The organism is Arthrobacter sp. NPDC058097, from assembly GCF_042884885.1.
In the GTDB taxonomy this organism is placed as follows: Bacteria; Actinomycetota; Actinomycetes; order Actinomycetales; family Micrococcaceae; genus Arthrobacter.
The window spans coordinates 1-56,822 of the sequence record NZ_JBHVSZ010000018.1 but is presented as its reverse complement, the minus strand read 5'-3'; the positions used below and the strand labels follow the sequence as shown (position 1 = coordinate 56,822).

General features: G+C 67.6%; 51 protein-coding genes (1 of these 51 running past the window's edge). 29 read left to right on the top strand and 22 right to left on the bottom strand.

The window, feature by feature from the left end; translation table 11 throughout:
- On the top strand, positions 1-182 hold the 3' end of the coding sequence (locus tag ACFVTE_RS22765) for a LacI family DNA-binding transcriptional regulator (RefSeq protein ID WP_387104643.1). It extends 847 nt beyond the left edge of the window; 182 of the gene's 1,029 nt are visible here — the last part of the coding sequence; the start codon falls outside the window, past its left edge; its stop codon occupies positions 180-182.
- A gap of 12 nt (positions 183-194) precedes the next feature.
- Here ACFVTE_RS22765 and ACFVTE_RS22760 read toward each other — a convergent pair whose 3' ends face one another.
- From ACFVTE_RS22760 to acs, 5 genes are all read right to left on the bottom strand, one after another.
- Positions 195-977: a DeoR/GlpR family DNA-binding transcription regulator gene (locus ACFVTE_RS22760; protein ID WP_387104640.1), complete on the bottom strand. Its 783-nt coding sequence runs from the start codon at positions 975-977 to the stop codon at positions 195-197.
- Between the two features lie 44 nt (positions 978-1,021).
- Positions 1,022-1,942 (bottom strand): carbohydrate ABC transporter permease, encoded by a 921-nt coding sequence (locus tag ACFVTE_RS22755; protein ID WP_387104638.1) that lies wholly within the window; start codon positions 1,940-1,942, stop codon positions 1,022-1,024.
- On the bottom strand, positions 1,939-2,910 hold the full coding sequence (locus tag ACFVTE_RS22750) for a carbohydrate ABC transporter permease (protein ID WP_387104635.1): 972 nt from the start codon (positions 2,908-2,910) through the stop codon (positions 1,939-1,941). Before ACFVTE_RS22750 ends, ACFVTE_RS22755 begins: the two co-directional genes overlap by 4 nt.
- A 17-nt stretch (positions 2,911-2,927) precedes the next feature.
- A complete protein-coding gene (locus ACFVTE_RS22745) occupies positions 2,928-4,238 on the bottom strand; it encodes an ABC transporter substrate-binding protein (protein WP_387104632.1) in 1,311 nt (436 codons plus the stop codon).
- Positions 4,239-4,418: 180 nt separating this feature from the next.
- Entirely contained in the window at positions 4,419-6,416 is a 1,998-nt protein-coding gene (acs, locus tag ACFVTE_RS22740) for an acetate--CoA ligase (RefSeq protein ID WP_387104709.1), read from the bottom strand.
- A 403-nt stretch (positions 6,417-6,819) separates the two neighbouring features.
- On the opposite strand from acs, the gene ACFVTE_RS22735 reads away from it, so the two are divergent.
- The 3 genes from ACFVTE_RS22735 (at position 6,820) to ACFVTE_RS22725 (ending at position 9,995) form a co-directional block, all read left to right on the top strand.
- Positions 6,820-8,394 (top strand): hypothetical protein, encoded by a 1,575-nt coding sequence (locus tag ACFVTE_RS22735; protein WP_387104630.1) that lies wholly within the window; start codon positions 6,820-6,822, stop codon positions 8,392-8,394.
- Positions 8,395-8,496: 102 nt separating this feature from the next.
- Complete coding sequence (gene nth / locus ACFVTE_RS22730) at positions 8,497-9,321, top strand: endonuclease III (protein WP_387104707.1); 825 nt, start codon at positions 8,497-8,499, stop codon at positions 9,319-9,321.
- Positions 9,318-9,995: an NUDIX hydrolase gene (locus ACFVTE_RS22725; RefSeq protein ID WP_387104628.1), complete on the top strand. Its 678-nt coding sequence runs from the start codon at positions 9,318-9,320 to the stop codon at positions 9,993-9,995. Before nth ends, ACFVTE_RS22725 begins: the two co-directional genes overlap by 4 nt.
- 15 nt (positions 9,996-10,010) lie before the next feature.
- Here ACFVTE_RS22725 and ACFVTE_RS22720 read toward each other — a convergent pair whose 3' ends face one another.
- Positions 10,011-10,202: a DUF1508 domain-containing protein gene (locus tag ACFVTE_RS22720; RefSeq protein WP_043417572.1), complete on the bottom strand. Its 192-nt coding sequence runs from the start codon at positions 10,200-10,202 to the stop codon at positions 10,011-10,013.
- A gap of 219 nt (positions 10,203-10,421) precedes the next feature.
- Positions 10,422-12,245: a bifunctional 3'-5' exonuclease/DNA polymerase gene (locus ACFVTE_RS22715; RefSeq protein WP_387104626.1), complete on the bottom strand. Its 1,824-nt coding sequence runs from the start codon at positions 12,243-12,245 to the stop codon at positions 10,422-10,424.
- 125 nt (positions 12,246-12,370) lie between these two features.
- On the opposite strand from ACFVTE_RS22715, the gene ssd reads away from it, so the two are divergent.
- The 7 genes from ssd to ACFVTE_RS22680 all read left to right on the top strand — a co-directional run bounded on the left by ssd (position 12,371) and on the right by ACFVTE_RS22680 (position 17,884).
- The gene (gene ssd, locus ACFVTE_RS22710; protein ID WP_387104625.1) at positions 12,371-13,570 is read left to right on the top strand and encodes a septum site-determining protein Ssd; all 1,200 of its coding nucleotides are present in this window, start codon (positions 12,371-12,373) and stop codon (positions 13,568-13,570) included.
- Positions 13,567-14,901 (top strand): TadA family conjugal transfer-associated ATPase, encoded by a 1,335-nt coding sequence (locus tag ACFVTE_RS22705; RefSeq protein WP_387104622.1) that lies wholly within the window; start codon positions 13,567-13,569, stop codon positions 14,899-14,901. The genes ssd and ACFVTE_RS22705 overlap by 4 nt, the downstream gene beginning before the upstream one ends.
- Positions 14,898-15,701: a hypothetical protein gene (locus tag ACFVTE_RS22700; protein ID WP_387104619.1), complete on the top strand. Its 804-nt coding sequence runs from the start codon at positions 14,898-14,900 to the stop codon at positions 15,699-15,701. The genes ACFVTE_RS22705 and ACFVTE_RS22700 overlap by 4 nt, the downstream gene beginning before the upstream one ends.
- Before the next feature lie 43 nt (positions 15,702-15,744).
- Positions 15,745-16,356 (top strand): type II secretion system F family protein, encoded by a 612-nt coding sequence (locus ACFVTE_RS22695; protein WP_387104617.1) that lies wholly within the window; start codon positions 15,745-15,747, stop codon positions 16,354-16,356.
- 285 nt (positions 16,357-16,641) lie between these two features.
- Positions 16,642-16,929 (top strand): DUF4244 domain-containing protein, encoded by a 288-nt coding sequence (locus ACFVTE_RS22690; RefSeq protein ID WP_387104616.1) that lies wholly within the window; start codon positions 16,642-16,644, stop codon positions 16,927-16,929.
- Positions 16,930-17,066: 137 nt separating this feature from the next.
- Complete coding sequence (locus ACFVTE_RS22685) at positions 17,067-17,492, top strand: TadE family type IV pilus minor pilin (RefSeq protein WP_387104613.1); 426 nt, start codon at positions 17,067-17,069, stop codon at positions 17,490-17,492.
- On the top strand, positions 17,489-17,884 hold the full coding sequence (locus ACFVTE_RS22680) for an Rv3654c family TadE-like protein (RefSeq protein WP_387104611.1): 396 nt from the start codon (positions 17,489-17,491) through the stop codon (positions 17,882-17,884). The genes ACFVTE_RS22685 and ACFVTE_RS22680 overlap by 4 nt, the downstream gene beginning before the upstream one ends.
- Before the next feature lie 13 nt (positions 17,885-17,897).
- On the opposite strand, the gene ACFVTE_RS22675 is transcribed toward ACFVTE_RS22680, so the two are convergent.
- Both ACFVTE_RS22675 and ACFVTE_RS22670 read right to left on the bottom strand, forming a co-directional pair.
- A complete protein-coding gene (locus ACFVTE_RS22675; RefSeq protein WP_387104609.1) occupies positions 17,898-20,294 on the bottom strand; it encodes a DEAD/DEAH box helicase in 2,397 nt (798 codons plus the stop codon).
- A gap of 67 nt (positions 20,295-20,361) precedes the next feature.
- Positions 20,362-21,054: a GNAT family N-acetyltransferase gene (locus tag ACFVTE_RS22670; RefSeq protein ID WP_387104607.1), complete on the bottom strand. Its 693-nt coding sequence runs from the start codon at positions 21,052-21,054 to the stop codon at positions 20,362-20,364.
- A gap of 124 nt (positions 21,055-21,178) precedes the next feature.
- Between ACFVTE_RS22670 and ACFVTE_RS22665 the strand changes: the two genes are divergently transcribed.
- On the top strand, positions 21,179-22,072 hold the full coding sequence (locus ACFVTE_RS22665; protein WP_387104604.1) for a rhodanese-related sulfurtransferase: 894 nt from the start codon (positions 21,179-21,181) through the stop codon (positions 22,070-22,072).
- Positions 22,073-22,132: 60 nt separating this feature from the next.
- Here ACFVTE_RS22665 and ACFVTE_RS22660 read toward each other — a convergent pair whose 3' ends face one another.
- The 3 genes from ACFVTE_RS22660 to ACFVTE_RS22650 all read right to left on the bottom strand — a co-directional run bounded on the left by ACFVTE_RS22660 (position 22,133) and on the right by ACFVTE_RS22650 (position 23,847).
- Complete coding sequence (locus tag ACFVTE_RS22660) at positions 22,133-22,642, bottom strand: hypothetical protein (RefSeq protein ID WP_387104601.1); 510 nt, start codon at positions 22,640-22,642, stop codon at positions 22,133-22,135.
- Positions 22,643-22,829: 187 nt separating this feature from the next.
- A complete protein-coding gene (locus tag ACFVTE_RS22655; protein WP_387104599.1) occupies positions 22,830-23,273 on the bottom strand; it encodes a hypothetical protein in 444 nt (147 codons plus the stop codon).
- 10 nt (positions 23,274-23,283) lie between these two features.
- Positions 23,284-23,847 carry a hypothetical protein gene (locus ACFVTE_RS22650; RefSeq protein ID WP_387104596.1) on the bottom strand — a complete coding sequence of 188 codons (564 nt, stop codon included), beginning with the start codon at positions 23,845-23,847 and terminating at the stop codon, positions 23,284-23,286.
- A gap of 116 nt (positions 23,848-23,963) precedes the next feature.
- Here ACFVTE_RS22650 and ACFVTE_RS22645 point away from each other — a divergent pair, with 116 nt between their 5' ends.
- Positions 23,964-25,580, top strand: coding sequence for a methyltransferase (locus tag ACFVTE_RS22645; RefSeq protein ID WP_387104594.1), 1,617 nt, complete (start codon positions 23,964-23,966; stop codon positions 25,578-25,580).
- Between the two features lie 100 nt (positions 25,581-25,680).
- Here the strand turns inward: ACFVTE_RS22645 and ACFVTE_RS22640 are convergent, their stop codons facing one another.
- On the bottom strand, positions 25,681-25,995 hold the full coding sequence (locus ACFVTE_RS22640) for a hypothetical protein (RefSeq protein ID WP_387104592.1): 315 nt from the start codon (positions 25,993-25,995) through the stop codon (positions 25,681-25,683).
- 184 nt (positions 25,996-26,179) lie between these two features.
- Here ACFVTE_RS22640 and ACFVTE_RS22635 point away from each other — a divergent pair, with 184 nt between their 5' ends.
- The 5 genes from ACFVTE_RS22635 (at position 26,180) to proC (ending at position 32,662) form a co-directional block, all read left to right on the top strand.
- Complete coding sequence (locus tag ACFVTE_RS22635; protein ID WP_387104589.1) at positions 26,180-26,860, top strand: ArsR/SmtB family transcription factor; 681 nt, start codon at positions 26,180-26,182, stop codon at positions 26,858-26,860.
- A gap of 173 nt (positions 26,861-27,033) precedes the next feature.
- The gene (gene topA / locus ACFVTE_RS22630) at positions 27,034-29,757 is read left to right on the top strand and encodes a type I DNA topoisomerase (protein WP_387104586.1); all 2,724 of its coding nucleotides are present in this window, start codon (positions 27,034-27,036) and stop codon (positions 29,755-29,757) included.
- A gap of 73 nt (positions 29,758-29,830) precedes the next feature.
- The gene (locus ACFVTE_RS22625) at positions 29,831-30,280 is read left to right on the top strand and encodes an SseB family protein (protein ID WP_387104584.1); all 450 of its coding nucleotides are present in this window, start codon (positions 29,831-29,833) and stop codon (positions 30,278-30,280) included.
- An 85-nt stretch (positions 30,281-30,365) separates the two neighbouring features.
- The gene (locus ACFVTE_RS22620) at positions 30,366-31,358 is read left to right on the top strand and encodes a Ppx/GppA phosphatase family protein (RefSeq protein ID WP_387104581.1); all 993 of its coding nucleotides are present in this window, start codon (positions 30,366-30,368) and stop codon (positions 31,356-31,358) included.
- Positions 31,359-31,828: 470 nt separating this feature from the next.
- Positions 31,829-32,662: a pyrroline-5-carboxylate reductase gene (gene proC / locus ACFVTE_RS22615; protein ID WP_387104579.1), complete on the top strand. Its 834-nt coding sequence runs from the start codon at positions 31,829-31,831 to the stop codon at positions 32,660-32,662.
- Between the two features lie 196 nt (positions 32,663-32,858).
- Here proC and ACFVTE_RS22610 read toward each other — a convergent pair whose 3' ends face one another.
- Positions 32,859-33,545 carry a potassium channel family protein gene (locus tag ACFVTE_RS22610; RefSeq protein WP_387104576.1) on the bottom strand — a complete coding sequence of 229 codons (687 nt, stop codon included), beginning with the start codon at positions 33,543-33,545 and terminating at the stop codon, positions 32,859-32,861.
- A complete protein-coding gene (locus ACFVTE_RS22605; RefSeq protein WP_387104573.1) occupies positions 33,538-34,971 on the bottom strand; it encodes a TrkH family potassium uptake protein in 1,434 nt (477 codons plus the stop codon). Before ACFVTE_RS22605 ends, ACFVTE_RS22610 begins: the two co-directional genes overlap by 8 nt.
- A gap of 105 nt (positions 34,972-35,076) precedes the next feature.
- Between ACFVTE_RS22605 and ACFVTE_RS22600 the strand changes: the two genes are divergently transcribed.
- Positions 35,077-36,288 carry an acetoin utilization protein AcuC gene (locus ACFVTE_RS22600; RefSeq protein WP_387104570.1) on the top strand — a complete coding sequence of 404 codons (1,212 nt, stop codon included), beginning with the start codon at positions 35,077-35,079 and terminating at the stop codon, positions 36,286-36,288.
- A gap of 79 nt (positions 36,289-36,367) precedes the next feature.
- The gene (locus ACFVTE_RS22595) at positions 36,368-37,018 is read left to right on the top strand and encodes an ArsR/SmtB family transcription factor (protein ID WP_387104567.1); all 651 of its coding nucleotides are present in this window, start codon (positions 36,368-36,370) and stop codon (positions 37,016-37,018) included.
- A gap of 3 nt (positions 37,019-37,021) precedes the next feature.
- On the opposite strand, the gene ACFVTE_RS22590 is transcribed toward ACFVTE_RS22595, so the two are convergent.
- Positions 37,022-38,359: an alpha-hydroxy-acid oxidizing protein gene (locus tag ACFVTE_RS22590; RefSeq protein WP_387104565.1), complete on the bottom strand. Its 1,338-nt coding sequence runs from the start codon at positions 38,357-38,359 to the stop codon at positions 37,022-37,024.
- Positions 38,360-38,466: 107 nt separating this feature from the next.
- On the opposite strand from ACFVTE_RS22590, the gene ACFVTE_RS22585 reads away from it, so the two are divergent.
- Positions 38,467-39,174 (top strand): FadR/GntR family transcriptional regulator, encoded by a 708-nt coding sequence (locus ACFVTE_RS22585; RefSeq protein ID WP_387104562.1) that lies wholly within the window; start codon positions 38,467-38,469, stop codon positions 39,172-39,174.
- A gap of 85 nt (positions 39,175-39,259) precedes the next feature.
- Here the strand turns inward: ACFVTE_RS22585 and ACFVTE_RS22580 are convergent, their stop codons facing one another.
- Genes ACFVTE_RS22580 through ACFVTE_RS22570 form a run of 3 tightly spaced genes read right to left on the bottom strand, consistent with a single transcriptional unit; the run spans position 39,260 to position 43,053 of the window.
- A complete protein-coding gene (locus tag ACFVTE_RS22580) occupies positions 39,260-41,764 on the bottom strand; it encodes a beta-glucosidase (RefSeq protein ID WP_387104561.1) in 2,505 nt (834 codons plus the stop codon).
- Complete coding sequence (locus ACFVTE_RS22575) at positions 41,765-42,826, bottom strand: MFS transporter (protein ID WP_387104559.1); 1,062 nt, start codon at positions 42,824-42,826, stop codon at positions 41,765-41,767.
- A 5-nt stretch (positions 42,827-42,831) separates the two neighbouring features.
- Complete coding sequence (locus ACFVTE_RS22570) at positions 42,832-43,053, bottom strand: hypothetical protein (protein WP_387104557.1); 222 nt, start codon at positions 43,051-43,053, stop codon at positions 42,832-42,834.
- A 133-nt stretch (positions 43,054-43,186) separates the two neighbouring features.
- On the opposite strand from ACFVTE_RS22570, the gene ACFVTE_RS22565 reads away from it, so the two are divergent.
- Complete coding sequence (locus ACFVTE_RS22565) at positions 43,187-43,777, top strand: TetR/AcrR family transcriptional regulator (RefSeq protein WP_387104554.1); 591 nt, start codon at positions 43,187-43,189, stop codon at positions 43,775-43,777.
- 126 nt (positions 43,778-43,903) lie between these two features.
- On the opposite strand, the gene ACFVTE_RS22560 is transcribed toward ACFVTE_RS22565, so the two are convergent.
- Positions 43,904-44,917: a LacI family DNA-binding transcriptional regulator gene (locus ACFVTE_RS22560; protein WP_387104552.1), complete on the bottom strand. Its 1,014-nt coding sequence runs from the start codon at positions 44,915-44,917 to the stop codon at positions 43,904-43,906.
- A 185-nt stretch (positions 44,918-45,102) separates the two neighbouring features.
- Between ACFVTE_RS22560 and ACFVTE_RS22555 the strand changes: the two genes are divergently transcribed.
- From ACFVTE_RS22555 to ACFVTE_RS22540, 4 genes are read left to right on the top strand one after another with little or no spacing between them, the layout of a single operon-like run.
- Positions 45,103-46,521 carry a Gfo/Idh/MocA family protein gene (locus tag ACFVTE_RS22555; protein WP_387104549.1) on the top strand — a complete coding sequence of 473 codons (1,419 nt, stop codon included), beginning with the start codon at positions 45,103-45,105 and terminating at the stop codon, positions 46,519-46,521.
- 26 nt (positions 46,522-46,547) lie between these two features.
- Positions 46,548-47,534 (top strand): NAD-dependent epimerase/dehydratase family protein, encoded by a 987-nt coding sequence (locus ACFVTE_RS22550; RefSeq protein WP_387104546.1) that lies wholly within the window; start codon positions 46,548-46,550, stop codon positions 47,532-47,534.
- Positions 47,531-48,436: a 5-dehydro-4-deoxyglucarate dehydratase gene (locus ACFVTE_RS22545; protein WP_387104543.1), complete on the top strand. Its 906-nt coding sequence runs from the start codon at positions 47,531-47,533 to the stop codon at positions 48,434-48,436. Before ACFVTE_RS22550 ends, ACFVTE_RS22545 begins: the two co-directional genes overlap by 4 nt.
- Positions 48,433-49,566 carry a mandelate racemase/muconate lactonizing enzyme family protein gene (locus ACFVTE_RS22540; RefSeq protein ID WP_387104704.1) on the top strand — a complete coding sequence of 378 codons (1,134 nt, stop codon included), beginning with the start codon at positions 48,433-48,435 and terminating at the stop codon, positions 49,564-49,566. The genes ACFVTE_RS22545 and ACFVTE_RS22540 overlap by 4 nt, the downstream gene beginning before the upstream one ends.
- A gap of 82 nt (positions 49,567-49,648) precedes the next feature.
- Here ACFVTE_RS22540 and ACFVTE_RS22535 read toward each other — a convergent pair whose 3' ends face one another.
- Both ACFVTE_RS22535 and ACFVTE_RS22530 read right to left on the bottom strand, forming a co-directional pair.
- Complete coding sequence (locus tag ACFVTE_RS22535; protein WP_387104540.1) at positions 49,649-50,800, bottom strand: M24 family metallopeptidase; 1,152 nt, start codon at positions 50,798-50,800, stop codon at positions 49,649-49,651.
- Entirely contained in the window at positions 50,797-52,860 is a 2,064-nt protein-coding gene (locus ACFVTE_RS22530; RefSeq protein ID WP_387104538.1) for a DUF6807 family protein, read from the bottom strand. The genes ACFVTE_RS22535 and ACFVTE_RS22530 overlap by 4 nt, the downstream gene beginning before the upstream one ends.
- A 377-nt stretch (positions 52,861-53,237) precedes the next feature.
- On the opposite strand from ACFVTE_RS22530, the gene ACFVTE_RS22525 reads away from it, so the two are divergent.
- The 3 genes from ACFVTE_RS22525 (at position 53,238) to ACFVTE_RS22515 (ending at position 56,623) form a co-directional block, all read left to right on the top strand.
- Positions 53,238-54,182, top strand: coding sequence for a carbohydrate ABC transporter permease (locus tag ACFVTE_RS22525; protein ID WP_387104537.1), 945 nt, complete (start codon positions 53,238-53,240; stop codon positions 54,180-54,182).
- Entirely contained in the window at positions 54,172-55,119 is a 948-nt protein-coding gene (locus ACFVTE_RS22520; RefSeq protein WP_387104535.1) for a carbohydrate ABC transporter permease, read from the top strand. Before ACFVTE_RS22525 ends, ACFVTE_RS22520 begins: the two co-directional genes overlap by 11 nt.
- A gap of 148 nt (positions 55,120-55,267) precedes the next feature.
- On the top strand, positions 55,268-56,623 hold the full coding sequence (locus ACFVTE_RS22515; protein WP_387104533.1) for an ABC transporter substrate-binding protein: 1,356 nt from the start codon (positions 55,268-55,270) through the stop codon (positions 56,621-56,623).
- Positions 56,624-56,822: the final 199 nt, after the last annotated feature.

Here is a 56,822-nt window from a genome sequence, read left to right as displayed (position 1 = left end):
CCTTCGACGGGTCGGAGGACGCCGAGTACTCCTGGCCAATGCTGACCACCGTGGAGCAGCCCGTGCGGGACATGGCGGAGGCCGCCGTCCGGGCGCTCGTCGGAGCGGACCGCGGCGAGCCTGCCCGGCACCGCGTCTTCCCGACGAAGCTCCTGGTCAGGCAGTCCTGCGGCTGCTTGTAACTTCGCCGGAGACTAAACGAGCCGAAGCCGGCCCACCCGGTCGCGGAGGATCCGCTGGGCGTCGGGGGACAGCCCGGAATCGCAGATCACCTCGTCGGCTTCCTCCAGTTTGGCGATGGTGCTGATGCCCTGGGTGCCCCACTTGGTGTGGTCTGCCAGGACCACCACCTTCCGCGAGGCGGCGATGAACGCGCGGTTGGTTTCGGCCTCCAGGAGGTTCGGCGTCGTGTAGCCGGCATCCGCATCCATGCCGTGCACGCCGAGGAACAGCAGGTCCAGGTGCAGCTGGCTGAGTGCCGCCGTCGCGATCGGACCCACCAGGGCGTCCGACGGCGTGCGCTCGCCGCCGATGAGAATCACCGTTGAGGCGTGGCGCCCGGAGCCCGGGGCCGGGGCATGGTGGAAGAGGTCGGCGATCTTTACCGAGTTGGTCACCGCCGTGATCCGGGGGCCGTTGGCGAGCTCTTTGGCCAGCGCCCACGTGGTGGTGCCCGCGCTGAGGGCAACCGCCATGCCCTCATGGACCAGTGCGGCGGCCTCCAGCGCGATGGCGCGTTTCTGCGCCGTCAGCTGGGTGGACTTCAGCTCGAACCCGGGCTCATGCGTGCTGGCATCCCCGGGCAGCTTGGCGCCGCCGTGGATCCGTTCCACCTGGCCGCTTTCCTCAAGCATCTCGATGTCGCGGCGGACCGTCATCAGGGACACGCCCAGCTGCTGCGCGAGGTCCGACACGCGGACCACCCGCTCGCGCCGGACGGCGTCCACTATGGACTGGTGGCGGGCCGCGGGAAGCATCGGGATCCTTTCGCTGGATGAAACCTCGTACTGCCCATCATCGCCTAGCCCTTGCTGGAACCAAGAGTCAGGCCTGCAACAAACTGCCGCTGCAGGAGCAGATAGACAATGAGGGTGGGGATGACCGTGATGACCGCGCCGGCCGCCAGCAGGTTGTAGTTGTTCAGGAACTCGCCCTGGAGGTTGTTGATGGCCGTGGTGACGGGCAGCCGGTCGCCGCTCTGGATGAACAGCAGGGGCCAGAAGAAGTCGTTGTAGATGAAGATGACTTCCAGCGTTGCCAGAGCCGCGAAGGCGGGCCGGCACAGCGGCATGATGATTTCCCGGTACTGGCGCCAGATGCCGGCCCCGTCCACGAGCGCGGCCTCGGTGAGGTCCGCGGAGAGCGCCTTCATGTAGTTGGACAGCACGAAGGTGCAGAACCCCATCTGGAACGCCATGTTCACCGCAATGACGATGATGTACGTGTTCAGCATGTTGCCCGAATCGCTGAAGGAATACGGCACCTGGAAGTGCTTGGCCATCTCGAACAGCGGCGCGGCCAGCACCTGGGGCGGCAGCAGGTTTCCCGCCGTGAACATGATGAGCAGGGTGATGTTGAATTTCCAGCTCACCCGGCTGACGGCGAACGCCATCATGGAGGCGAAGAAGAGCACCAGCAGCACAGCCGGAACGCAGATGATCACCGAGTTCCAGAGGTACTTGGAGAAGCCGCCCTGCGACCAGGCCTGGATGAAGTTGTCGAAGTTGAAGTCGCCGGCCGCGCTGAAGTAACCGTGCTCGTTGGTCGAGGCGATCGGCCGCAGAGCGGTAAACACGGCCCAGAGCAGGGGGATCAGCCACATGACCGCCATGGCCGTCAGGAAGATATGCGTGCCGTAGTGCCGCTTCGGCTTGCTGCCGGAACGCCCGGTTTGCCCCGTTTGCCCGGTCACAGCCGTGCCGCGGGAGACGGCGGCGCTCATGCCCTGTTCTCCCTTCCGAAGGTGCGGCTGAGGTAGAAGACGATGGGAACGAGGGAGATGACCAGCAGGACCACCGCAAGGGCGGACCCGACGCCGATCACCTGGCCTTCGCCCACGAGGTTCTGGATCACCAGGGCGCTGAGCAGCTCCAGGCCGTTGGTGCCGCGGTTGATGACGTACACCACGTCGAATGCCCGCAGCGACTCGATGATGGTGATGACGACGATGACGATGTTGATGGGCCTCATCGCGGGGAACACCACGCGGAAGAAGGTCTGCGCCGCATTGGCCCCGTCGATCGCGGCGGCCTCCTTCAGGCTGGGGTCCACGCCCTTGAGGCCCGCCAGGTACAGCAGCATGACGTAGCCGGCGTGCCGCCACGTGGCGGCGATCATGGCTGCCCAGATGTTCACCGAGGAGTCCCCGAACCAGTCGACGGCCTGCGGCGTCCCGGACGTGCCGAGCAGGAAGTTCAGCAGGCCGTTATCACGCTGGTAGAACAGCTGCCAGATGATGCCGATCAGTGCCAGCGACAGCATCACGGGTGTGAAGAAGATGCTCTGGTAGATCCTGCTGCCGCGGATCTGCTGGTCGAGGAGCACCGCCAGGAGCAGGCCCAGCGGGGTGGCCACCAGGGCCAGGAAGGCCAGCCACAGCAGGTTGTGCTGGATGGCAGGCCAGAACGGCGGATAATCCTGCGAGATGTACTGGTAGTTGTCCGCGCCCGCCGGCCTGATGTCGGTCAGGGCCAGGCCGTTCCAGCGGGTGAAGCTGAGCCCGATCGACATGACCGTGGGCAGCCATACGAAGACCAGCTGGATGAGGGTGGGAATGCCCACCATGAGGGACAGGACGGCCTTGTCCCGGGTGGAGAGCCGGCGCACCTTGCCGCTGCGGACCCGCTTCGCCGGAGCCCTGGAGGGTTCCCGGGACTCCGGCGGGACGAGGTCTCGTGCTGTTGCGCTCATGGGACGGATGCCGGCCGCTACTGGGCCGCGTACAGCGACTTGGCCTGCGCCTCAAGGTTCTTGACGTCCATCTTGCCGTCCTTGAGGAAGGTCTGCAGGGCCGGGATCATGACGTTGTTGGCCATGGCGGGCAGGGCATCGCGGTCAAAGAACTGGCTGATGGACTTCGCCTGCGCGATGGTGTCGGCGCATTTCTTGTTCAGCGGCGTGAACTTGGAGGTGTCCGCGCCTTTGGCCGTGGCGATGTTGGAGGCGTCCACCGAGGCGTAGATGTCCTGGCCTTCGGGCGTGCCGATGAATTCCATGAACTGGTGCGCGGCCGCGTTCCCGCCGCCCTTGGTGGACAGCAGCAGCCCGTCGATGGGTGCCTCCACCGCGTCGCGCCCCTCGACGGCGATCTCCGGGAAGGCGAAGAAGTCGATGTCCTTCAGGACGGCAGGATCGGTGAACTGCTGCGTGACGAACGAGCCGAGCAGGTACATGCCGGTCTTCTTCGCGGCCAGCGCCCGCGCCGCGTCCTGCCAGGTCTGGCCGAGCGCTGCAGGATCCTGGAAGGGGAGCAGGGCGGACCAGGTGTCGAAGACGTCTGTCACCTTTTTCTGGTCCCAGGACTCCTTGTGGGCGCACAGGTCCACGTGGAACTGGTAGCCGTTGAGGCGCATGTTGATGTAGTCGAACGTGCCCATGGCGGGCCAGCCGTCCTTGTCCGCGAACCCGATCGGGATGATGCCGTCGGCCTTCATCCTGGCCGCCAGGGTCTTGAGGGCATCGAAGGTTTCCGGCACCTCGTAGCCCTTGTCGGCCCACACACTCTTCCGGTAGAAGAAGCCCCACGGATAGTTGTAGTTGGGGACGAAGTACATCTTCCCGTCCGGGCCGGTGGACGCCTTCTTCAGGGCGTCGGAGAAGTTGCCGCCGATCTTGGCCCAGACGTCATCGACCGGCGCCAGGAGCCCTTTGCCCGCATAGAACTGCATCCGGTAGCCGGCGAACCAGGTGAAGGCGTCGTCCGGTGAGCCCTGCAGGTAGGAGTTGATCTTGTTCTGGAAGTCGTTGTGCGGCACCACATTGGTGCGGACCGTCTTGCCCGTCTTCTGGGTGAACGCGTCGGTGACTGCCTGGTACGCCTTCTTGGGAACTTCGTCGGAGGAACCGGAGCCGAAGGTCAGGCCGGAGGATTCCGAGCCTCCGGCGGACGGTCCGTTGCCTCCGGTGCACGCCGCCAACAGCGGCACGCCGGCTAGGCCAGCGGCACTGATGCCCATTGTTTTGAGGAATGTCCGCCGGGCTGGCCCGGCGCTGGTGGACGCTTCCGGATGTGGTGCCATGATCTCTCCCGGGGACTGGAGTCATGTGACATGTGTCACATATCACTGACTATAACCGCGCAAAAGGGAACAGGAAAGATCGCAAACAACACGCGGGGCTTCCGGCGGCGGGACCTCCGTAAGAGGGAAAAGGCAGGGCCCGTCCGGGGTTCCGGACGGGCCCTGCCTGGGGTGATGCGCCTACTTCTTCAGTGATGCGGCGATCTGTTGCATGACGGTGTTGTCGGCGAGGGTGGTGGCGTCGCCGGGGTCGCGGCCCTCGGCGACGTCCTTGAGGAGGCGGCGCATGATCTTGCCGGAGCGGGTCTTGGGCAGTTCGGGCACCACCAGGATGGTCTTGGGTTTGGCGATGGGTCCGATTTCCTTGCCGACGTGGTTTCGGAGGTCCTGGACGATCTCGTCGCCGGAGTCCACGGCGTCGCCGCGGAGGATGACGAACGCGACGACGGCCTGTCCGGTGGTTTCGTCGGTGGCGCCGACGACGGCGGCTTCCGCCACCGCGGGGTGGGAGACGAGGGCGGATTCGATTTCGGTGGTGGAGAGCCGGTGCCCGGAGACGTTCATGACGTCATCAACCCGGCCCAGGAGCCAGATGTCGCCGTCCTCGTCCTTCTTGGCGCCGTCGCCGGCGAAGTACATGGTTTCGAAGCGGGACCAGTAGGTGTCCTTGAACCGTTCCGGGTCGCCCCAGATGCCGCGGAGCATGGCGGGCCAGGGTTCGCGGATCACCAGGAAACCGCCGTGCCCGTCCGGGACGGAGGCGCCGTTTTCGTCCACGACGTCCACGGCGATGCCGGGCAGCGGGACCTGTGCGGAGCCGGGCTTGGTTTCGGTGACGCCGGGGAGCGGGGCGATCATCTGGGCGCCGGTTTCGGTCTGCCACCAGGTGTCCACGATGGGGGCTTTGTTGCCGCCGATGACGTCCCGGTACCACATCCAGGCTTCCGGGTTGATGGGTTCGCCCACGGAGCCCAGGACCCGGATGGAGGAGAGGTCGTACTTGTCCGGGATGTCCCGGCCCCATTTCATGAACGTGCGGATCGCGGTGGGGGCGGTGTAGAGGATGGAGACCTTGTATTTTTCCACGATCTCCCACCAGCGGCCCTGGTGCGGGGAGTCCGGGGTGCCCTCGTACATGACCTGGGTGGCGCCGTTGATGAGCGGGGCGTAGGCGACGTACGAGTGTCCGGTGACCCATCCGACGTCGGCCGTGCACCAGTACACGTCCGTTTCGGGGTGCAGGTCGAAGACGGCCTTGTGGGTGTAGGCGGTCTGGGTGAGGTAGCCGCCGGTGGTGTGCAGGATGCCCTTGGGCTTTCCTGTGGTCCCGGAGGTGTAGAGGATGAAGAGCGGGTGTTCTGCGTCATGCCCGACGGCGGTGTGCTCGGCCGAGGCTGCCCCGACGGTGTCCGCCCACCAGTGGTCCCGGCCCTCGTGCCAGTCCACGTCCTGGCCGTTGCGCTTGACCACCACGACGTTCTGCACGGTGTGGCCGGACTGCTCGAGGGCGGCGTCGACGGCGGTCTTCAGCGGGCTGGGCTTGCCGCGCCGGTAGGTGCCGTCCGCGGTGACCACGAGCTTGGCCTCGGCGTCCTCGATCCGGGAGCGGAGCGCGTCGGCGGAGAAGCCGCCGAACACCACCGAGTGCACCGCGCCGATCCGGGCGCAGGCCAGTAGCGTGATGACGGCTTCGGGGATCATCGGCAGGTAGACGGCGACGCGGTCTCCCTTGGCCACGCCGAGGGACTCGAACGCGTTCGCGGCCTTCTTCACTTCCTCGGTGAGCTCGGCGTAGGTGTAGGAACGGGAATCGCCCGGCTCGCCCTCGAAATAGATGGCCACCCGATCGCCCAGGCCGTTTTCCACGTGCCGGTCCAGGGCGTTGTACGCGGCGTTAACCTCCCCGCCGACAAACCACTTCGCGAACGGCGGGTTGGACCAGTCCAGCGCCTCCGTGAAGTCCTTGCTCCAGGTCAGCAGTTCACGGGCCTGCTTCGCCCAGAACGCGGGACGGTCAGCCGCCGCCTCCTGGTACTCGCCCGCTTTGACCACGGCGTTGTCGGCGAAATCCCCGGAAGGGGCAAACTTGCGGTTCTCATGCAGCAGGTTTTCAAGAGCATCGCCCTGCTGGCTGGGGGTGGCAGCGGTGGCCGTCGAGCCTGGGGTGTCCTGGGACATGGTGAACCTCATCATTCATCGATCTTTGCTGCGCGGTGCGCCGGTCCCGGCCACTGCCCGGCCGTCACATGGCGGCGGGCAACGGCCCGTCGCGGACAAACCGCAAAGAGCTGTTCCGAAACCAGACTAGCGCCTCCGGCATCGGCGCGTGGGCCGCGTCACATGACGGGCCGTGAACGGTGCCCATTTAGCGGTGAACGGTACTTTGGGAGAGCTGTGCGGCTTCTGTGAGCGCGCCGCACCGCGGCCAGTCAGCTAGTGAAGCACCCTCCACTTGGCTAGGCTGAGATGGACTCGTGACAGTGGCCGGAGGCAGCCAGACCGCTTGTGGTCGGGCTCCGGCCGTAGGGCGGAATTACGCAACGGACGCCAGTCCGGGCGCCGCCACGCTAAGGAGAACAGAATGAATCAGCAAAGCCACGGCCAGCCGGGCCGGCAGGGCACGGCCCAGCAGGGCGCCGGCCAGGCGCCGCACGGGGCAGGACCGTCGGGGCGGCCGGAAGCGCACAACGCTACGCCGACCTTCATGAAGCAGCAGGGTGTGCGGAACGAGGCCGTTGCTGGACCCTTCACCGTCCGTGACCTGACCGTCTTCGCGGCCACCCTGTTTCTCTTCATTGCATCGCTGATCCCGATGTTTGCCGTGCGCTACAACCTGTGGAACCTTGGAAGCCTGTTCTTCCTGGGGCTTGGCGTGGTGCTGCCGCTCATCGTTGCCGCACTGTTCGCCGCCCGCCGGCTCGCCCCCGACACGAGGGTCCGCATCGGCTCCCTCTCTGTGGACCAGTTCGGTTCGGTGGTGGCCTCGTTTGCGGTCGGTTTCTTCTTCCTGTCCGTTGCCGGCGCCTACACGCCCAGCCTGCTCGTGGCGCTGATCGGATCCCTCGTGCTGCTGGCCGCCACAGTGCTGGCCCGTTACATCCCGTTCTTTGCCGGGGACTTCCTGGACCGCGCCGAGGTGCCGGCCCACATCATGGCGCGTGACTCGGCTGTCCCGGCCCGCAAGCCCAAAGCACCCAAGGAGCCGAAGCCTGCCGCCGCCAAGCCGGGCATTTTTTCCTCCGGCGCGGCCGCTGCTGGTTCTGAAGCGCGCGGCGCTGTGTCCCCTGGGCATGTTTCCCACGGTGCGACGGCGGTCGGCCAGGCGGGGCGCGAAGCAGCCCAATCCGGGGCCTCCGGCGCCGTCGTTCCCGGTGCTACAGCTCCCATTGCCGGTGCTGCCGGCGCAGCACCGGCAACCGGTATTTGGCCCGCCGCCAACGCGGCCAGCAGCGCCGCGGCCTCCCCGGAAACGGGACAGGCCGCCGTCGTGCCTGTGGCCGCCGAGCCTTCCGCGCAGGCCGCAGGCTCCACCGCCCAGGCGCAGACAGCGCCGTCCCCCAAGGCGGACGCCGCTGCCACGCAGCCGGCGGTAACCGAGGCCGAGCAGACCCAGCCGGACGCAGCCACCGTCGCCCCCGCGGCCAGCGCGGGAGTAGCCAGCGCCGACACCGCCGCACCGCGGCCGGGTACAGGAACGGCCGGTGCCCAAGCCCCGACAGCCGAAGCCCCCGCAGCTGAAGGTCTCGCAGCGGCATCGGCAGGCACGGAGGCGCCCGCAGCGGAAGCCCCCGTCGCCCAGAGCCAGTCCGACGCGGCTGCCCGTGAAGCTGAGGCGGCGCGCGCGGCCTCAGCCACGCCTGCCACTGCCGTTCACCCGCGGGTGGAGCAGGCGCGGTCGCAGGAACCGATCGGCGCCACCGTCGACCCCGCGAGCCGGCCGGAGGAGTCCGAGCAGGAGCAGGTCCACGAGGCCTTCTGGTTCGCCGTGGCGCAGCACCGCACCGCCGTCGACGAGCGCACCGGCGCACCGCTGTTCGGCATCGAGCCCGGCGGCTGGGTCCTGGCCCTCGAGGACCGCGGCGATGAGTTCCTGGTCCAGCATACGGACGGCCGGGTGGGCGTCCTGCGCGACCTCAGCAACATCGAGCGCGGCTAGCCGGCCGCCGTGGCCGATTCAGCTTCGCGCCGGCGCGGCACGCCGGGAATTCCGGTGAGCCCCGCTCCGGCGGGCGTTTCCGGGGATGCCGTCCCCGCCGATATCCCCGCGGAAAGCGGGGCGGCGGCCAGTCCGCCGGCCCGTTCCGGCGAGTCGCGCCTGGCGCTGAAGCGCCGGGCGCGCAGGATCAACCGTGCCCTGGCCGAGCAGTACCCATACGCCCACGCCGAGCTCGACTTCCGGAACCCCTTCGAGCTCCTCGTGGCCACGGTGCTCTCCGCGCAGACCACGGATGTGACGGTCAACCTGATCACGCCGCTGCTCTTTTCGCGTTTTCCGGACGCCCGCGCCATGGCGGAAGCGGACACCGAGGAGCTTGAAGCCATCATCAAGCCGACGGGGTTTTTCCGCGCCAAGACGCGGAATCTCCTCGCGCTGGCGAACCGGGTAGTGGACGAGTTCGACGGCGTGGTCCCCGGGCGGCTGGAAGACCTGGTGACGCTTCCCGGCGTCGGACGGAAAACCGCGAACGTGGTGCTGGGAAATGCGTTCGGCATTCCCGGCATCACGGTGGACACCCACTTCGGCCGCCTGGCGCGGCGCTTCGGCTGGACGGAGTCGGACGACCCCGTCCGGATCGAGTCCGACGTGGCGGAACTGTTTGAGCCCCGGGACTGGACCATGCTGTCCCACCGGGTGGTGTTCCACGGCCGGCGGGTGTGCCATTCCCGCAAGCCCGCCTGCGGGGCGTGCGCCGTGGCCAACTGGTGCCCCAGCTTCGGTTCGGGCGAGACGAACCCCGCCAAGGCCGCGAAGCTGCTGAAGTACGAACTGGCGCCCGGAAACGAGGAGCTCCTGTCCAAGCTGCTGGCCGAAACGCACCGCGCCGCCGAGATCCGGATGGAATCGCAGCGGAGGCCGCAATGACAGCACGCCAGGACCTGGTGGACCTCGTCGATTCAATCCGCGCGGGAACCGGTCCTGCCCGGAATCCCTACTGGCGCAAGCTCACCGTCGACGAGTCGGTCGCGCGGAAAGCCGCCGTCCTGATCCTCTTCGGAGCCCTGGACGATGTGCCCGCAGAATCCGACAAACCGCTCGTGGCTGCCGACCTGGACGTCCTGCTCCTGGAGCGCGCCCACACTCTCGATGACCATCCCGGCCAGGTGGCCTTTCCCGGCGGCGGCATCGACGCGGGGGAGAGCCCGGTGGAGGCTGCGCTCCGGGAAGCGGAGGAGGAGACCGGCCTGGACCCGTCCGGCGTCGAAGTGCTGGGCGCCCTGCCTGAACTGGCGCTGCCGCGCGGAAACTTCCTGGTGACCCCTGTGCTGGCCTGGTGGGCTTCGCCGTCGCCGGTACGGGTGGTGGACTACGGCGAGTCCGCCCAGGTTTTCCGGGTGCCGGTCCGGGACCTGCTGGATCCCGAGAACCGCACCATGGCGGCCGTGACCCGCCTGGACCAGACGTTCCAAAGCCCTGCATTCACCGTCAACAGCCTGGTGGTCTGGGGCTTTACCGGCATGATCCTGAACGAGCTGTTCGACCAGCTGGCCTGGGCCGTTCCGTGGGACCGGACCAGGCTTCACCCGCTGGACCTCTAGGCTGTACTGCCGGCCTTAGTGCTGCGACTTCCGCAGATCCACCACCAAGCCGGTGGCGGCGTTTTCGCGCAATGCGTTGATGCCGGCGACTACTCCCGAAACGCTCTTGAACCGCGGCGACTCTGCCACGATGTTTCCGTCCCCGTCCATGAGGCGGAATTTGTAAGACTGATCGCTATCCTGGTGAACTTCGAACTTGCCCGCCACTGGCGTGGAAACCCCCTGCTGATGCTTCGTCGCATGTGCCGGGCCAACTTATTGCCACTGCCCGGCCACCAATGACCTTAGTGGCCCACGCCACACGAGGCCAACTACTCGCCGGTACATTACTCGGTACAACCCTGTATTCCGTGTGACTTTTGTTTCCACCGTGCAGGGGCTATTGTCCTGCCCCGTTTCGGTCCGGCCGGCTATGAGAGAAAGCGGCTACTTGGCGTTGTCGTAGGAATCGACGACGGCGACGCTCACCGGAAACTCGACCGGAATTCGCCCGAAGAGCAGCTCCTTGGCGGCATTGGCGGCTTCCTCGATGGCCCGGACGCAGGCGTCAACGGCACTGTCAGGCGCGTGAACCATGACCTCGTCATGCAGGAAGAACACGAGTTCCCCGGTGGCTGAACCGTCGGCACGCATGGTGCGCAGCCGCCGTCGTAACTCCGCCAGCCAGCAGGCGGCCCAGTCCGCAGCGGAACCCTGCACGACGAAGTTCCGCGTGAAACGTCCGCGGGAACGGGCGATGGCGTCCGCGCGGCGCTGCTCCTCCGCAGACGTGGACCGCTGGCTGAGGAACCAGCGCTCCGACGGCGGCGGGCTGCTGCGTCCCAGGCGCGAGGTGACGGTCCTGCCGGCTTCGCCGTCGCGGGCGGCGCGCTCCACGAAACCCACGGCGCGGGGGTAGGTCCGGGCGAGCTGCGGCATCAGGCGGCCCGCTTCTCCGGAGGTGGCACCGTACATTGCGCCGAGCAGGGCCATTTTTGCCTTGCTCCGGTCACCGCCGAACCCTTTGGCCGCGATCCCCGCGTAGAGATCCTGGTCCCGGGCGGCCTCGGCCATGGTCGAATCCTGCGCCAGGGCGGCGAGGACACGGGGTTCCAGCTGGGACGCGTCGGCGACGATGAGCTTATGCCCCGGGTCTGCATGCACGGCGCCGCGGACCTGCCGGGGGATCTGCAGCGCCCCGCCGCCGCGTGACGCCCAGCGGCCCGAGACCACTCCGCCCACCACGTATTCGGGCCGGAACCTCCCGTTCCGCACCCACGCGTCCAGCCACGCCCAGCCGTTGGCGGTGTGCAGCCGCGACAGTTTCTTGTAGGCCAGCAGGGGTGCGATGGCCGGATGGCTGGACTCCTTCAGCTCCCATTGCCGGGTGGACTTCACTTCGATGCCGTTGCGGTGCAGGGCGCGCATCAGCTCCTGCGGCGAGTCCGGATTCAAAGCCGGTGCGTTCAGCAGGCCCCGGAGCTCGGTGCTTAGGGCCTCGAGCTTGGCGGGCCGGTGCCCGAGCGGCGGCCGCGGGCCCAGATGCTCGGCCAGGATGTGCTCGTGCAGTTCCTCGCGCCACGGAACGCCGGCATGCTGCATCTCGGCCGCGACCAGGGCGCTGGCCGATTCGGCGGCGAGGAGGAGCTGAAGCCTCTGCCGCCGGTTGCTGTCACCTGCCGGTGTTCCTGCGGCGGCTGCTGCAGCGGTTCCTGCGACGGGTGCTGCGGCCGCTTCGGCCGGTCCAGCCGCTGACAGGGCCGCCTGCTGGGCGGCGTATTCGGCACGCAGCTCGGCCAGGGTCTGCCGCGGTTCGGTGGCCGCGCCCGGGTCATCGAAGAGCGCACCCTGGTCCGCCGGCGGAGGGGGTGGCTGAAGCAGCCGCGGCGGCTGCAGGTCGTCGTCCTGCGTGAGCTTCTCGGCGTTCCCGGCGTACGGGGTGTGCGCCGTGAACTCGGAATGCGCCAGGATGGCGCCGCATAAGGAGAGGTCGTAGCAGCGTTCCACGTCGACGCCCGCCGCCAGCAGGGACGGATACCAGTCCTGGGTGCGGTGCCAGATCCAGCGCGGGCGACGCTTCTCGAGTTCGCGGACGACGGCGGCCAGCCCGGCTTTGTTGCCGGGTGCGGTTTGGGGTGCGGCGGATCGTTCCGCTCCGTGCGGGGAAAGGCTGACGATCCGGGGTTCCGGATTGTCGGGATGGGGAAGGCCTGCCGCCGTGAGTTGCTGTATGGCTGCGCCGTCGGGATGGGCGGCGAGCAACAGATACATGTATCCAATTCTGCCCTGCCGCCGTGCTGTCCGGCGCCGCGCCCGCCGTGCCTTCCGCCAATGGTTTTTCCACATACGCTCATTCGCCTCTGACGCGCGGCCGGTCTCTTGGGCACAGTTGCTGCATGAGCAGGCACCACGCCCGGAGCAGGCGACTCCCAGCAGACCCCGACAGTGCGGCGCCGGATGCTGAGCTGCCTCGGGCGCAGCGCAGACCGGCTCCGGCCGGGCCGTTGACCGGTTCCGAACCGGGAACCTGGCTTCCCGCTGACGGCGGTGACGTCCTGCTCGTCACTGGTTTCGAATACCTACGGGGCGAGGTCGAACGGATTGTCGCGGCGGCAGGCGGACGGCTCCGGGTGGTGGACGACGTGGCGGAGGCTGCGCCTTACTGGGATTCCGCGGCCGACGTCCTGGTGGGCAGCGATGTCCGGGAACTGCCGCCGCGGCGCCGCGCGCCAGCCGTGCTGGTGGGACTGAGCGGGGAAGGGGACACGCTTTGGCATCTGGGCGCCGCCTTGGGTGCCCAACGCGTCGCAGTCCTGCCGGACGCCGCCGCTTGGCTGGCGGAGTATCTCAGCCGGTCACGTTCACCGGAGGCCGGTGGCCTGGTGCTCGGCGTTACCGGCGGCTGCGGAGGGGCAGGTGCCACCACCGCCGCGGCGTGGCTTGCGCAGGCAGCAGCTGAACTCGGAGCACGGGTCTTGCTCGTGGACGCCGATCCCTGGGGCGGCGGCCTGGAGCTGGCCTTGGCCGCGGAGGAATCCCCGGGTCTCCGCTGGCCGGACCTCGCGGACGCCAGCGGCAGTATTGACCCGCAGCAGCTTGCGGACGCCTTGCCCGTCGCCGGCGGGTTCTCGTTTCTGTCCTGGCCTGGGAGCAGGGAACGGCTGACCCTCGTGGACCCGGTCACTGTGGGAGGCGTCCTCGACGCCGCAAGACGTGGATATGAAGTGGTGATCGTCGATATCGGCCGCAGCGCCGAGCCGCTGCGCACTTTCGCATGGGACTGCGACCGCCTCCTGGTCGTCGTCCCGGCCCAACTGAAGGCTGCAGTTGCCGCAGCCCGGCTGCTGCAGGAGCTTCCGCCCGTCGAATCCGCCCTTGTCATCAGGGGCAGGGCCGGGGCAGCGCTGGATGCCGCCCTCGTAGCCGAATCCGTGGGTCTCCCCCTGCACGGCGTGATACCGGAGGTGCGGGGCACGGCCTCGGCCACCGAGCTGGGCCGCCTGCTGGACCAGGGCAGGCGGAAGTCTGTGCGGCGCTTCGCCTCCTCCGTGCTCGGGTTCCTCGCCGGCGACCTGCAGGTGGGGGACCTCCGGTGAGTGCACATCTGGGAGTGCCAGGGACCGGTGCCGATACCGGCGACCGAGCCGCAGCAGGGTTCCCTGGCGCACCCGCTTCCCGTGCCGCGCTCGCGGAGACTGCCGGCCGGCGGCGCGCGGCCAGGGTCCTGGACGCGGGGCTTCTTGAGACGGTGCGCGAGTCGGTCATGGCGGATGCCGGGCCAGTGACCCCGTCGCGGGTGGCAGCCGCGGTACAGGCCACCGGAAAGCTGCTGGGCACAGCCGGTTCCCTCGCCGCCGCTGAACGCATCAGTGCCGAGCTCAACGGACTTGGGCCGCTGCAGCACCTGGTTAGGGATCCATCGGTGACGGACATCTTCGTGAACGCCCCGGACTCCGTCTGGCTGGACAGGGGCCGCGGCATCGAACGGACATCCGTGGCCTTCGCGGGGGAGGCCCAGCTCCGGGCCCTGGCCGCCAGGCTGGTCGCATCGGGCGGCAGGCGCCTGGACGACGGATCGCCGTGCGTCGATGTGCGGCTCGAGGGCGGTTACCGGGTCCATGCCGTCCTGCCGCCCATCTCGGCGGCGGGCACGCTGCTCAGTATCAGGATTCGGCGGGAACAGGTCTTCACTATGGACGAGCTCCGGGACGGGGGCATGTTCGGGCCACTGGTTCAATGCGTTCTGGAGCGCATGGTGGAACGCCGGCTGAGTTTCCTGGTCAGCGGAGCCACCGGCTCCGGAAAGACCACCCTCCTGTCTACCCTGCTGGGACTTTGCCATCCGGGGGAGCGGCTGGTCCTGATCGAGGACGCCTCGGAGCTGAACCCGGTACACCCGCACGTGGTCTCGCTGGAATCGCGGCACGGGAACCTTGAGGGAGGCGGCGCCGTGGATCTTGGGGAACTCGTCCGCCAGGCTCTCCGGATGCGGCCGGACCGGCTGATTGTGGGGGAGTGCCGCGGCTCCGAAGTGCGTGAACTCCTGACGGCCATGAACACCGGCCACACCGGAGGCGGCGGCACCATCCACGCCAACGCCGCCGGCGCAGTCCCGGCCAGGCTCACCGCCCTCGGAGCCCTGGCCGGGCTTGGGCAGGATGCCGTCCGCCTGCAGGTGGCCAGCGCCCTGGATGTGGTGGTGCACGTGGCCCGGTCGAGGCACGGACGCTATATCGCCTGCATTGGCATCCTCACCGAGCGGAACAGTGGCCTCGATGTCGCTGTAGCGTTGGACGTTTCAGGCGGCAGGCCGGTTCCCGGGCCGGCGTGGGAGGTCCTTGCCCAGCGGCTGGCCCTCGATCCTGGCCTGGCACTGGACACAGGCACGCTCCCCGAAGAACGCGGAGCCCGCAGGGCGGCAGCATGACTGCCGTCTTGGTTGGCGTACTGGCGCTTGCCGCGTGGCTGGTCCTGAGCCCTGCGCATGGGCCCCTTCGGCGGGCACGCGGCGCCTTCGGAATGAGCGGTTTGGCGGGTGGCCGGGTTCGCCGGAGCGGAAGGCCTGCCCTTCCGGGCGGCGGCAGATTTGGCTTCGCCCCGGGTCGCCGCAGGGCAGCCTTCGTCTCCCTGACGGTGGTGGTGCAGCAACTGGCCGCCCTGTTGAAGGGCGGTCGGTCTCCTTCGCGGCTGTGGGACGAACTGTGGCAGCTCTACGTGGAGCAGGGCTCCGCAGATGACGATCCCAGCCGGCTCCGGCTCAGTCCCGGGTCGGCGGCTGTCCTGTCAGCCGCCCGGGGAGCCGCCCTGCGGGGAGCGCCGGTAGCCGAGGCGATACGGTCGGCATGTTCGTCGTTGAGACAGGGAGCCGGCGGCCGTGAGCCGCGGATCTGGGCTGAGCTGGCGGCCTGCTTCGAGATAGCGGCGGCCAGCGGGTGTCCGCTGGCTGACGTTCTGACGCGCTTTGCGGCCCAACTGGAGGTCGAAGATGACGCCGAAGCGGCCCGGCAGACGGCGCTCGCCGGACCGAAGGCAACGGTCGCCCTGCTCACCTGGCTCCCCCTGCTGGGACTCGGTCTGGGTGTCTGCCTCGGCGTGGACCCGCTCGCGATGTTGCTGGGCACACCGTTCGGGGTGGCTGCGCTGGTCGCGGGCATCGGACTGACCGTCGCCGGCCGCATCTGGTCCGCAAGGCTTGTGCGGGCAGCGGCCGGAGCGGCCGCACCATGAAGACCGGCCGGCCGGGCTGCCGAGGCACGGCGGGGCCAGGCCAATGAGCGGATCGGCTGTGGCTGCTGCCCTCATCTTCCTGGCACTCGCGGCCGCCGCAGGCCTCGCCTTTAGCGGAACAGCTCACGCGAGATCCGGGCTCCTCCGCCGGAGTGGCCTGGCGGGCAATGGCATTGCGGATGGAGATGAAGGCTCTCAGAGCGGCGCGGAGCAGTCACCTGGACTGCGGGATACCGCCATGATGCTTGAGCTGATAGCCGCCATGCTCCACGCAGGTGCTGGCATCGGACGGGCCCTGGAACTGGTGGCTGCTGCGGCCTCGCCCGAGTACGGCCGCGCTCTGCGGCCCGTCGTGGGAGCCATGGCCATTGGTGCCGACTGGGAGACAGCCTGGCGGAGTTCAGACGTGCATTCGCCCGAGATACTCGCCCTCCGGGACGCCCTGGGCTTCGCCGCGCTGACTGGTGCGCCGTCGTCGTCCATCCTTTATGCCCAGGCCGCCAGAATGAGGCGGGAACGTTTCCGGGCCGCGGAGAAGCGCGCGGCCTCGCTCGGGGTCAAGCTGGTGGTTCCGCTGGGGCTCTGCTCGCTGCCAGCCTTCATCTGCCTGGGAGTCGTTCCTGTGCTGCTCGCCCTGGTTCCTTCGGGCACCTGAGGCCGTCAGGTTAGCTGAGTCCCCGGGCTGCTGAGTCCCTTCGGGTAGCTGAGCGACCCACGTGATTTCGCCCCCGCCAGCGGCGACCTCGACCCACACGCCCCGCTTGCTGCGGCGGCTGCGCCGCCATCCGTAGCCACCGCGGACACACCGGCACTGTCCCTCCACATGCGGCCGGACTGGCCGCTTTTCCACTTAGCGAAGTTCAGGCCTTACCGGTCCCGGCGGAGGACGGGAGAGTCGATTGCACCGGCAACCCGCCGGAAACGCCTGAAAGGAAAATTCATGTCCCTCAACTACCAAACGCCGGGTGAAGCCGCACGGCCCTTGCGCCAGGACTCCCAAGAAGCCGATGTGCTGGAGATCTACCCGGGCGCCAGTAGCGCGCCGCGGGTGAAGCCGCGGCCACGCAGGCGTCTCATGGGCTCGGAAGCGGGCATGGCGACCGCCGAGTATGCCATCGCCACCCTGGCGGCGGTGGGCTTCGCCGGGCTCCTGGTGTTCATCCTGCGAAGCGACGAAGTCCGTGGCTTCCTGCTCAACCTGATCCGGACGGCGCTGGCCCTGCCGTGAAACCCTCTCCGCAGACCCTGACGGCGGCCGGACCTGAGTCCTGCCGGCAGCACGGGAGCCCGTCCGGAGAAAATTCAGGCAGCCGCGGTCCGGGGAAGGCCCGCGGCACCGAGAGGCACGGGAAGAGCCGTGGCGCAGTGACCGCTGAATTTGCGGTCGCTCTTCCGGCGGTCCTGCTGCTTCTGGCGATGCTGCTGGCGGGGTCTGCGGCGGGGATCACCCAGTTGCGGCTGCAGGACGCGGCCCGGGCCGGCGCCAGGGCACTCGCCAGGGGTGAAGACCCCGCCGCCGTCGACGGTATTGTCCGGAAGCTGGCCGGCCCGTCGGCCTCGTCGGCAGTGGTTCCCGGCGGCGAATGGATGAGCGTCACAGTGTCGGACCGGGCGGCAGGGCCTCTGGGGCGCATGGTGCCGTGGACACTGACCGCCAGGGCCGAGGCACGCAGCGAAACGGCATCATCGGCGCCGACCCCGGAAACGGCACCGAGTCCGGGAACGGACTTCCAGACGCCGCCGGGACTGGTGCGGCACGTATACGGCATTGCTGTTCGGCGGTCCCTGTGACCCGGCGACGCCAACAGCCCCTCGGCCAGCGCCGGCATCCCGTGTCCGGAGTCGAATCCGAGCGCGGGTCGGGCACGGTGCTGGCCGCGGGGCTGGGCATGGTGGTTGTCCTGGTCATGTCCCTGCTCCTCATGCTGGCGCAGGCGTCGGCGGCGGCATCCAAGGCCGCAGCCGCGGCAGACCTCGCCGCGTTGGCCGCGGCGGACGCGCTCCGCGGTGTCTCACCGGGCGAGCCCTGCGTCGTGGCAGCCGCGGTGGCTGGCCGCCATAAAGCAACTCTTGTCAGCTGCACTGCCGGAGGCGACCAGTCCGTCGAAGTCAGCACCGAACTGCCTGCCGGTCCGCTCCTGGGCGTTGCCACCGGCCGTGCCAGGGCCGGACCGCCGCCTTAAACTTCGCTGGGCCCTAGACCGCGTTCGACGCCGGCGCACCCGCCTTGGAATCCTCCGGGGCTGCGGCGTCCCGCGCGTCCTTCAGCAGGACATCGATCAGGGTGACTGCCGCGTGCTTGTCCAGCGGGTTGTTCTTGTTGCCGCATTTGGGCGACTGGACGCAGGAGGGGCAACCGGATTCGCACTCGCAGGCCTCAATCGCGTCCCTGGTGGCCTTCAGCCACACCTTGGCTTTCTCGAAGCCACGCTCGGCAAAACCGGCGCCGCCAGGATGCCCGTCGTACACGAAAATCGTCGGCACGCCGGTGTCGGCATGGATTGCGGTGGAAACCCCGCCGATGTCCCAGCGGTCGCTCGAGGCAACCAGTGGGAGCAGGCCGATGGCGGCGTGTTCGGCCGCGTGGAGGGCACCCGGGAACTGCGCCTCGATGAGTCCGGCGCCCGTGAGTGATCGGTTCTCCACCACAAACCACACGGCCTTCGTAAACAGGTCCCGGGCACCCAGATCGAGAGGTTCCTCGCCCAGGACTTCATTGGAAATGAGGGCCTTCCGCTGAAAGGAGATTACTTGCGTTGTGACCTTGACGTCGCCGAAGTGCACAGCCACGTCGCCCCACTGCACCGTCCGCTGGGTCTCGAGGACCTCGATCTGCGTGACGTCACGGGCTGTCGTGTAATAGTCGGGATTCGCCCGGCGTACCACCACGCAGTGATCGTCCTCGTTCAGGTCCTCCACCACGTAGCTGTCACCCTGATGGACGTACACGGCCCCTGTATGGGCCTGGTAGTGCGTCTGCGGCGAGTCCATGGTCCCCAGCAGCGAGCCGGTGTCCGCGTCCACAATGCTCACCGGCCCGCCGCCGTCGGCCCGCAGGTTCACCATGGCCGCGGCGCTCTGCGGGTGGGTCCAGAACCAGCCGGCCGGACGCCGCCGCAGGTACCCCTGTGCCACCAGCTGCCCGAGGAGTTTCTCCGCAGTGGCGCCGAACAGCGGCAGCTCGGCTACTCCGAGCGGGAGCTCGGCGGCCGCGGCACAGAGGTGCGGACCGAGGACGTAGGGGTTGGACGGATCAAAGACCGTGGCCTCGACGGACACGTCGAAGATGGCTTCGGGATGGTTGACCAGGTAGGTGTCCAGGGGGTCGTCGCTGGCCACGAAGGCGGCGATGGCGTCCTGGCCGGCCCGGCCCGCGCGGCCGATCTGCTGGAAGAGGGACGCCCTGGTTCCGGGCCAGCCAGCCACCAGTACCGCGTCCAGCCCCGAGATGTCGATGCCCAGTTCCAGGGCCGAAGTGCTGGAAATGCCCAGCAGCTGGCCGGTCCGAAGCGCCCTTTCCAGGGCACGGCGTTCCTCCGGGAGGTATCCGGAGCGGTAGGCTGCCACCCGTTGCGGCAGGCTCGGGTCCACCTCATCCAGGAGCCGCTTGGTGATGGAGGAGATGGTTTCTGCGCCGCGCCTGGATTTGATGAAGGCGATGGTCCGGACCCGTGACGAGACCAGGTTCGCGAGGAGGTCGGCGGTCTCGGCGACGGCAGTCCTGCGCTCCTTGGCGCCGTTCTCGCCGCGGACCTCCGTGAGCGCAGGTTCCCAGAACGCCACGGTCGTGGACCCATGCGGCGAGGAGTCCTCCGCGACTCCGCGGACCGTAGCGCCAATGAGCCGGCCGAAGGACTTCTCGGGCTCGGAAGCGGTGGCGGACGCCGCAATGAACACAGGTCCGGCGGAGCTGCCATCGGTCGCGTAGTAGGCACAGATACGCCGCAGCCGGCGCATCAGATTGGCCACATGGGAGCCGAAAACGCCACGGTAGCTGTGCGCCTCGTCCACGATCACATAGCGCAGGCGCCGGAAGAACCCCGCCCACCAGGCATGGTTCGGCAGGATGCCGAAGTGGAGCATGTCCGGGTTGGCCAGGATAAAGTTCGCGTGGTCGCGGATCCAGCGGCGGGAAGCCTGGTCAGTGTCGCCGTCGTAAGTTTCGGCCCGGACAGTCGGTAGGTTCAGGGACCGGATCGCCGCGAGCTGGTCTGCCGCAAGAGCCTTGGTGGGGGAGAGGTAGAGCGTCACGGCACCGTCGTCGTGGATTTTTCCCGGGTCCGACAGGACACGGAGCTCGGACCGATGAATCGCATCCAGCGCCGGCAGTTGGTAGGCCAGGGATTTCCCGGACGCCGTTCCGGTGGCGATCACCACGTGATCGCCACCGTGGGCGATGTCCGCTGCCCGGATCTGATGCCGGTAAGGCTGGTGGATGCCGAGTTTTCCGTAGGCGGCGACCAGGTCGGGGTGCGCCCAGGCCGGCCACGGTTCGTGCACGGCGGCGCGCGCCGGAATGGTCCGCACATGCCGGAGCTGCTCCGGGTCCGGGCCACGGCCCAGCAACGGAATCAGCGAGTCATGGGGGTTCACCCCAACATTCTTTCATCCGGGCAAAAATCGCCGGGACGGAACCGGGGGGAGGGTCTGCGGCGGCGAGTCAGACCACGGAGAGGTCGGACCCCTCATCGGAGGCGGAGAGCATCAGCACGTGGCACACCGACGACCAGCCCAGATGCGAATACAGCTTTTGCCCGTCCAAGGACGCCAGCAGGAGCCCGTCCTCCACGTCGTGCGAGAACGCCTGCGCCGCCAGGGCCTTCATGATAAAGCTGCCCAGGCCCCGGCGCTGGAAGGACGGTTCGGTGACAATCTTGTCGAAGACCGCCGTGCCGTTGATGACCACCACGCGGCCGCTCGCCGCCAGAGTCTCCCCGGAGCGTACTTCGGCAAAGTGGACACCGTCGGATTCCCACGTTTTCAGGGACAGGTCGTCGTCCGAGAGCCACGGGTCCTCAGAGTCCTGCGTTTCCATGTCCACGACCATCATGGTCTGGGACGCCGACGTGGCGTTGAGGTTGTGCTGCTCAGCCAGGAGCTTGTAGCGCCCCACATCATCGGTCAGGATGGTCAGGACCCGCTTGGGTGCTTCGGCAGTCTTTGCAGCCAGGTCCGCGAACTCGGCGTCCGTGGGATCGGAGGCGAAGTATTCCCAGTCCCCGGTGGTGTCCGCACGCAGGGCGGCGGGGAACCGTCCCTCGGTGCGCGTCTCATAGCCCCGGCAACCAGCCCAACCGGCTACCCAGACTTCAAGCAGATGAGTGATGTCTCCAACCATGGCTTCTGGCGTCATGTGATGAGAGTATTCCAGCGCTGTCATAAGCAACAGAGCTTTGGTGCTTGCTTATGCAATTGTGATAGGGGCTCTTGCCCCGTCCGAATCCGTCCCCCGGCGGCCACCAAGTACCCTTAAATACGTGGCTTTGAACCGAATCGTACTCTTTTACGGCTTTACTCCCATCGCAGACCCGGACGCTGTTCGGCTCTGGCAGCGTGCCCTGTGCGAAAGGCTCGGCCTGACCGGACGGATCCTCATCTCCAAGGACGGCATCAACGCCACCGTCGGCGGGGAGATTGCGGCCGTCAAGCAGTACGTGAAAACCACCCGTGAATACAAGGGCTTCCACGGCATCGACGTCAAGTGGTCCGACGGCGGGGCGGAGGACTTCCCCCGCCTGAGCGTCAAGGTCCGCGATGAGATCGTGTCCTTCGGCGCGCCCGGCGAGCTGAAGGTGGACAATAACGGCGTTGTGGGAGGCGGGACGCATCTTAAGCCCGAGGAACTCCACGAACTCGTCGACGTGAAGAAGGCCAGCGGCCAGGACGTCGTGTTTTTCGACGGCCGCAACGCGTTCGAAGCACAGATCGGCAGGTTCAAGGACGCCGTCGTCCCCGACGTCGCCACCACCCACGACTTCATCACCGAACTCGACTCCGGCAAGTACGACCACCTTAAGGACCAGCCCGTCGTCACCTACTGCACCGGCGGCATCCGCTGCGAGGTGCTGTCCAGCCTCATGGTGAACCGCGGCTTCAAAGAGGTGTACCAGCTGGACGGCGGCATCGTGCGGTACGGCGAAAAGTTCAAGGACCAGGGTCTCTGGGAAGGGTCCCTGTACGTCTTCGACAAGCGCATGCACCTCGAATTCAGCGAGGACGCCAAGACCATCGGCGAGTGCGTCCGCTGCCAGGCGCCCACGAGCAAGTTCGAGAACTGCTCCAACCCCAGCTGCCGCACGCTCACCCTGTACTGCACCGGGTGCGCATCCAATCCGGACACCCTGCGCTGCCCCGACGGCTGCGCCGCCTGAGCTGGACGGCAGCGGCGCCGCCGCTCGGGCGAGCGGGCCGCGCGCGGCTGAGCTGCAGCCTCAGATCCGGCTGATCCGGTAGGCGAAGTTGGCGTCCGAGCGCGCCTCCACCGTCACCCGAAGCACGGAGTCCTCGTCCAAGTGCACCACATTGACACGTGACGTGCCGCACCGGAGGCTCAGGTCCACCAAGGCGAACTCCGCGTCGCGGATGGTGAAAGAAACCCGCCGCTCGCTCCGGCACGCGAGGGTGAGGGAGTACGTGCCGCCCGGCAGCTGCTTGGTGGATTCGGTCTTGCTGCGGCCCCGGCCAACGCTGCCGTAGCTGGTGTGGAAGACCTGTCCCTCTGCGTCGGGCAGAACTTCCTTCGCCCATTCGGTGAGCTCCTGACCCGACACGGGCACGTTTTCCAGCGGATCACGCGGCAATACCGGATCCGTCACCACCGGGGCGGCGTCCGGAAGTTCGCCCCGGCCGTCGTCATAGTTGTATTCGCAGCCGCTCAGCACGGCTGCCAGCAGCACAAAGAAAAGCACGACGGCGGCTGCCGGCGCCCGCAGCCAACGCATGCGTTGCGCCCGCCCCAGGAAACGATGCGCGGAGGCCATCCGCACCGCGGGCATACCCCGACTTTAAGCCTCCCGGAGGCGGCGGTACAGAGGCGGCGTAGATGGGAATCCGCCCCGGGAAAAATTGCCCACCGCGCACTCCCGGAGCCGCCGGGACCATACGGCTCCGCGGCTAAAGTGCCCCGGATTAACTCGCAGGAACCAGGTGGTAGGCGTACAGGAGCGGCGCGTCCACGCTGGAGGCGCTGATCTCCATCCGCCCGGTCGTCGGGACAGTTATCTTCGCGGTTTCGCGGCTGCCGTTGCAGGCGGCCCCGGCTTCCGTCAGTTCCTTGCCGGCGAGCGTCACGGCGAAGAACGCCTTCCCGCCGCCGTCGCAGGTGATCGTCAGTGTGTAGTCGCCAGCCGGGACGCTGGCTGCCTCCTGAATGATCCTGTTCCGGTTGAGGATCTTGCCGGAATCCTCCAGCACCGCCTGGCTGTCAGACGGCAGAGCGGTGGCCCGCCACCGCGGAACATCGGCATTTTCGACCGACACCACGGGGGAGCAGGCGGCCGTTGCCAGCAGTACGACGGCGGATGCGGCCGCCCCGCCGAGGGCACGGGAAATCAGGGGTAAACGGTCAGGCATGACTTCAAACTTACCCGTTTGAGCTGCCGCCGGATTCTGTTCCCTTCCTCCCGCTCCGCCGCGTGGCCACAAAAGAGACAAGTCTGTCTGCCTCGGCCAGCACTTTGGCCATGCCCGCGGAGTTCGCCAGGACCCTTTCGCCCCTGGACTCCAGGGTTACGGGAATGACCGTGGCCCGTGCCGCGGCGGGGGGCGGCACGGCGGTTTCGTGCGGCGGGGGTTGCGGTTCCGCGGCCTCCCGCCGGGCACTTTCCTCGGACTGGGTCAGGGCATCGATCTTGGCGCCGCCGATCTTGTCCAGCATCTCGTAGTCCTCGTCGGTGCACAGGTCGCTGGCCGCAAGGTGCTTCAGTGCCACCAGGCCAACGACGGCCCTGCTGAAGTCGCGGTCCATGGCGAGGTCGATGGCCCACTGCGTCCGCTTCCACCACTGGTCCCGCCGGTCCGCCTCGCGCCGCTGGGTGAGCGTACGCCACGCGATCCAGGCGGCAATGACGGCGGCCAGCAACGGTGCGAATGCCGCCGCGTACCGCAGCCAATCGGGATCGGCGGCCACCGCCTGGGTTCCGAACATGGCCCAACTGTAGCTTCAGCCGCCGACAATAATCGGGCACCACACACCGCGCTACCGCAGCCGAAAGGGGTGAGAGGGACAGGCACGCAGTCATGCCCGGGAAATAGACTTGGCCGGTGACCGAACCAACGCACTTCACCGCCGGCAACACTCCCGACGCACCGCGCAGCGACCTGCCCGATCTCCTGCAGGCGCTGGCCGCAGACCTCCGGGAGGTGGGCTACACCCTGGAGGGTGTGGCGCAGCTGCTGGGGGACTCGGCGTACGCTGCCCTCGGCCGGGACCAGCTCATCCCGGCAATGATCGCGACGGAAGCAGCGGCCGCCGGCGAGCCGCGCACCGCGGCCCTGGCCGCCGTCGTGCGTTTCTGGCTCCTGGCCGTTCCGCAGGAAGCGGCGGTGCTCGACGGCGCGTTGCCGCGGACCCGCGCCGAAGGCCTCGTGGCGCTGGGGCTGGCGAAAGCCGCGGGGACCGAGGTGGCCGCCGAAGCGGACCTGCGCCCCTACGGCTGGGACTCGGGCGACGGCGGCGCCGAAATCTGGGTGGCCAGCGACCTTGCCGCCCACCAGCGTCCCGGCGTCCTCAGGCACGACCACGTCCTGGGCATCGGGCAGGCGTCCACCACCCTTGTCCAGTCCACCATCCGCCGGCCTGCCGGAAGAGCGCTGGACCTCGGCACCGGCTGCGGCATCCAGACGTTCCACCTCCTGCAGCACAGCGGCCACGTCACCGCCACGGACATCTCCGAGCGCGCCCTCGCCTTCACGCGCTTCAACCTCCTGCTCAATGCCCAGGCCCTGGACATCGATCCGGCCCGGCTGGACAAGCGCGTGAGCCTCCGGCTTGGATCACTCCTCGCGCCAGTTGCCGGCGAGGCTTTTGACCTCGTCGTGTCCAATCCGCCTTTCGTCATCACGCCCCGCACCGCGGGCGAAGCGCCGGCTGACCAGTTCACCTACCGCGACGGCGGCCTGCCGGGGGACGACATCGTCGCGTGGCTCATCCAGTCCCTGCCCGGTGTGCTCGCCCCGGGCGGAACTGCCCAGCTTTTGGGTAACTGGGAAATCCCGGAGGGCTCGGACTGGGATGAGCGGCCGCAAAGCTGGGCCGGTCCGGACACGGACGCGTGGTTCATCCAGCGCGAACAGGTGGGTCCCGAGCAGTACGCCGAGACCTGGCTGCAGGATGCCTCCGAAACCCGGGACCGCCGGCACTACCAGGAGGCCTACGCCGCGTATCTGGCGGACTTCGCCTCTCGGAATGTCGCGGGGATCGGCTTCGGCATGATCTTCCTGCGCCGGCCTGCCGGTGCGCGGCGGATCCGCCGCTTTGAGGAGATCACCTACCCGATCGAACAACCGGTCGGGCCGCACCTCGGGGCGGCGGTCGAAAGGGCCGACTGGCTGGCGGACCGCGACGTGTCGGCCGCCCACCTGCTCGTGGCCGAGGACGTCACCGAGGAGCGCCACCAGCGCCCCGGCGCCGAACACCCCGGCGTCATCCTGCTGCGCCAGGGAGCGGGCCTCCGCCGCACCAACCTGCTCAGCACCGAACTGGCGGGTTTTGTTTCCGCGTGCGACGGCGACCTGACCGCCGGACAGATTATCGGCGCCCTTGAGGCGCTGCTGGGCGGGTCAGAGGGGTTCGACGGCGACGCCTTCCAAGCCGGTCTGCTCACCGAGGTGGCCAATCTGGTCCGGGACGGATTCCTGCTCCCGGCAGACAAGGACTGACAGCGCTCCCACAGCGCGAACGTACAGTTGTGGCCCCAAATCCCAAGGGATTCAGGGCCACAACTGTACGTTCGCGCTGGTTGACGTTCGCGCTGGACCGTCAGTTAATCAGGGCGCGGTCCATCCCGGGGGCAGGGACGTCCATGGTGAAGCCGCACATGCAGCGGTAGGTCACGGCGTCGGCTGCACCCACGGCCTTTAAGGAGCGAATCAGCCGCTGGCCGTCCACCCTGATGGCCATTTCCAGGGAGAATTCCTCATCCAGACGCTTCATCGGCCGCCGGCAGTGCCGCGGGGTGCCCGTTGGCGCCAGCAGGGAGCCGTCGGCGGCTGCGCCGGTTGCCAGGCCTGAGCCGGCCAGTTCACGGGCGGGCTGGGCTGCCCGTGTCAATGCGTCTTCGTCGAGGGTAATCATGGTCTTCCTTTGGGCTTCTCACGGGGCTGCCAACACTGGCGGCCCCGCCGCGAACTGCTTGCGGGAGGTCTGTTTACGGATGTAAGCAAAGCATGCTTAGTATTTCCGCGGCAAGCCGGGGGGTCGGAAGTTTGGATATCAAGCATTTCTTTCAGAGCCTCGTGATGCTGCGTAAACTGAAGGAGTGAGTACTGACAGGCCGTCTTCGGGACCGGCCGGAACCCCGCCGGCGGACGCCGCGCCGCGCCGGAAAAACCGGCCGGAAAAGAAGGTGGAAATCACCGACCCCAAGGCGATCCGGGCCCTGGCCCATGCCGCCCGCCTCGAGGTCATCTCAGAGCTGTACTCCACGCAGTCCAGCCGCACGGCAACAGAACTGGCCCAGCAGACCGGGCTCACCCCGAGCGCGATGAGCTACCACCTGCGGGCGCTGCAGAAGTGGGGCATCGTGGTCCCGGCCGAGGCATCGGCCGACGCCCGCGAACGCCGGTGGAAGGCCGCGGGCACGGACTTTGCGATCAATTCGGGCGGGGCGGTGGCGGGCCCGGACTTTGCCGTGATCGACCTCGAACTGGATGCGTTCCGCCGCCGCGCCAGCGCCTACTCCCGTGCCCGGGACGAACAGCGCCAGCGCGGAGAGTCCGGGGAGCCGGCATCGGCGGTCCTTCTCGCCAGCAACCTCCTCTACCTGACGGCCGAGCAGCGCAGCGAACTGACGGAAAGGGTTTTTGACCTGCTCCGGGACTACGAACTTGAGGATCCCAGCCGCATTCCGCCGGGCTCCGAGCGGATCGCCACCATGTGGTCCATGATTCCGGACGACCGCACCCTGCCCGGTGCCCCGGGCGGCCACGCAGGCACCTGACCGGTGCGGGGGACGGGTCCATGCCGGCCGCCAGGACCCCGCCGGACAGCCGGCAGTCCCGGCCGTGACGGGGGCCACCGTTTTCCACATGACAGCGCAGAATTCTGCAAAATATGGTGAACTAGGCCAATATGGGCTGATCTGCCCGAGCAACCTTTTTCTGTAGGAGCACTGTGCCAAGCAAGGCCAAAACCGGCAAGAAACTCGTGATCGTGGAGTCTCCGGCCAAGAGCAAGACCATCGCCAAGTACCTGGGCGAGGGCTTCATTGTCGAGGCCTCCATCGGTCACATCCGCGACCTGCCGCAGCCGTCCGAGCTCCCTGCGGACCTGAAGAAAACCTCCCTGGGCAAGTTCGCCGTCGACGTCGAAAACGACTTCAAGCCCTACTACGTCGTCTCCCCGGACAAGAAGAAAAAGGTGGCCGAGCTCAAGGCCCAGCTCAAAGACGCCGACGCGCTCTATCTCGCAACCGATGGGGACCGCGAGGGCGAAGCCATCGCGTGGCACCTCCTGGAGGTCCTGAAGCCCAAGGTCCCCGTGTACCGGATGACCTTCGGTGAAATCACCAAGGAAGCCATCCACCGCGCCATGGACAACCTGCGCGACGTCGATGCCGCCCTGGTGGACGCCCAGGAGACCCGCCGCATCCTGGACCGCCTCTACGGCTACGAGATCTCCCCGGTGCTGTGGCGCAAAGTGGCACGTGGCCTGTCCGCCGGCCGCGTGCAGTCAGTGGTCACGCGCATGGTGGTGGACCGCGAACGGGAGCGCATGGCGTTCAAGGCCGCGTCCTACTGGGACCTGACCGGCCAGTTCGGTGCTGACGCCGGCTCCTTCAAGGCCAAGCTCGCCGCCGTTGACGGCGCCAAGGTCGCCTCCGGCCGGGACTTCAACGACGACGGCGAACTCACCTCGCGCAACGTGGCCCACCTTAACGAGGAACTCGCCACCTCGCTGGCTGCTGCGCTGCAGGACGCTGACTTCCGCGTCCGCTCGGTGGACACCAAGCCGTACACGCGCCGCCCCGCCGCGCCCTTCACCACCTCCACGCTGCAGCAGGAGGCGGGGCGCAAGCTGCGGTTTTCGTCCAAGAGCACCATGCAGATCGCCCAGCGGCTGTATGAAAACGGCTACATCACCTATATGCGTACGGACTCCTCGGCACTGAGCGACGAGGCCGTCACGGCCGCCCGCCGCCAGGCTGCCGAGCTGTACGGTCCCGAGTACGTTCCGCAGTCGCCCCGCGTCTACACCAGCAAGGCCGCCAACGCGCAGGAGGCCCACGAGGCCATCCGTCCTGCCGGTGACTCCTTCCGCACCCCGGCGCAGGTTGCCCAGCAGCTCAGCGGCGACGAATTCCGGCTGTACGAACTGATCTGGAAGCGCACTGTCGCCTCGCAGATGGGCGACGCCAAGGGCTCCACCGCCACCATCCGCCTCGGCGCGGTGGCCTCCGATGGCCGCGATGCCGAATTCTCGGCCTCCGGCACCGTCATCACCTTCCCCGGCTTCCTGGCCGCCTACGAGGAAGGCAAGGACGAAAGTCGCGGCGACGACGACTCCGACGAGGGCCGCCGCCTGCCGAACGTCGCGAAGGGTGACGGGCTGACCGCTTCCGAGATCATCGCAGTTGGCCACGAGACTTCGCCGCCGCCGCGCTACACGGAAGCCTCCCTGACCGCCGAGCTGGAAAAGAAGGGCATCGGACGGCCGTCCACCTACGCGTCCACGATCTCCACCATCCAGGACCGCGGTTACGTGCGGAAACAGGGCTCTGCCCTGGTTCCGAGCTGGATCGCCTTCTCCGTGGTGCGGCTCCTCGAACAGCACTTCACGGACTACGTGGACTACGAGTTCACGGCCGACATGGAAGGCGACCTGGACAAGATCGCCAACGGCCAGGCTGTGGGGGCCGCCTGGCTCAAGCACTTCTACTACGGTGAAGACGCAGATCCGGGCCTGCTGAGCATCGTGAACAACCTGGGCGAGATCGACGCTCGCGAGATCAACTCCGTGCCCATCGCGGACGGCATCACGCTGCGCGTCGGCAAGTTCGGCCCGTACCTGGAGAGCTCGCTCCCCACGGTGGATCCGAAGACCGGCGAAGTGGTGGAGTCCGCCCGCGCCAACGTCCCGGAGGACCTCGCCCCGGATGAGCTCACCGCCGCGAAGGCCGTGGAGCTTATGGAAACCGCGGCCCCGGAGGAACGTGTCCTCGGTGCCGATCCGCACACCGGACACACCGTTGTCGCCAAGAACGGCCGGTACGGCGCCTACGTCACCGAGGTCATCCCTGAGATGACCGAGGAGCAGCTGGCCAATCTGCCCGTCGAGTACTACAAGAACGGCAAGCCCAAGCCGCCGAAGAAGCCGGTCAAGGCCAAGCCGCGCACCGGTTCGCTCTTCAAGTCCATGACCGTGGAATCTGTCACCTTGGACGAGGCGCTGCAGCTCATGAGCCTGCCCCGGGTTTTGGGTGAGGACGCCGAGGGCAACCCGATCACGGTGCAGAACGGCCGCTTTGGCCCGTACCTTAAGAAGGGCACGGACTCGAGATCCATCGGCTCGGAAGAGGAAATCTTCACCATCACGCTGGAGCAGGCGCTGGAGATCTACTCCCAGCCCAAGCAGCGCGGTGCCCGCGCCGCGGTGCCGCCGCTGGCCGAGTTCGGTCCCGACCCCGTATCGGAGAAGAACATCGTGGTGAAGGAGGGCCGCTTCGGTCCGTACATCACCGACGGCATCACCAACATCACCGTGCCACGCAGCACCTCGCTGGAGGAACTGACCCGGGAACGCGCCGTCGAGCTTCTTGCCGAAAAGCGGGCCAAGGGACCGGTGAAGCGCACCACCACGCGCAAGCCCCCGGCGAAGAAGGCGGCAGCAAAGAAGTAGGGGTCGCGGCGTTAGAGGAGATGGAAAGGGAAAGCGAATTGCGTCGTGCCCTGCAACGTGGTCGAGTAGATACATGACTGAACAGCCGGAACCCGCAGACATCACGCCGCTGAACGACCTTGAGGAGAAGCTGGCCCGGGGCGGCCAGCCGGACGCCGATCCGGTGGACGTCATCCTGTCGTTCCTCAACAACGAGGTCTACATCATCAGTTCCGACGCGCTCGAGGGCGAGGACTCAAATGTTGAGCCGCTGGTGCTGGGCAACGCGGACGGCCAGCCGGTCCTTGCCGTGTTCTCACACCCCAGCCGGGTGGACGCGCAGTACCTGGAGGCCGCCCCGAACGTACTGGGCACCCAGGGCGCGGCGATCATCGCCAACATCGGCGAGGAGCTGGGAATGGTCATCAACCCCGGCGCGGCCTACGGCTTCGAGATCAACCCCGAGGGCATTGCCAACATCAAGCGTGACTTCAAGCGCGCCGATGAAGTGGACCCCAACCCTGCCGGCCTCGAAGGCGAGTGAACCCGGCGCGGCCCTCCGCAACCTAAAACCCGCAATGTAAGCCACGGGTTGCGTCCGCTGCGCCGGCGGGGGGAATAATGACAGGATGCGGCTAGGCGTTCTCGACATCGGTTCAAACACTGTCCACCTCCTGCTGGTGGATGCCCACCCCGGCGCGCGTCCTGTGCCTTTCGCCTCGCACAAGCGTCCCCTCTCGCTGGTGCAGTACCTCGACGCGGACGGCAACATCACCGACGCCGGCCAGCACGAGCTCACGGAGTTCGTGCTCGAGGCCTGGGAGTTCGCGGCCCGGCACAAGGCCGACGACCTGCTGGCCTTCTGTACATCGGCCATCCGCGAGGCCACCAACGGGCCCGCGGTGCTGGCCCGGGTGAAGCACGAAACCACCGTGACCCTGCAGGAGCTCACCGGCAGCGAGGAAGCGTCCATGACCTTCTTCGCCGTCCGCCGCTGGTACGGCTGGGGCGCAGGCACCGTGCTGAACTTCGACATCGGCGGCGGTTCCTTTGAGATGGCGCTGGGGCAGGACGAACTGCCGGAACTTGCAACCTCCGTGCCCCTGGGCGCGAGCAGGCTGACCCGCGACTGGCTGCACGAGGATCCGCCGTCCGCGAAGAGCGTCAAGGAACTCCGCCGGTACATCCGGGCCACCCTCAAGCCGGTGGTCCGCAGCTTCAACGAGGTGGGCAGGGCGAACGTCGTGGCCGGCACCTCCAAGACCTTCCGGTCCCTGGCACGCATCGCCGGGGCAGCCCCCAGCGCCGCCGGCCCGTACGTGAAGCGCGACCTCAACCGCACCGACCTGGGCATCTGGGCCCAGAGGATTTCCGCCATGAAGTCCGAAGACCGGCTGCACCTGCCGGGCGTCTCCGAGGCACGCGCCAACCAGCTTCTCGCCGGCGCGCTGGTGGCTGAAGCGGCCCTGGAGCTCTTTGAGTACAAGAAGATCAAGATCTGCCCGTGGGCGCTGCGCGAGGGCCTCATCCTCCGGCGGCTCGACCAGCTGATCTTTGACGGGCCGCTGGAACCTGCACCGCATGTGGGCGTCCCGCAGGTCTCGGTGCTGCCCGTCCTGTAGGGGCAGCGCCCGCCTTGCCGTGACCAGCGGCCGTTGGGCCGTCGTCTTAAACGAGAAGCGCCGGCCGGTTACGCAGAAGAAGCTGGGGGGAACACTTCTGCAACCGACCGGCGCCACGCCGGTCCCGAAGGACCGGCTCCATCACTCGCACCTGTGAGGCGTCTACGACTCTAGCGACGGAGTATGGGTGTTCTGGGGGATTTACCTGAGAGCGGGCTGGGAATCGGTCTGCCGGTGGACATGAGCTTAAAAAGCAAGGACACCGACGGCCTGCTGCAGAAAAATGGGCAAAACCACTGCAGACCGTCGGTGCCCGACAAGCATCCCCATGCTTGCTTCATCACTCGCACCCTCAATGAGGTAATACCTAAGTTAGGGGCCCAAGGTGTGGGAATGCTTCGACCAGCATGTGAGCTTCCTGTGAATGGCCGGGGTCTGCAACCGGAGCGATGAACTGCAATGATGGACCAATGAGCAACCGAATCGCATTCCTTGGCTGTGGATCAATGAACGAGGCCATTCTGGGCGGCCTGCTGGAAGGCGGCACGGATCCCATGGAGATCGTGGCCACCGTCCGACGCGCGGAGCGGGCTGCGGAGCTGGCCGAACGGCACGCCGGCATCACGGCCATCGCGGGCAGCGAAGAACCCGACAACAACAAGCAGGCTGCGAAGGGCGCCGGCATCGTGATTCTCGGCGTCAAGCCCGTGGGTATCGCCGAGCTGGCCCGGGAAGTCAGCGGCTCACTTTCCCCGGATACGATCGTCATCAGCGTTGCTGCGGCCGTTTCCATCGCCCAGCTCGAAGCCGCCCTGCCCGCCGGCCAGCCGGTGATCCGGACGATGCCCAACACCCCGGCGAAGCTGGGCCGCGGCGTGGTCTCGGTGTCTGCGGGCACCCACTGCTCGCCCGAGCAGCTCCAGCGGGCGAAAGATATTCTCGGCGCGGTGGGGACCGTCGTCGAAATCCCGGAGGAGCAGGTGGACGCTCTCGGTGCCATCAGCGGTTCGGGTCCGGCCTACGCGTTCTACCTGGCCGAGGCCATGGCCGCCGCTGGCGTTGAACTGGGCCTGGACCAGGAACTGGCGCTCCTGCTGGCTCGCGAAACCGTGGCCGGAGCAGGCCTCATGCTCGCGGAACCCGGCGCCGAGCCGGCCGCCCTGCGCAAAGCCGTGACCAGCCCCAACGGCACCACCGAGCGCGCCATCGCAACGTTCGATGACCGCGGCCTGCCGGCCATCATCGCCGCGGGCGCCCGCGCCGCCGCCGACCGCTCCGCGGAGATCACCAGGCAGCTCGGCTGACCACACCACCCCCACCGACGCATCGGAGTTTTTGTCCAGATACCGCGGGTTAAAGCCCTTCTAGAGCCCGATATCTGGACAAAAACTCCCCACGACGGGTGGAAGGTTAGCACGACGGCGGGCGGACGGTTAGGCACGACGGCGGATGGTGTTGCGGACGACGGCGGGTCACGCCGTCGTCCGTCTTACTTAGCCGTTACGGCCTGGCGGCGAACCGCTCCAGGAGGTCCACGTGGCCGGAGACGATCAGCATGTCGCGGGCGGACACCTTGGTCTCGGGCCGGGCGTAGGTGAAGTCCTCTCCCGGGGATTTCACGCCCACGATGGTCACGCCGTACTTGGACCGCACCTTGGACTCGTCCAGCGTGAAACCGACTGTTTCACGCGGCGGGTACATCTTGACGATGGCGAAGTCGTCGTCGAACTCGATGAAGTCCAGCATGCGCCCGGAGACCAGGTGCGCGGCGCGGACGCCGGCGTCGGCCTCGGGGTAGATGACGTGGTTGGCGCCGATGCGGGTCAGGATCTTGCCGTGGGACGGCGTGATGGCCTTGACCCACAGGTGCTCGATGCCGAGATCCACCAGGTTCACGGTGATGAGCACCGAGGACTCGATGGACGTGCCCACGCCGACCACTGCTGAACTGAACTCCTGCGCGCCCAGCTGCCGCAGCGCGTCGATGTTGGTGGCGTCGGCCTCCACCACGTGGGTCAGGACGGTTGACCACTTCTGGACCAGGGACCTGTCGCGCTCGATGGCCAGCACCTCGCGGCCCTGCTTCACCAGCTGCTCGGCCGTGGAGGAGCCGAAGCGGCCCAGCCCGATCACCAGGACCGGCGCGTTGTGGGCGGGGCGGTTGGGGGCGCCTGACGAATTAGCCAATGATGGGCCTCTCTTCCGGGTAGTGGTACAGCTGGCTGCGCTGGCGCAGGGCCAGGCCAGCCGCAAGCGTGACGGTGCCGACGCGGCCGGCGAACATAAGGACGGCCAGCACATACACGCCCTCCGGCGGCAGCTCGGCGCTGAGGTTGGTGCTGAGGCCGACGGTGGCGAACGCCGAGATGGTTTCGAACAGCACCCGGTCCAGCGAGGCTCCGCTGATGTGCAGGAGCAGGAATGCGGACGCGGACACCCAGGTGGCGCCGGCGACGATCACCGAGATGGCCACGCGCATGGTGCCCTCGGGGATGGTGCGGCCGTAGACCTTGACGTCGGCGTCGCCGCGGGCCTCGGCGATGATGGCCAGGAACATGACGGCGATGGTGGTGACCTTGATGCCGCCTGCCGTTGATGCGGAGCCGCCGCCGGCGAACATCAGGGCGTCCGTGAGCAGTTTGGTGGTGGACTCCATCTGGTTCTGGTCCACCAGGTTGAAACCGCCCGAGCGCGTCATGACCGAGGCGAAGAGCGAGTGCGTGATCTTGTCGCCGAGGCTCATGGAGCCGATGGTGCGGGTGTTGTCCCACTCCATGAGTGCCCACAGCACGGTGCCGGCCGCGAGCAGGATGAACGAGACCTGGATGGTGAGCTTGGTGTGCAGGTTCCACTTTTTCCAGTTCAGCCCGTTTTGCTGCAGCACCATGACCACGGGGAAGCCCAGGCTGCCCAGGAACACACCGAGCATGAGCGGAATCAGGATCCAGAGGTCGGTCTCGTAGGGGACGATGCCGTCCGAATGCGGGGTGAAGCCGGCGTTGTTGAAGGACGAGATCGAGTAGAAGACGCCGTGCCAGACTGACTGCCAGAAGGGCTCGCCGAGGACCATGAAGCGCGGGATCAGGGCGATCGCGAGGGCGGCCTCGATCACCACGGACGTGGTGATGACGATCCGCAGCAGCGTACCGACCTCACCAAGTCGGCCCGCATTGTTCATGGCTTCCTGGGCGATGAGCTTGCCCCTGACCCCCAGTTTCTTGCTCACCATGAGGGCCAGCAGCGAGGCCAGGGTCAGCGTGCCGAGGCCGCCGACGAAAATGCCGACCAGAATAATCAGCTGACCGAAGAAGGACCAGTGCACGGCGGTGGACACCACGGTCAGGCCTGTGACGCAGACGGCCGAGACGGCGGTGAAGAGGGCCTGGTGCAGCGGGGTGAAGTCGCCGGTGGCCGAGGACGCCGGCAGCGACAGCAGGGCGGTGAAGAGGACGATGACCACCACGAAGGCGCTCAGGGCAAGACGGGCCGGCGACGTGTTGGCAATGTCATCGATGAAGTCACGGATGCCCGTGAATATCCACAGGCCCTCACGCTCCGGCGTTGCGGGTTGCCAGCTGGCCGGGCTCTTGGACCTCGACTGGCTTTGGGTCATGTGCGGCTGTTCCTCGATTGACTCTGCTTCCTCCAGTAGTAAACCACTAAACCCCGCGCCGTGGCCGGGCGGAGCAGCAGACCGGGCTCCGGTAGCCTGTCAGTAATGACATTCCAGCCCGGCCTCAGCCTCCCCGCACTGCCAACGACGGTGGTGTGGGACGCCGCCATGACGGCATACAACTTCGGCCCGGGCCACCCCATGGCGCCCGAGCGCCTGGACCTGACCGCCCGGCTGGCCGGGAGCCTGGGGTTGCTTGACCTTCCCCACGTCACACTGGCCGCCCCGGACGTGGCCGACGACGCCGAGCTCACCACCGTCCACAGCCCCGACTTCGTGGCCGCGGTGCGCCAGGCCAGCGAGGACCCGGCCGCCGCGGACGGGTCCTACGGGCTGGGCACCGAGGACGACCCCGCCTTTGCCGGCATGCACGAGGCCGCGGCCCGCCTGGCCGGCGGCTCCCTACTCGCCGCGAGCTCGATACTGGACGGCTCGGCGGTCCGGGCCGTGAACTTCGGCGGCGGGCTGCACCACGCGTCCCGGGACCGCGCCAGCGGCTTTTGCGTGTACAACGATGCCGCCTTGGCGGTCCGGAAACTCCTCGACGGCGGCGTGCAGCGGGTGGCATATATCGACGTCGACGCCCACCACGGGGACGGGACGCAGAGCATCTTCTGGGACGACCCCCGCGTGCTCACCATCTCGCTGCACGAAACCGGCATGTCGCTGTTCCCCGGCACCGGCTTCGCCAACGAGATCGGCGGCCCCGAGGCCAAGGGCAGCGCGGTGAATGTGGCACTGCCAGCGGGAACCGGGGATGCGGGCTGGCTGCGTGCGTTCCACGCCGTGGTTCCGCAGCTGGTGGGTGCCTTCGCTCCCGAGGTCATCGTCAGCCAGCACGGCTGCGACTCGCACCGGCTCGATCCCCTGACGCACCTCAACGTCAGCGTGGACGGCCAGCGCGAGGCCGCCACCGCCGTCGCGAACCTGGCCGCCCGCTACTGCGGGAACCGCTGGATCGCCACCGGCGGCGGCGGGTACCACATCACGGGCGTGGTGCCGCGGACGTGGAGCCACCTGATCGGCATCGCTGCCAACCGCCCGGTGCCGCTGCGCACCCCCGTGCCGGAGGCGTGGCGGACATACGTGCAGGAGCGCTACGGCGTGGACACGCCCGAGAGCATGGGCGACGACGCCGACGTCTGGTGGCGCTCCTGGGAAGTGGGCTTCGATCCCAACGACGACATCGACCGCACCGTGATGGCCACGCGCAAGGAAGTCTTCCCGCTGTACGGGCTGGACCCCTGGTTTGACTAGTTCCGCTAGTACTTCATGGGGACAACCACCGGCGAAATAGTAGATGCCATTCGGCGTATATGTCGCTAGGGTGGGTCTCATGGTGACAGACGACGTATTTGCCGTCATTGCTGAGGCAACGCGGCGCGACATTCTCGTGTCTCTCCAGTCGGGGGACAAAGCTGTGGGGGAGCTGGTCGAGGAGCTCGCCGCCAGCCAACCCACCATCTCCAAGCACCTCAAGGTGTTGCGCGAAGCAGACCTGGTCAGCATGCGCGCGCAGGGCCAGAAGCGCTACTACGCGCTCAATCCCAAGCCTCTGGCCGGCGTCGCAAGCTGGCTGGAGACGTTCGACGTCGGACGCGCGGCTTCCGCTGCAGCCTCACCGGACGCCGCAAACCAGCAGGCTGAGGAAGCCCAAGCCGGCACTGCGCGGGCGGCAGCCTCCGCGAGTCCTGCCCCCGCGCCCGCCGCCGGCCAGTCGGCCGAGGTGCCGGACGCATTCGCCGCCGCGGGGACCCAAGCCGCTGCGGCGCAACCCGGCAGCGCCGCGGAGGACGCCACCCACGCACCCGGGCGACCGTCGAGCGGCCAGCTCAGTCCCGCCGTCGTGGTCCCCGGCGGCCAGGTGCCCGGCGTCGCCGGCCAGGACGATACCGTCCCGCAGCAGATCGGCCGCACCGTGGGCCGCGCCGCGACGAAGGCCGCCGACCTGCTGGCGAATCTGCCGAAGTTCGGCCGCAAGAAGTAGCCGCTACCTGCCGAGGATCCGCACGTGGTCCGGGGTCAGCTCGGAGATCTTGCTGACGCCCAGGAGCGCCATGGTGCGGGCCATGTCCTTTTCCAGGATCTGCAGGACACGGTCCACGCCTGCCCGGCCGCCGGCCATGAGACCGTACAGGTAGGCGCGGCCGATCAGCGTGAACCCGGCGCCGAGGGCCAGGGCGGCAATGATGTCCGCGCCGCTCATGATGCCCGTGTCCAGCATGATCGCGGCGTTGCTGTTGTCCGCCTTGAGCGCCTTGGAGACCTCCGGGAGCAGGTGGAACGGGATGGGGGCGCGGTCCAGCTGGCGGCCGCCGTGGTTGGAGAGCACGATGCCGTCGGCGCCGTGGTCCACCACCTTGCGGGCGTCGTCCACGGTCTGGATCCCCTTGACCACCAGCTTGCCCTTCCAGGTTTCGCGCAGCCAGTCCAAGTCCTCGAAGGTGAGGGTGGGGTCGAACATCGAGTTGATGAGGTCGGCCACCGTGCCCGTGTACCGCGAGAGCGATGCGAAGGTGAGCGGCTCGTGGGTGAGGAAGTTGAACCACCAGGCCGGGCGGTAGGACGCATCCAGGACGGTCTTCAGCGTCAGCGCCGGCGGGATGGTCATGCCGTTGCGGACATCGCGCAGCCGTGCGCCGGCGACGGCGGTGTCCACCGTGACCATGAGGGTGTCGTTACCGGCATTCGCCGCGCGCTCGATCAGTTCGAGCGAGCGGTCCCGGTCCGTCCAGAGGTACAGCTGGAACCAGTTGCGGCCGTTGGGCGCCGCCGCGGCCACGTCCTCGATCGAGGCGGTGCCCATGGTGGAGAGCGTGTAGGGGATGCCCGCTGCCTCGGCGGCCTGCGAGCCGGCGTATTCGCCCTCGGACTGCATCATGCGGGTGAAGCCGGTGGGCGCGATGCCGACGGGAAGCCGGGAGGACTTGCCCAGAATGTCGGTGCTCAGGTCGATGCTGGACACGTTCCGCAGGATGCCGGGGCGGAACTCGATGTCCAGGAACGCCTCGCGGGCGCGGCGCAGGGTGATCTCGGACTCCGCCGCGCCGTCGGTGTAGTCAAAGGGGGCCTGGGGCGTGCGGCGCTTGGCGATGTCACGCAGCTCCCAGACGGTGCTGGCACGCTTGAGCCGCGCTTCCTTGCTGAACTCGGGCTTCTTGAACTGCATGAGCGGGGCGAGGTCCGAGTACTTCGGGACGCGGCGCTTCAGCGCGGCCGGGACTGCGGCAGCCGCAGCGGCTGCGCCGGCGGGCCGGGTGGCAGGAATGTCCGTGCTCTCCGGGGCCGGAGTCGTCTCGGGGTTGCTTGGCTGGATGGTGTGGGTCATGGCTTTCCTCCGTGGGCATGCCGGGAGATGCTGAACAGGAGCGTCCCCGCTGTGGTCTAACCACACTCTATGGCATGTGGTCCAACCACATCAAGTACCATGGGCTCATGCGCACGCACCAACTTGTCCTGCGGTGGATCGAGGACCAGCTCTCCGGCGGCCAGCTGGCCGTGGGCGGCCGCCTGCCCGCCGAGCGGACCCTGGCCGAGCAGCTCGGCGTCTCCCGCACCTCCGTCCGCGAGGCCATCAGGGTCCTCGAGGCCATGGGCGTGGTCCGGGCCGGCGTGGGTTCAGGCCCCGAGGCCGGGACGGTGGTGATCTCTGATCCGACGGCGGCACTCGGCTCCGCGCTGCGGCTGCATGTGGCCACGCAGCACCTGCCGGTGGAGGACGTGGTGGAAACGCGCGTGCTGCTCGAGTCCTGGGCGGCCGCCCGGGCCAGGCCGGATGCCCCCGAACTCGACCTCGCCGGGGCCCTGCTTGACGACATGGACGACGGCCACGCCGTCGATGACTTCCTGGCCCTGGACGTCCGCTTCCACCTGGCCCTGGCGGACGCCGCCGGCAACGCCGTGGTCAGCGCCATGATGGGGTCGCTGCGGGAGGCGATCCAGGGCTACGCGGGGCAGCTGACCGCGAATCTGCCCGACTGGGACGCCACAGCGTCCCGGCTCCGGGCGGAACACCGGGAGATTTTGGCGGCCATCCGGAAGGACGACGGCGGCCGGGCGGCCGAGCTCGTTGCCGCCCACATCCGGGGGTACTACAAGGAAGCCGGGCTGGGCCCGAAGGATTCGGACCCAGCCCGGCCGTAGCTGACCCCTGGGTGGAGTTTTTGTCCAGATAATGGCCGCAAAAGGGGCCTTAACTCGCGATATCTGGACAAAAACTCCAAAGGGGTTAGCGGACCTCGACCTCCAGCGCCTGGAAATCGTCGGCAGCGTGCCGGCCCACCAGCAGGCGGAAGGAGCCGCGCTCAACCTGCCAGCCGCCGTCGTAATGGCCAAAGGCCCGGGACGGGATCCTGACCTCGACGGTGTCCGTGCCGCCCGCCGCCAGGTGCGTCCCGGCGTATCCGGCCAGCCAGCGCACAGGCCGCTCCACCGCGGAATCCTCGCGGGACAGGTAGACTTGGACCACTTCGCGGCCGGTGCGGGTGCCGGTGTTCCGGACAGGGACGTGCACCACGATGTCCTGGCCGGCCGGAACGGACTGCGGTGCGTGCGCGGTGCCGAGTTCGAACGTCGTGTAGCCCAGCCCGAAGCCGAACGGCAGCAGCGGGGCGGCGCCGCCCCCGGCCTGCTGCCTGAGCCAGGCGCGGTAGCCCACATGGATGCCCTCGCTGTAGACCACCTTGCCGTCAACGGGCGTGGTGTTCAGTACGGGCACGTCCTCGAGTGCCGCCGGCCAGGTGGTGGGCAGCCGGCCGGCTGGCTCTTCCTTGCCGAGCAGGATGTCCGCCACGGCGGTGCCGAATTCCTGGCCGCCGAACCAGCCCAGCAGCACCGAGCCGACCCTGTCCAGCCATGGCATCAGCACCGGTGAACCGGAGTTGACCACCACCACGGTGCGCGGATTAACCGCGGCCACGGCCTCAACAAGCTCGTTCTGGTAGCCGGGGAGGTCCAGGTCCTTCCGGTCGAAGCCCTCTGATTCGATCGCGGCGTTGGTGCCCACCACCACGACGGCGACATCGGCGGCCCGTGCAGCCTCGATGGCCGCCCGGATCTCGGCCTGGGGGTCGGCGACGATGGCTTCCTCGCCGAGCAGGATGGCCGTCAGCGGGATCTCCTGCTGCTGCGGCAGCTGGTACAGGGCGTCGATGGCGAACCGCTGGCCGGCCGCGGCCTCGAAGGCGTGGATAGTCTGGGGCGGGTCGAACAGGGCGGCGCCCAGGACATCGGTGTCGTCTTCCAGTTCGCCGTTGAAGACCTCGGAACCGTCGATGGAGACGGCGATGTGGCCCACCGTTCCCACGCCAAGGTGGCGGACACCTGCAGTTTCCGCCGTCCACTCGGTCTGCATGCGGATGGCCGCCGTGCCCTCCGGAATGCCGACCCCGAACCAGATCAGGTGCGAAGCCAGCCGGTCCTCGCCGGAGATCTCCGTGCCGTCGGCGGCCAGGAAGGTGACGCGCATGCCGGGCACGCCGCTGACCGGGTTGTGCAGGGCCTTGCGGGCGAACGGCTGCAGCCCCTCGGCCACCTTGGCGCCGCGGGCGTAAGTGACTGTGACGTCGTCGGGAAGTGCTTTGCGCAGGCCCTCCAGCGGCGAAACGGTGTACCTGGGCATGACGGTGGCGCTGCCGCCGCCCTGCGTGCGTGCTTCCTCGGCGTTGTGACCGATGACGGCGACGCTGCCGAGCAGCTTGGCGTCGAGGGGGAGCAGGCCGCCCTCGTTGCGGACCAGCACGGCGCCGCGGACTGCCACCTCGCGGGCCACCTGGGCGCCGTCGAGTTCCGTGGGGAAGGCGGTGGCCGGCTCGAAGCCGTCGAGCGCACCGACCCGGGCGGCGAGGCGCAGGATGCGGGTGACCTTTTCCAGGACCGCGTCCCGGCTGACACGGCCGTCCTCGACGGCGGCGAGCAGCTTGGCGCCCCAGTGGCCCACCGGACCCGGCATCTCCAGGTCCTGGCGGGCGTTGGCGGCCTCCACCGAGCGCACGCCGGTCCAGTCTGAGACCACGACGCCGTCGAAACCCCACTCGGTGGACAGCGGAGTTTCGAGCAGCTTGTTCTCGCTGGCCGTGGTGCCGTTGATGGAGTTGTAGGAGCTCATGACCAGCCAGGCCCGGGCCTCGGTGATGGCGTCCTCGAACGCGGCCAGGTACAGCTCTCGCAGGGGCCGTTCATCGACGACGGAGTCGGAGGTGAACCGGTCGGTCTCGGCCTCGTTGGCGAGGTAGTGCTTCGGCGTGGCGCCCACGCCCATCGACTGCACGCCGGAGACGTACCCCGCGGCCAGGGTGGCGGTGAGGCGCGGATCCTCGCTCATGCATTCGAAGTGGCGGCCGCCCAGCGGGGAGCGGTGCAGGTTGATCGTGGGGCCGAGGACGGCGTGCACACCCTTCCGGCGCGCCTCCTGGCCCAGCACCTGGCCGTAGCGGCGGGCGATGTCCACGCTCCACGTGGCGGACAGGGCGGACGACGACGGCAGGGAGACTGAGTCGTGCCGCTCGTCGAAGTCTTCGCCCCTGACGCCGGCGGGGCCGTCGGACAGCACGATCCGGCTCAGGCCGATATCCGGCAGGGCGTGGGTGGACCAGACATCGGCGCCGGTGAGCAGCGTGACCTGCTGCTCCAGGCTCAGGCTCCCGGCGAGTTCGCGCAGGCGCGCCTCGGCGTCCTCCGGCAGGTCAGCGTTTGCGGCGCGGAGGGTCTTTTGTGCGGACAGGGTGGGGTTCACTTACTTGACTCCTTTGATGCGGGTGACGAGGACGGCGCCGATGATCCCGACGGCGGCCCCGCCGAGGAAGAGGGCGGGGTAGCCGCCGAGGGCGATGACGGGGAAGGCGACGGCGGGCACGATGGACTGGGGGAGCGCCTGGGCGATGTTGAACACCCCGAAGGTCTTGGCATTCTCGGTCTGGCCGCTGGGCAGCAGGTCGGCGATGAGGGCCACATCGACGGCGCCGAAGCAGCCCAGGCCGAGGCCCACGATCGCCTGGCCGACGAGGACCTGGTCCGTACCCGGACTCATCGCGATGACGATGAGGCCCGCCATGATGATGAGGCTGGAGGCGATGACCAGGGTCTTGCGTTTGCCGATCCGGTCGCTGATCCAGCCGCCCGCGATGCTGGTGACCACGGTGCCCGCGGAGCTGACCAGGGTGGCCTGGAAGACCAGCGAGGGGATGCTTTCCTCGGCCACATGGAGCTGGTCCGCGAAGAAGTACGGCAGGTAGAGCAGCCCTGCACAGTAGCCGATGTAGACCATGAACTTGGTCAGCCAGGCCCAGCCGAGGCCGGGGTGGAGGCGCGGATCGAAGTAGAACGAGCCCAGGATTTCCTTGAGGTCCAAAGGCGCCGGCCGTTCGGTGAGGACCCGGTCCTTGAAGGTGAAGGCGAAGCCGATGGCCAGTGCGGTGCCTACGATGCCCGGAACCACCGCCATCTGGAAGGCATTGTCGAAGAGCTGCGCGAAGTAGGCCGCAGCCACGAGGCCGATCGGCAGGGTCATGCCGATGAGGCCGGAGAGGCGGCCGCGCTCGGCGGGGGCGGCCTGGTCCGGGAGGGTCGCAACGAGGGCGGCCAGCGCGGCGTTGAAGCCCAGCTGCGCCACCACCCAGGCACCCAGGACGCCGGCTACATCGCCGGCGAGGCCCAGGAAGAAGAGCGCGGTGAGTCCGATCAGCGAACCGCCGACGATCCACGGCTTGCGCATGCCGAACCGGGAGGTGGTGCGGTCGCTCAGGCGTCCGAAGAACGGGTTTGCCAGCAGGGCGATGACGGCCCCGACGCCGGCCACCAGGCTCAGTGCTCCGGCCCTGGTTTCCGGAGTGGTGATCTCCGAGACCTGATGGCGAGGACCACGAGGGCCGGCGCGAGCAGGGCCATCCACAGGCCGGCGCTGGCGATGGGCATGCCGATGACGTAGGCCCGGGGTGCTTTGAGGGGAACCTCGACGGACGGTCCTGCGGTTGAAGAGAGTGCGGGCGGTGCCGCGGTCTCCTCGGAGAGGGATTCGATGGCCACATTGCCTCCTGACGAAAAAGTGACCCACCGTTGGGCCGCAGAGTAAGCCTAGCGCCGAAAACCGAGTGTGACTAGGTTTTGCTGGATGTTGACTTGTCCGCCGGCAGCCGGAGCCGTGAAATAAACTGGCGAAATGTCTCCCTCCAAGCCCCGCGGGCAGTACGCCAAAGGCGCCGAACGCCGCGAGCAGATCATCCAGACCGCCACAGATGTATTTGCCAGCGAAGGCTTCGAGGGCGCGGCGCTAAAGCGCGTGGCCGAGCTTGTGGGGGTCAAGGAAGCAACGCTTTTCCACTACTTCAGCGGCAAGCAGGAGCTGCTGACGGCGGTGCTTGCCGAGCGCGACCGGCGCAGCAGGGACATCGGGGGATTGGCCGAGTTTGGCCTGTCCATGCTGGCCTCGGTCGCGGAACGGAACGAGAAAGAGCCCGGGCTGACCACGCTTTACGCGGTGGCATCGGCTACGGCCAATGATCCCGGGCACGCTTCGCACGGCTACTTCCAGGACAGGTACTCCCAGCTGGTCGAGGAGCTGGCGCTCGACATCGGCCGGCGCCAGGATGCGGGGGAGGTCCGCTCCGACGTCACTGCGGAGTCACTCGCCCGGCTGGTGATCGCCGCCTTCGACGGGCTCCAGCTGCAGTGGCTGTACGACAAGAAAGTGGACATGGCCGGCGGCCTGACGGAGCTCGTCGACGTGCTCCTGCTCCCGGCCAAGTCATAACGACGGCGGCCCCTAAGTCCGCGGGGGTCCCCGAATTCGTGCAGGGCTTGGAGTTTTTGTCCACTTGTCGCGACTTAGAGGCCCTTTAGCGGCCATTATCTGGACAAAAACTCCAATGGTGGGTGGCTAGTTTGCCGCAGGGCCCGTGCTTCCCCGGATCTCCAGGCGCGGCTGGAAGGTGGTCTCCTCGTCGGGCGCCTCGGCGCTGCGGATCAGGGCCCGGAGGCTGTGCCAAGCGCGTTCGCCGAGTTCCGTGATGGGAACGGCGGCGGTGGTGAGCGGCGGGGTGGTGTACCGGGCGAAGGGGATGTCGTCGAAGCCGGTGATGGAGATGTCCTCGGGAACGCGGACCCCGCGTTCATGCAGTCCGCTGAGCAGCCCCATGGCCACGAGGTCGTTGAACGCAAGCACCCCCGTCACCCCGCTGGCCAGCACCTCATCCACTGCTTCGTGGCCGGTCTCGAAGCTCGAGCCGCCCTCGAGCATCCGGAGTTCGACGCCGGGATGAGCCGCCCGGAACTTGTCCAGGCCCGCCATGCGGGCCCGGTTGGAGGCACTTCGGGCGGGACCGGCCAGGAAAGCGATGCTGGTATGCCCCAGGCCCACCAGGTGTTCCGCGAGCTCCTGCACGCCCTGGCTGTAGTCGACTTCAAGGCTTGGCACTCGGGTTTCAGTGGTACTGCGGTTGATCAGGACCATGGGGTGCAGTGACGGCGCAAGCTCCTCGAGTTCGGCGTCGCCCATGCGCGGCGCGCACAGCACCAGCCCGTCGCAGCGCCGCCGTGCTTCCCCGGCCAGAATAGCCTCCTCGCTGGAGACCTCCGAGGAGTCGGCGATGAGCACCCGGTAGCCGTCCTGGGCTGCGGCCATGCTCAGCCCGCGCAGGATGGCCTGGAATGTGGGGTTGGCGAGGTCCGGCACCACGATGCCGATGGTGTCGGTCTTGCCCAGGGCCAGGCTGCGGCCCACGGGATTTGGCTGGTAGTTCAGTTCGGCGGCCGCGTCCCGCACGCGCTGGGCAATGGCCGGATCCACGGTGAAGTTGCCGTTCATCACGCGGGAAACGGTGGCATGCGAGACGCCGGCCCTGATGGCGACGTCCGCAATGCCGATCCGCCGGGTGCCGGTTCTCCTGCCCATCTGCTTCCTTCCTGTTCCCCGCCGCTGCCGCGGCCCTCCGGCTCCTGCGTCAGATGGTTGACGTGCTCGCCGGTGTCTTGATACAAAGCTTATAACGTTTCGAGAAAACGCTTTCTCAGGATTCTTCCTTCATGTGGGCAGGGCGTCAAGCGGCCCGCCTACCGCCTTTGGAAAGGGGCCCACCCATGGTCAATGCCGACACCGCCCAGCAGCCACAGCCTGAAACGAAAACACGGATCACGCGGTCCCGCATCGCCCTGATCGGCACCGGCGGCCGCTCGGAAATGTACATCCGCGCCATCCTCGGCCGGCACGCGGATGTGACCGAACTGGTGGCCCTCTCCGACGCCAATCCCGGCCGCGTGGAGTACTACCAGCGGCTCATCCGGGAACTCGGGGCGGAGGGACCCGCTGACTCGTTCGAACCCGGCAACCTGACCGAATACATCAGGACCAACGCGATCGACCGGGTCATCGTCACCACCCCGGACTACACCCACGCGGACTACATCGTCGAAGCGCTGGAGGCGGGGGCCGACGTCGTGGTTGAAAAGCCGCTGACCATCGACGCCGAGGGCTGCCGCCGCATCACCTCGGCCGTTGCGGCCACCGGCCGCAACGTGGTGGTCACGTTCAACTACCGCTACTCCCCCCGGAACAGCGCGCTCAAGCAGGTCATCCAGGACGGCGTGATCGGCAAGGTCACCTCCATCGACTTCAGCTGGGTCCTGGACACGGTCCACGGCGCCGACTACTTCCGCCGCTGGCACCGGGACAAGGGGAACTCCGGCGGCCTGCTCATCCACAAGGCCTCCCACCACTTCGACCTGGTGAACTGGTGGATCGACGACGTTCCCGAGCGGGTCTACGCGTCCGGCGGCCTGCGGTTCTACGGCGCCAAAAATGCAGCGGAGCGCGGCCTCGGCGCCCGGCCAGTGCGCGGCACAACAGAGCGCGGCACGCTCCCGGAAGCGGAAGGAACCAAAGACCCCTTCGCGCTGGACCTCCGGGAGGACGAACGGCTGCGCGGGCTGTACTACGACAACGAAAAGTTCGACGGCTACCGCCGGGACCAGGACGTCTTCACCGAGGGCATCACCATCGAGGACAACCTGGCGCTCACAGTGGATTACGACGGCGGGCCCACACTCAGCTACTCCCTGAACGCCCACAGCCCGTGGGAGGGCTACCGGGTTGCCGTCAACGGGACCGAAGGCCGGGCCGAGCTGGAGGTGGTGGAGCGTGCGGCCGTCGTCCACAGCAGCGACAAGAAAACCGTGGTGGACCCGTCCGCCACGCCCGTGGAGGAGGACGGCGCCGTGCGCCGCAACGGTGAGCGCCTCGTCGTCCAGCGCCACTGGGAGCCCGCCTACGAGGTGCCCATCGTCAACGGCGAGGGCGGCCACGGCGGAGGCGACAACCTCCTGCTCTCCGACCTCTTCAACGGCCCGGGCGAGGACCCGCTGGGCAGGCCCTCCGGCTACCTGGACGGGCTGCGCTCGGTGTCCGTCGGCATCGCGGGCAACCTGTCGCTGGAAACCAAACTCCCCGTCCGCATCAGCGAGCTTGGCCTGGGCGTCGAACTGCGCCGCGGCCGGGCCTGAGCGCAGCAGGAACAGGAAACAACACCATGAGCAGAATTCTTGTTACCGGCGGCGCCGGACGGCTCGGTCGCAGCGTGGTTGCCGGCCTGGCCGAAGCGGGCCACGAGGTGATCTCGGCGGACCGGGACGCCGTTCCGGACGGCACGTTCCCGGCCGGCGTCGAACAGGAAACGGCGGACCTGCTGGTCCCCGGCGAGGCGTTCCGCCTCCTTAGACGCACAGCGCCCGACGCCGTCATCCACCTCGCTGCTATCGCCGTGCCTTTCAGCGCGCCTGAGGACGTCATTTTCAGCACCAACACGCGGCTCGCCTTCGCGGTGGTCAGTGCGGCCACCGAACTGGGGATCGGGAAGATCATCACGGCCAGCAGCCCCACCGTCCTGGGCTACGGTTCGCCCGCCGGCTGGCTGCCGGAGTCCTTCCCGGTGGACGAGGAAACCACGCCCCGCCCGTGGAACGCCTACGCGCTGTCCAAACTGATTGCCGAGCAAACGGTGCAGATGTTCGCCGCGGCGCAGGGGGACCGCATCCGGTATGCGGCGTTCCGGCCCTGCTATGTCATTTCGCCGGAGGAGTGGGCGGGCGCCCCCACCCAGCAGGGGCACACCGTCCGCGAACGGCTCGCCGATCCCGCGCTGTCCGCGCCGGCGCTCTTCAACTACGTGGATGCCCGGGACGTGGCCGACTTCCTGGACGTGCTCCTGCGGAACATGGACTCCATCCCCAACGGCGAGACCTTCTTCGTGGGCGCCGCCGATGCGCTGGCCGCCGAACCGCTGGCCGCTCTTCTGCCGAGGTTCGTTCCCGGCAGCGAAGGGCACGCCGCGGGGCTCACCGGCAGCAGCCCCGCCTTTTCCATCGACAAAGCCAGGCGGCTGCTCGGCTGGGAACCCCGGCGAACGTGGCGCACGGAACTCGGCCAGGCAGAACTCGTCGGCGCTACCACCGGACTCACCACTGCAGCATCAGCCAGTACAGGACCAGCCACACCCGGATCACAGGAGACCAAATGAAACTCGACGGCGTGCTCTTCTTCCCCGTCACCCCCTTCGGCGCCGACGGCGCAGTGGACGTTGAGATCCTGAAGGAACACATCGCCTCGCGCCTCGCGCACCGTCCCGGCGGGGTGTTCCCGGCGTGCGGCACCGGCGAATTCCATGCCCTGAGCATCGACGAGGTGCGCACCGTGGTGACGGCCGCCGTCGAAACCGTCAAAGGCCAGGTGCCGGTCATCGCCGGCGCCGGCGGACCCCTGGGGCACGCGCTGGCCGCCGCCCGTGCGGCCGAGGAGGCGGGCGCCGACGCCCTGCTGGTCCTGCCGCCGTACCTGGTGTCCGGGCCCACCGACGGTGTGGTGGCCTACATGGAGGCGGTGGCCGGCGCGAGCAGCCTCCCGGTCATCGTCTACCACCGCGGCACGGCCAGGTTCACGGCCGAGGCCATTACGCAGCTCACCAATAACCCCAAGGTGATCGGCTTCAAGGACGGCATCGGGGACGTCGGCGTGGCCCAGGAGATCGTCTCCGCCGTCAAAGCCAGCGGCCGCGACGACTTCCTGCTCTTCAACGGCCTGCTGACCGCCGAACTGACGCAGGGCGCGTACCGTGGGCTCGGCATCCCGCTGTACTCCTCGGCGGCCTTCGCCATGGCCCCGGAAATCGCCACGGCCTACTATGACGCCTACGCGAGCGGCGATGAGGACCGCCGGCAGGCCCTGCTCGAGGGCTTCTACGCGCCCCTCGTGCGCCTGCGCGACCAGACGCCCGGCTTCGGCGTCTCCCTGATCAAGGCCGGGCTGCGCCTCAACGGACTGGCCGTCGGGCCGGTCAGGCCCCCGCTGGTTGACCCCACCGAGGACCAGCTCGTGGAGCTCAAGGCGATCCTGGCCAAGGGCCACGAGCTGGCCGGCCGCTGATGGCCAGGATCGCCGGACTCCACACGCGCCTGATCACGGTGCCCCTGCGGCGCAGCTGGGGAGCCGATGCGCCGGAGAACCACATTATCGCCACCAGCCTTTTTACGGACGACGGCGGTGCGGGGCACGGTTTTTCCTGGACGCCCACCATCGGGCCGCAGGCGGTCAAGGCCCTCTTGGACCACGACATCGCCCCCTTCATTACCGGGCTGGACGCGAACCCGGAGGTGGTCTGGGACCAGCTCTGGAAACGGCTGCACGAGGCCGGCGGCGGCGGGCTCACCACCATCGCGATGGCCGGCGTCGACCTCGCCCTCTGGGACCTGGCCGCCCGCACCGCGGGCGTGTCCGTGGCCGGGCTGCTGGGCCAGCGGCAGGAATCGGTGGAGGTCTACGGCTCGGGCGTGAACCTGCACTACTCCCTCGACGAACTCGTGGCCCAGACCGAACGGTGGGTGGCCGCGGGGCACCAGGCCGTGAAGATCAAGGTGGGCAAGCCGGACCTGGCGGAGGACGCCGAGCGCGTGGCCGCGGTCCGCTCCGTGCTCGGCCCGGACCGCCGGCTCATGGTCGACGCGAACCAGCGCTGGGACCTCCCCGCTGCCCTCCGTGCCCTGGACGTGCTTTGCCAGTTCGGCCTGGACTGGCTGGAGGAACCGCTGCGCGCCGACGACCTCTCGGCCTACCGCCGGCTGCGGAAACAGTCGCCGGTACCCATCGCCCTGGGCGAGAACGTCCACACCATCTACCGTTTCCGGGACTTCATCGAGGCCGAGGCCGTGGACATCATCCAGCCCAACATCATCCGGGTGGGCGGCATTACGCCGTTCCGCCGCATCGTTGAGCTGGCCCGGGCCAACAGCGTCCGGGTGGCGCCGCACCTGCTGCCCGAGCTGTCCGGCCAGCTCGCCCTGACCCTCGCCGAGGCCGTCAGCGTGGAGGACGTGGAGGACGCTTCCTTCGAACAGCTGGGCATCCTGGCGGGCCCGCCGCCGGTCCGGATCCGCGACAGCCGCCTATATGGCACCGGCCTGCCGGGCCTCGGGTTCAGCTTCGCCGCCGCACTCCTGCCCGAGCAGCGGGACCGCAGCTTCGACCTGCCGGCGGACCCGGCGTTCCGGCTCTCGTAGGTGCCTCTCACCCCCAAGTAAGTAGCAGCACAGGGCGTTCCCAGGCCTGGGAACGCCCTGTGCTGCTACCTAGTTGGGTCAGCTACAGCTGGAGGGTCAGCGGTCGGGGGAGTCCGTTGACGTCCGACGCCGGCCACCTCGGGTCGAGCGTCAGAACGCGGGTTCCCGCCGGCGTCAGCTGCACGGTGTCCTCGATTTTGACGCCCGGACCGGACGGATTCCAGGTGAAGGCCTGGTCGGGCACCACGACGTCGTCGGTGTCGGCGGTGGCGCGCGGGTCGCGGCCAGCGTAGCCCGCGGGTCCGCCCTGGTGGTGCAGCGTCCACTGGTCGGCGCCGAAACCGTGCCGGGCGTACGCGGCTTGGATTTCGGCGAAGATGCCGCCGAGTCTGGCGCCGGGAACCGTGGCGTCAAAAATGTCCGCCTCGACCGCGGCGATGCGTTCCTCGGCGTCCCGCTCCTCTGGCGTCCCGCCGTCGAACCGCACCCACCTGGTCAGGTTGGCCACCAGGCCGTGCCGCCGGGCGCACACCACGGCCATGGCGCGCCGGCCCAGGGGCGCAGGGGTGGGGAGCGGGTGCCGGAACGCGCCGCGTGAGCTGCCGTTGCAGAGCAGGACCAGGGGTTCGGCGCCGGCCGCGACGATCCGTGCGGCCAGGGCGGACGCAACCTCGAACTCGGTGGTCTCCGGCGCCGTCCGGGACAGGACGTCGGTCATGGCGCGGGCGGCATCGGCACACAGCCGCGCATAGCGGGCGCTCTCGCCGGGCAGCATCGGCTGGCGGGCGGACCGCAGTTCCGCTGCCACGGCCTTCTCTGCCAGCGGCCCGCCGGGGCCGGTGAGCGCACCGACGGCATCGGCGAACTGTCCGTGCCAGGGCACCGTGTGAAGTTCGACGCCGGGCGGCAGCTCTTCGGCGGCGAGGCGTTCGGCCTCGTTATTGAAGGTGATGAGATGGTCACCGGTGCGATCCACGAGGAGCGCCGCGATCGGATCGCCCGCCAGGCTGATGTGCACGCGGCTGCCGTCGAGATACCACGTGAGGGCGGTGTGGCTGGTCAGGAGCAGTGAGTCGCGCCCCGCGGCGTCGAGGATGTCCAGCACCCGCCGCCGTTTGGCGGCCCTGTCGTGCAGGTTGCCGGGCAGTGCGGTGCCCGTCTGTGGGGTTGGAACCGGTGCGGATCCGGTCAGTGCGGAGCCGGCCAGTGCGGTGGCGGATGCAGGAACGTTCATGCGGATTCCCCCAAGGATTCGGTGAGTTGTGCAATGTCTGTGATGTCCAGGATTCCGTCCGCGACCAGTACCGTGACGGTGCGCCGGACCGGGGTGTCCCGGGTGACGGTGAGCGGCCTGTCCCAGGCGAGCGAGAGCCCCACCCCCGGGTAGCCGGCCAGCCGGACGAACCACGGATCAGGTGCCTGCGGGGATGCGAGGAACACCAAGGTGGCCGCGTCGCCACTCCCGGGTGTTCCAGCTGCGCCGAACATTCCGCTCCAGGCCAGCCACGGGGCGACCGTTCCGTGCACGGCGTCCTCGCCCTCGGTGCCGGCCGTCCGGACCCGCGCGCCGTCGGTGGGTGGCAACCGCCAGAAGAAGCCGCCGTAGCCGCCGTTTTCGCGGCCGTTGGAGCCCGGGCTGCCGAGCGCCACCGACTCAGGTCCGGTGGGCGAAAGTTCGAAGTCCAGCGTCAGCTTCCACACCGACGGGCTGACGGCGTCATACCGCCAGTGCCGCTGCTCGGACAGGACCGCCGTGCCGTCGGGGCCGACCCAGGACAGGACCTCAGATAGCGCACCGACGGATGAGTCACTGCTCGTTGAGGTGCGCACGATCATGCCGTGATCCGGGCGCCATACGTAGCGGCCGTCGTCGCGCGTGTACGTCCGCCCGCCCCAGAAGTTGATGCCGCTGACGTCCTGCACTGCAACGCCAACGCCAAGGTGCCACACATGATCGGTGGGCTGGTGGTCAGTCACAACCGTGCCGGCCAGAGTGCGAACCGGATGCAGGTAAGGCCGTGGGGATGAGACGGGACGGATGCGGCCGCCGTCCTGATAGCTTGCTACTTCGCGTCCGGCGACAGTGAAAGTGGCGGCTGGCTCCAGCGCTCTGGCCCACGGTGCGCCCAGCTCGGAGAACGTTGCCTGGGCGAGGGTGGCCCGTTCGATCAGTTCGGCGATTCCGTCCACAACGGGGTGGGCGTCATCGTCGTTGCCTTCCCACTTGATGTACTTCTCGTCGATCTGCTGCGGGGCGGGTGCCGTGCGGACTGCTTCGAGCACAGCCATAAAGGCTCCCGAGCCGGACAGCGGGCTGAGCAGCTCTCCGCCCGAGGCACGTACCTCCAGCAGATTCTCCAGCAGATCCGTGCGGGCGAACACTTCCCGGCGCTCGCCGTGGTCAGTGCTCACCACCAGTTCGTCCTCCGTGTAAAAGAGCTCTGCCTTGCCTGCCGTGCCGAAAACAGTAACGGACGGACGTGTCTGCCGGGCGGCACAAAGGGTCAGTGCACAGGTGAGAACCTGTCCCCCGGAGGTACGGACCCGGACCACCGACGTGTCGTCGCTTTCCGTAGGGTGGGCGCGGTAGAGATCGGTTTCCACGCTGGCTACATCATCAAGGGTGCGGGCAGCGGCCACGCTGAGGCCCGTCACCACGGCGTGTGCCAGCGCGTTGGTGGCCACGCCGTCAACAACATCGGTTCCGTTGATTGCCCTCTTGCCGGCCCAGCGGGAGCGCTTGAAGTAGCTGCGCGTCCTGAGCCAGGTCCCCGTGGCGCCCAATCCGAGCACGTCTCCAATTTCCCCATCCGCGATAAGGCGCCGGATGGCGGGCAGCGCGTCAGACCCCAGGCTCTGGAAGCCAACCTGGACGAGCCGGCCTGCAGATTCGGCGCCCTGCAGCAGTTCCTGGAACTGCTGCAGGGACGCTGCCGGCGGCTTCTCTACATAAACGTCCGCGCCTGCGGATAGGGCAGCCATGGCGAGGGGAACATGCGTCTGGATGGGGGTAGCCAGGATGACTACATCCGGAGCGGTCCCCGCCTGAAGGAGATGATCGAGCGTTTCGAAGACGGCTACGGAGTCCTTGAGGACTCCGTCTGCGGGCGGGCGGGGGTCCGCTACAGCCACGAAATCGAGCACTCCGGAGGTCTGCAGCCGGGCCAGGTTGGCAAGGTGCCGCGCACCGAAACCGTGTACGCCGACGAGTGCTACCCGGGGCACCGGGTTCTGTCCCCTTTGGGGAGCGGGAGCGGCGGCAGGGGAAGGAGCGTAAGCCGAAGATTGCGACATGCGGGTTGATCCTTGCGGGGAAGTAATTGCTGGACAGGGAGAAAACGCAGGCACTAACACCGTACCCGAGAAAACGCTTTCTCGCATCAGTGTGAGTGTGGGCCCCCGCCGATTTGGCCTGACATGGAAAGCGGTTTCCTGAATTTCCGAAATAATCTGTACATCACCTTGGAAAGCGTTTACCGTTGTACCGACCGCTTCACGAAAAGTGACGGAGGGCACAAAGCCCTTCCGCCGAACGGAGCAATAATCCGCGGCACGGGGCGGCCCCGGGACTGCCTGGGGCGGACCGCCCGCGCGGGAATGGCCACGATGACCAAAGGAGACCGCATGGCCGCTCAACACATACCTAAGCCGCAGCGAGCGAGGTGCTCGCAGTGAGTGCCATCACCGAACTCACGTCCCTCTCGCGCCGCAAGGGGCCGAAGACTGCCGAAGAGAAGAAGGCCAGCGGGCGGGACAACAAGGCCGCCTATATCTTCCTGCTGCCGTGGCTGGTGGGGCTGGTGGCCATCACCGTCGGTCCCATGGTTATGTCGCTGTACCTCTCGTTCACCGACTACAACCTGATTCAGGCCCCGGAGTGGGTGGGGCTGGAGAACTTTCAGCGGATGTTCACCGACGCGAGGCTGCACAATTCGCTCGGGGTGACGTTCACGTACGTACTCGTCGGCGTTCCGCTGCAGCTTGCGGTTGCCCTGCTGATCGCGCTGGTGCTGGACAAGGGCCTGCGGGGCCTGCCGTTCTACCGCTCTGTCTTCTACTTGCCGTCGCTGCTCGGCGGCTCGGTGGCCATCGCGATCCTGTGGAAGCAGATCTTCGGCACCACCGGCCTCGTGAACCAGGTGCTTGCCCTTGCCGGCATCGAGGGGCCGGGGTGGATCTCTGACCCGAATACGGCACTGGGATCGATCATCCTGCTCCACGTCTGGACCTTCGGCGCTCCGATGATCATCTTCCTCGCCGGTCTGCGCCAGATACCCAACATGTACTACGAAGCCGCCGAGGTGGACGGTGCCACCAAGTTGCAGCAGTTCTGGCGCATCACCCTGCCGCTCCTGAGCCCCATCATCTTCTTCAACCTGGTGCTGCAGATCATCGGATCATTCCAGTCATTCACCCAGGCGTTCATCGTCTCCGGCGGCAACGGCGGCCCTTCGGATTCGACGATGTTCTTCACGCTCTACCTGTACCAGAAGGGCTTCGGCCAGTTCGACATGGGATACGCCTCCGCCATGGCCTGGTTCCTGCTGGTCATTATCGGCGCATTCACCGCCATCAACTTCATCGCTGCAAAGTATTGGGTTTTCTATGACGACTAAGCTGGAAGCGCTGCCCGCCCCGAGTAAGAAAGCTCCGGCCGGCAAGCCAACGAACTCCCGAGGGCCACGCAAAATCCGCGAATCACCCGGTGGCCTTGCCTTTAGCCGGCGCGCTCGGACCAAGGCACTGATCAAGCACGCGATCCTGATCGCCACCGGCGGAGTCATGATCTACCCGCTGCTGTGGATGGTTGTTTCCTCGCTGCGCGCCAACGAACTCATCTTCCGCGACCCGGGCCTGTGGCTCAACACCCTGGAAATGGGCAACTACACGGACGGATGGTCGGCTCTGACCCACCCGTTCGGCCACTACATGATCAATTCCGCGGTGGTGGTGCTGGGATCAATCCTGGGCAACCTGATCTCGTGCTCCATGGCCGCCTACGCTTTCGCCAGGCTCCAGTTCACGGGGCAGAAGATCTTCTTCGGCATCATGCTGCTCACCATCATGCTGCCGTTCCACGTGGTGATTGTCCCGCAGTACATCCTGTTCTCGCAGATTGGCTGGGTGAACACCTTCTGGCCGCTCATCGTTCCGAAGCTCCTGGCAACAGATGCATTCTTCGTGTTCCTCATGGTCCAGTTCATCCGGGGCATCCCAAGGGAGCTTGATGAAGCGGCGAGGATTGACGGCGCCGGCCATCCGCGGATTTTCCTGCGGGTGATTCTGCCGCTGATGGTCCCCGCGCTGGCCACCACCGCCATCTTTACCTTCATCTGGACCTGGAACGACTTCTTCGGGGCCCTCATCTACCTGACGGACCCGGACATGTTTACTGTTCCCGTTGCGCTGCGGGCGTTCGTGGATTCGCAGTCCGCCACCAGCTGGGGCTCGCTCTTCGCCATGTCCATCGTTTCCCTTCTGCCCGTGTTCCTGGTTTTCCTCTTCGGGCAAAGGTTCCTCATCAAGGGAATCGCCACGACCGGCATCAAGTAGGCGCGGGACCTAACGCTGGGCTGAGTGCCAGCGCCGACCGCTCCCGTGCAATCAAGCCCAAGTACTTGTAATACAAGATAGCTACTTATAATATTAGTTGGAAAGCGTTTTCCTGACCCTTCAAGATCAAAGAAGATCGGAGTGAACTGTGCAACTGTTCTCCAAGCCTGCACCTGACGCCGGGACCGCCCGGCCCAAGGTATCGAAGACCCCGCGAAGGCTGCGAATGGGAGGAGCGGTTGCTGCCGCTGCCGCCGTCGTCCTTGCACTCAGTGCCTGCGGCGGGGGATCCGGCGCCCAGAGCCCCGACGGAAAGGTTGAACTCCGTTTCTCCTGGTGGGGCAGCGACAAGAGGGCGCAGGTGACCCAGGAAGCCATCAAGGCCTTCGAAGCCGAGAACCCGAACATCAAGATCAAGCCGGAATACGGCGACTGGAGCGGTTACTGGGACAAGCTGGCCACGCAGGTGGCTGCCAACGACGCTCCCGACATCATCCAGATGGACGAGAAGTACATCACCGAGTACTCCAGCCGCGGAGCCCTGCTTGACCTGTCGAAGTACGGCATCGACACCTCCAAGCTCGACGAGGCCACGCTGAAGGCGGGGCAGAGCGACGACGGCCTGACGGGTATCCCGGCCGGCATCAATGCAGCCACCATCCTTGCAAACCCGGCTGTGTTCAAGGCTGCCGGTGTGGCATTGCCCGACGACGCGACCTGGACCTGGGAAGACTTCGAACGGATCTCTGCCGAGGTGACGGCCAAGTCCCCGAAGGGCACCTACGGGGCGGCGGCCTACGGGACAGATGAGGCATCCCTTGGGGTCTGGCTGAGGCAGAACGGAAAGTCCCTCTACACCGAAGATGGCAAGCTCGGCTTTGAGCCGGCGGACATCGCCGCCTGGTGGGCGTTCCTCAAGCAGATGAGTGAGGGCAAGGCAGTTCCCTCGGCCTCAGAGGTTGTTGAAGCTGACGCCGCGCCCCTGGACCAGAGCGGTCTCGCAACGGGCAAGAACGGACTCGCCTTCTGGTGGTCCAACCAGCTTCCCGCACTGGAAAAGGCTGCGGGCTCAGAATTGAAGATTCTGAGGTTCCCCACAAAGACCGGCTCCGCTGCTGATGCCCAACTCTGGTACAAGGCCTCGCAGTTCTGGTCGGCATCCTCCAGAACCAAGCATCCTGAGGAGGTCGCCAAGTTCATCAACTTCCTCGCGAACGACGCCAAGGCCGGCGAAGCACTCCTGGCCGACCGCGGGGTCTACCCGAATACCGATGTGCGCAAGGCGATTTCCACCAAGCTGACCCCTGCAGACGTCAAGGTTGTGAAGTTCATCGACCAGATCAAGACCGAACTCGGCGAGGCTCCCGCCCCGCCGCCGAAGGGCGCAGGTGCCATCCAGGAAATCATCAAGCGCTACACCTCTGAGGTGCTGTTCAACAGGCTCTCGGCAGATGAAGCCGGCAAGAAAGCAGTCGACGAGATGACGTCAGCCATCAGCAGTTAACTCCACCACGGAAGGGAAAACCCCCGGGCAGTCTCCAAGGGAGATGGCCCGGGGGTTTTCCGCGTCAGGCGGGGAGTTTTTGTCCACGTATCACGACTTCGGGGCCGGCAAAGTCATATGGTCGTAGCAACGCTCTGATAGATGGAGCGTTCAGATGCCAAAGTTGTTTCCCGTCAGTGCCCGTGGTGATTTCCTCGAT

Bases quoted from the DNA above. Each gene is read 5' to 3' on its own strand.
- ACFVTE_RS22550 (WP_387104546.1), top strand. From the start codon at position 46,548: ATGAGCAGAATTCTTGTTACCGGCGGCGCCGGACGGCTCGGTCGCAGC.
- ACFVTE_RS22555 (WP_387104549.1), top strand. From the start codon at position 45,103: ATGGTCAATGCCGACACCGCCCAGCAGCCACAGCCTGAAACGAAAACA.
- ACFVTE_RS22695 (WP_387104617.1), top strand. From the start codon at position 15,745: ATGAGCGGATCGGCTGTGGCTGCTGCCCTCATCTTCCTGGCACTCGCG.
- ACFVTE_RS22530 (WP_387104538.1), bottom strand. From the start codon at position 52,860: ATGTCGCAATCTTCGGCTTACGCTCCTTCCCCTGCCGCCGCTCCCGCT.
- ACFVTE_RS22620 (WP_387104581.1), top strand. From the start codon at position 30,366: ATGCGGCTAGGCGTTCTCGACATCGGTTCAAACACTGTCCACCTCCTG.
- ACFVTE_RS22745 (WP_387104632.1), bottom strand. From the start codon at position 4,238: ATGGCACCACATCCGGAAGCGTCCACCAGCGCCGGGCCAGCCCGGCGG.
- ACFVTE_RS22700 (WP_387104619.1), top strand. From the start codon at position 14,898: ATGACTGCCGTCTTGGTTGGCGTACTGGCGCTTGCCGCGTGGCTGGTC.
- ACFVTE_RS22750 (WP_387104635.1), bottom strand. From the start codon at position 2,910: ATGAGCGCAACAGCACGAGACCTCGTCCCGCCGGAGTCCCGGGAACCC.
- ACFVTE_RS22690 (WP_387104616.1), top strand. From the start codon at position 16,642: ATGTCCCTCAACTACCAAACGCCGGGTGAAGCCGCACGGCCCTTGCGC.
- ACFVTE_RS22585 (WP_387104562.1), top strand. From the start codon at position 38,467: ATGCGCACGCACCAACTTGTCCTGCGGTGGATCGAGGACCAGCTCTCC.
- ACFVTE_RS22715 (WP_387104626.1), bottom strand. From the start codon at position 12,245: ATGTATCTGTTGCTCGCCGCCCATCCCGACGGCGCAGCCATACAGCAA.
- ACFVTE_RS22660 (WP_387104601.1), bottom strand. From the start codon at position 22,642: ATGCGTTGGCTGCGGGCGCCGGCAGCCGCCGTCGTGCTTTTCTTTGTG.
- ACFVTE_RS22755 (WP_387104638.1), bottom strand. From the start codon at position 1,942: ATGAGCGCCGCCGTCTCCCGCGGCACGGCTGTGACCGGGCAAACGGGG.
- ACFVTE_RS22670 (WP_387104607.1), bottom strand. From the start codon at position 21,054: ATGACGCCAGAAGCCATGGTTGGAGACATCACTCATCTGCTTGAAGTC.
- proC (WP_387104579.1), top strand. From the start codon at position 31,829: ATGAGCAACCGAATCGCATTCCTTGGCTGTGGATCAATGAACGAGGCC.
- ACFVTE_RS22535 (WP_387104540.1), bottom strand. From the start codon at position 50,800: ATGAACGTTCCTGCATCCGCCACCGCACTGGCCGGCTCCGCACTGACC.
- ACFVTE_RS22650 (WP_387104596.1), bottom strand. From the start codon at position 23,847: ATGTTCGGAACCCAGGCGGTGGCCGCCGATCCCGATTGGCTGCGGTAC.
- ACFVTE_RS22735 (WP_387104630.1), top strand. From the start codon at position 6,820: ATGAATCAGCAAAGCCACGGCCAGCCGGGCCGGCAGGGCACGGCCCAG.
- ACFVTE_RS22545 (WP_387104543.1), top strand. From the start codon at position 47,531: ATGAAACTCGACGGCGTGCTCTTCTTCCCCGTCACCCCCTTCGGCGCC.
- ACFVTE_RS22760 (WP_387104640.1), bottom strand. From the start codon at position 977: ATGCTTCCCGCGGCCCGCCACCAGTCCATAGTGGACGCCGTCCGGCGC.
- acs (WP_387104709.1), bottom strand. From the start codon at position 6,416: ATGTCCCAGGACACCCCAGGCTCGACGGCCACCGCTGCCACCCCCAGC.
- ACFVTE_RS22565 (WP_387104554.1), top strand. From the start codon at position 43,187: ATGTCTCCCTCCAAGCCCCGCGGGCAGTACGCCAAAGGCGCCGAACGC.
- ACFVTE_RS22640 (WP_387104592.1), bottom strand. From the start codon at position 25,995: ATGATTACCCTCGACGAAGACGCATTGACACGGGCAGCCCAGCCCGCC.
- ACFVTE_RS22600 (WP_387104570.1), top strand. From the start codon at position 35,077: ATGACATTCCAGCCCGGCCTCAGCCTCCCCGCACTGCCAACGACGGTG.
- ACFVTE_RS22520 (WP_387104535.1), top strand. From the start codon at position 54,172: ATGACGACTAAGCTGGAAGCGCTGCCCGCCCCGAGTAAGAAAGCTCCG.
- ACFVTE_RS22595 (WP_387104567.1), top strand. From the start codon at position 36,368: ATGGTGACAGACGACGTATTTGCCGTCATTGCTGAGGCAACGCGGCGC.
- ACFVTE_RS22625 (WP_387104584.1), top strand. From the start codon at position 29,831: ATGACTGAACAGCCGGAACCCGCAGACATCACGCCGCTGAACGACCTT.
- ACFVTE_RS22725 (WP_387104628.1), top strand. From the start codon at position 9,318: ATGACAGCACGCCAGGACCTGGTGGACCTCGTCGATTCAATCCGCGCG.
- ssd (WP_387104625.1), top strand. From the start codon at position 12,371: ATGAGCAGGCACCACGCCCGGAGCAGGCGACTCCCAGCAGACCCCGAC.
- ACFVTE_RS22655 (WP_387104599.1), bottom strand. From the start codon at position 23,273: ATGCCTGACCGTTTACCCCTGATTTCCCGTGCCCTCGGCGGGGCGGCC.
- ACFVTE_RS22560 (WP_387104552.1), bottom strand. From the start codon at position 44,917: ATGGGCAGGAGAACCGGCACCCGGCGGATCGGCATTGCGGACGTCGCC.
- ACFVTE_RS22590 (WP_387104565.1), bottom strand. From the start codon at position 38,359: ATGACCCACACCATCCAGCCAAGCAACCCCGAGACGACTCCGGCCCCG.
- ACFVTE_RS22605 (WP_387104573.1), bottom strand. From the start codon at position 34,971: ATGACCCAAAGCCAGTCGAGGTCCAAGAGCCCGGCCAGCTGGCAACCC.